At 63.8% G+C, this 44,001-nt stretch carries 34 protein-coding genes and 1 tRNA gene; 18 read left to right on the top strand and 17 right to left on the bottom strand.

Annotation, left to right across the window (positions count from 1 at the left end):
• The first annotated feature begins 185 nt into the window (after positions 1-185).
• The 5 genes from O9K64_RS20795 to O9K64_RS20775 all read left to right on the top strand — a co-directional run bounded on the left by O9K64_RS20795 (position 186) and on the right by O9K64_RS20775 (position 5,280).
• The gene (locus tag O9K64_RS20795) at positions 186-662 is read left to right on the top strand and encodes a PaaI family thioesterase (protein ID WP_275100030.1); all 477 of its coding nucleotides are present in this window, start codon (positions 186-188) and stop codon (positions 660-662) included.
• 401 nt (positions 663-1,063) lie between these two features.
• Positions 1,064-2,083, top strand: coding sequence for an amino acid ABC transporter substrate-binding protein (locus tag O9K64_RS20790; RefSeq protein ID WP_275100029.1), 1,020 nt, complete (start codon positions 1,064-1,066; stop codon positions 2,081-2,083).
• Positions 2,084-2,172: 89 nt separating this feature from the next.
• Positions 2,173-3,363, top strand: coding sequence for an amino acid ABC transporter permease (locus O9K64_RS20785; RefSeq protein WP_275100028.1), 1,191 nt, complete (start codon positions 2,173-2,175; stop codon positions 3,361-3,363).
• Between the two features lie 3 nt (positions 3,364-3,366).
• Positions 3,367-4,467 carry an amino acid ABC transporter permease gene (locus O9K64_RS20780; protein WP_275100027.1) on the top strand — a complete coding sequence of 367 codons (1,101 nt, stop codon included), beginning with the start codon at positions 3,367-3,369 and terminating at the stop codon, positions 4,465-4,467.
• A gap of 33 nt (positions 4,468-4,500) precedes the next feature.
• Complete coding sequence (locus O9K64_RS20775) at positions 4,501-5,280, top strand: amino acid ABC transporter ATP-binding protein (RefSeq protein ID WP_275100026.1); 780 nt, start codon at positions 4,501-4,503, stop codon at positions 5,278-5,280.
• Positions 5,281-5,557: 277 nt separating this feature from the next.
• Here O9K64_RS20775 and O9K64_RS20770 read toward each other — a convergent pair whose 3' ends face one another.
• From O9K64_RS20770 to O9K64_RS20760, 3 genes are all read right to left on the bottom strand, one after another.
• Entirely contained in the window at positions 5,558-6,439 is an 882-nt protein-coding gene (locus tag O9K64_RS20770; RefSeq protein ID WP_335342333.1) for a cytochrome-c peroxidase, read from the bottom strand.
• A 299-nt stretch (positions 6,440-6,738) separates the two neighbouring features.
• On the bottom strand, positions 6,739-7,620 hold the full coding sequence (locus tag O9K64_RS20765; protein WP_275100025.1) for a fructosamine kinase family protein: 882 nt from the start codon (positions 7,618-7,620) through the stop codon (positions 6,739-6,741).
• Positions 7,617-8,234, bottom strand: a complete 618-nt coding sequence (locus tag O9K64_RS20760; protein ID WP_275100024.1) for an HNH endonuclease — start codon at positions 8,232-8,234, stop codon at positions 7,617-7,619. Before O9K64_RS20760 ends, O9K64_RS20765 begins: the two co-directional genes overlap by 4 nt.
• A gap of 578 nt (positions 8,235-8,812) precedes the next feature.
• On the opposite strand from O9K64_RS20760, the gene O9K64_RS20755 reads away from it, so the two are divergent.
• Positions 8,813-11,017 carry a primosomal protein N' gene (locus tag O9K64_RS20755; RefSeq protein WP_275100023.1) on the top strand — a complete coding sequence of 735 codons (2,205 nt, stop codon included), beginning with the start codon at positions 8,813-8,815 and terminating at the stop codon, positions 11,015-11,017.
• Between the two features lie 22 nt (positions 11,018-11,039).
• Here the strand turns inward: O9K64_RS20755 and O9K64_RS20750 are convergent, their stop codons facing one another.
• Entirely contained in the window at positions 11,040-12,713 is a 1,674-nt protein-coding gene (locus O9K64_RS20750) for an acyl-CoA dehydrogenase family protein (RefSeq protein WP_275100022.1), read from the bottom strand.
• Between the two features lie 260 nt (positions 12,714-12,973).
• Between O9K64_RS20750 and argS the strand changes: the two genes are divergently transcribed.
• Positions 12,974-14,734 carry an arginine--tRNA ligase gene (argS, locus tag O9K64_RS20745; RefSeq protein ID WP_275100021.1) on the top strand — a complete coding sequence of 587 codons (1,761 nt, stop codon included), beginning with the start codon at positions 12,974-12,976 and terminating at the stop codon, positions 14,732-14,734.
• Positions 14,734-15,378, top strand: a complete 645-nt coding sequence (locus O9K64_RS20740) for an SPOR domain-containing protein (RefSeq protein ID WP_275100020.1) — start codon at positions 14,734-14,736, stop codon at positions 15,376-15,378. Before argS ends, O9K64_RS20740 begins: the two co-directional genes overlap by 1 nt.
• A gap of 156 nt (positions 15,379-15,534) precedes the next feature.
• Here the strand turns inward: O9K64_RS20740 and O9K64_RS20735 are convergent, their stop codons facing one another.
• The 4 genes from O9K64_RS20735 to O9K64_RS20720 form a co-directional block, all read right to left on the bottom strand.
• Positions 15,535-15,765, bottom strand: a complete 231-nt coding sequence (locus O9K64_RS20735) for a FeoC-like transcriptional regulator (protein ID WP_275100019.1) — start codon at positions 15,763-15,765, stop codon at positions 15,535-15,537.
• On the bottom strand, positions 15,765-18,077 hold the full coding sequence (gene feoB / locus O9K64_RS20730) for a Fe(2+) transporter permease subunit FeoB (protein ID WP_275100018.1): 2,313 nt from the start codon (positions 18,075-18,077) through the stop codon (positions 15,765-15,767). The genes O9K64_RS20735 and feoB overlap by 1 nt, the downstream gene beginning before the upstream one ends.
• A 41-nt stretch (positions 18,078-18,118) precedes the next feature.
• Entirely contained in the window at positions 18,119-18,373 is a 255-nt protein-coding gene (locus O9K64_RS20725; protein ID WP_275100017.1) for a FeoA domain-containing protein, read from the bottom strand.
• A 357-nt stretch (positions 18,374-18,730) separates the two neighbouring features.
• Positions 18,731-19,441, bottom strand: a complete 711-nt coding sequence (locus O9K64_RS20720; protein WP_275100016.1) for a class I SAM-dependent methyltransferase — start codon at positions 19,439-19,441, stop codon at positions 18,731-18,733.
• A gap of 262 nt (positions 19,442-19,703) precedes the next feature.
• Here O9K64_RS20720 and O9K64_RS20715 point away from each other — a divergent pair, with 262 nt between their 5' ends.
• The 4 genes from O9K64_RS20715 (at position 19,704) to O9K64_RS20700 (ending at position 27,206) form a co-directional block, all read left to right on the top strand.
• Positions 19,704-21,464, top strand: a complete 1,761-nt coding sequence (locus O9K64_RS20715) for a chloride channel protein (RefSeq protein WP_275100015.1) — start codon at positions 19,704-19,706, stop codon at positions 21,462-21,464.
• Positions 21,465-21,610: 146 nt separating this feature from the next.
• The gene (locus O9K64_RS20710; protein WP_335342332.1) at positions 21,611-22,267 is read left to right on the top strand and encodes a hypothetical protein; all 657 of its coding nucleotides are present in this window, start codon (positions 21,611-21,613) and stop codon (positions 22,265-22,267) included.
• A 153-nt stretch (positions 22,268-22,420) separates the two neighbouring features.
• On the top strand, positions 22,421-22,765 hold the full coding sequence (locus O9K64_RS20705; protein WP_275100014.1) for a PilZ domain-containing protein: 345 nt from the start codon (positions 22,421-22,423) through the stop codon (positions 22,763-22,765).
• A gap of 577 nt (positions 22,766-23,342) precedes the next feature.
• Entirely contained in the window at positions 23,343-27,206 is a 3,864-nt protein-coding gene (locus O9K64_RS20700) for a DUF3683 domain-containing protein (RefSeq protein WP_275100013.1), read from the top strand.
• Between the two features lie 289 nt (positions 27,207-27,495).
• Here O9K64_RS20700 and O9K64_RS20695 read toward each other — a convergent pair whose 3' ends face one another.
• From O9K64_RS20695 to O9K64_RS20685, 3 genes are read right to left on the bottom strand one after another with little or no spacing between them, the layout of a single operon-like run.
• Positions 27,496-28,158, bottom strand: a complete 663-nt coding sequence (locus tag O9K64_RS20695) for a hypothetical protein (RefSeq protein ID WP_275100012.1) — start codon at positions 28,156-28,158, stop codon at positions 27,496-27,498.
• A 5-nt stretch (positions 28,159-28,163) separates the two neighbouring features.
• Positions 28,164-29,267, bottom strand: coding sequence for an AI-2E family transporter (locus O9K64_RS20690; RefSeq protein WP_275100011.1), 1,104 nt, complete (start codon positions 29,265-29,267; stop codon positions 28,164-28,166).
• A complete protein-coding gene (locus O9K64_RS20685) occupies positions 29,267-29,650 on the bottom strand; it encodes a hypothetical protein (RefSeq protein ID WP_275100009.1) in 384 nt (127 codons plus the stop codon). Before O9K64_RS20685 ends, O9K64_RS20690 begins: the two co-directional genes overlap by 1 nt.
• A 466-nt stretch (positions 29,651-30,116) precedes the next feature.
• On the opposite strand from O9K64_RS20685, the gene O9K64_RS20680 reads away from it, so the two are divergent.
• A complete protein-coding gene (locus O9K64_RS20680; RefSeq protein ID WP_275100008.1) occupies positions 30,117-31,316 on the top strand; it encodes a TraB/GumN family protein in 1,200 nt (399 codons plus the stop codon).
• Positions 31,317-31,434: 118 nt separating this feature from the next.
• On the opposite strand, the gene O9K64_RS20675 is transcribed toward O9K64_RS20680, so the two are convergent.
• Positions 31,435-34,653: an efflux RND transporter permease subunit gene (locus O9K64_RS20675; RefSeq protein WP_275100007.1), complete on the bottom strand. Its 3,219-nt coding sequence runs from the start codon at positions 34,651-34,653 to the stop codon at positions 31,435-31,437.
• Complete coding sequence (locus tag O9K64_RS20670; protein WP_275100006.1) at positions 34,646-35,710, bottom strand: efflux RND transporter periplasmic adaptor subunit; 1,065 nt, start codon at positions 35,708-35,710, stop codon at positions 34,646-34,648. The genes O9K64_RS20675 and O9K64_RS20670 overlap by 8 nt, the downstream gene beginning before the upstream one ends.
• Before the next feature lie 465 nt (positions 35,711-36,175).
• Between O9K64_RS20670 and O9K64_RS20665 the strand changes: the two genes are divergently transcribed.
• A complete protein-coding gene (locus O9K64_RS20665; protein ID WP_275100005.1) occupies positions 36,176-37,147 on the top strand; it encodes a hypothetical protein in 972 nt (323 codons plus the stop codon).
• A 112-nt stretch (positions 37,148-37,259) separates the two neighbouring features.
• Here O9K64_RS20665 and crp read toward each other — a convergent pair whose 3' ends face one another.
• Positions 37,260-37,913 (bottom strand): cAMP-activated global transcriptional regulator CRP, encoded by a 654-nt coding sequence (gene crp, locus O9K64_RS20660; RefSeq protein WP_275100004.1) that lies wholly within the window; start codon positions 37,911-37,913, stop codon positions 37,260-37,262.
• Positions 37,914-38,029: 116 nt separating this feature from the next.
• Here crp and O9K64_RS20655 point away from each other — a divergent pair, with 116 nt between their 5' ends.
• Complete coding sequence (locus O9K64_RS20655; protein ID WP_275100003.1) at positions 38,030-38,446, top strand: OsmC family protein; 417 nt, start codon at positions 38,030-38,032, stop codon at positions 38,444-38,446.
• A 275-nt stretch (positions 38,447-38,721) separates the two neighbouring features.
• Here the strand turns inward: O9K64_RS20655 and nspC are convergent, their stop codons facing one another.
• The 3 genes from nspC to O9K64_RS20640 all read right to left on the bottom strand — a co-directional run bounded on the left by nspC (position 38,722) and on the right by O9K64_RS20640 (position 42,595).
• Positions 38,722-39,852, bottom strand: a complete 1,131-nt coding sequence (gene nspC / locus O9K64_RS20650; RefSeq protein ID WP_275100002.1) for a carboxynorspermidine decarboxylase — start codon at positions 39,850-39,852, stop codon at positions 38,722-38,724.
• An 18-nt stretch (positions 39,853-39,870) separates the two neighbouring features.
• Positions 39,871-41,085, bottom strand: a complete 1,215-nt coding sequence (locus tag O9K64_RS20645; protein ID WP_275100001.1) for a saccharopine dehydrogenase family protein — start codon at positions 41,083-41,085, stop codon at positions 39,871-39,873.
• 313 nt (positions 41,086-41,398) lie between these two features.
• Positions 41,399-42,595 (bottom strand): (Fe-S)-binding protein, encoded by a 1,197-nt coding sequence (locus O9K64_RS20640; RefSeq protein ID WP_275100000.1) that lies wholly within the window; start codon positions 42,593-42,595, stop codon positions 41,399-41,401.
• Between the two features lie 412 nt (positions 42,596-43,007).
• On the opposite strand from O9K64_RS20640, the gene rplM reads away from it, so the two are divergent.
• The 3 genes from rplM to O9K64_RS20625 all read left to right on the top strand — a co-directional run bounded on the left by rplM (position 43,008) and on the right by O9K64_RS20625 (position 43,984).
• The gene (gene rplM, locus O9K64_RS20635; protein ID WP_260294370.1) at positions 43,008-43,436 is read left to right on the top strand and encodes a 50S ribosomal protein L13; all 429 of its coding nucleotides are present in this window, start codon (positions 43,008-43,010) and stop codon (positions 43,434-43,436) included.
• Between the two features lie 42 nt (positions 43,437-43,478).
• The gene (rpsI, locus tag O9K64_RS20630; protein ID WP_260294371.1) at positions 43,479-43,871 is read left to right on the top strand and encodes a 30S ribosomal protein S9; all 393 of its coding nucleotides are present in this window, start codon (positions 43,479-43,481) and stop codon (positions 43,869-43,871) included.
• A 39-nt stretch (positions 43,872-43,910) separates the two neighbouring features.
• A tRNA-Gln gene (locus O9K64_RS20625) sits at positions 43,911-43,984 on the top strand.
• Positions 43,985-44,001 lie beyond the last annotated feature (17 nt).

Below are 44,001 nucleotides of genomic sequence, written 5' to 3'. Positions count from 1 at the left end.
AACACTAACACTGACCCCTTAACACTAACACTGACCCCTTAACACTGACCCCTTAACACTGACCCCTTAACACTGACCCCTTAACAGGCCGGACCCCTTAACAGGCCGAACAGGCCGGGAGCGAAATTATTGACGTTAACGTTAACGTGACTTAAGGTTGATCCGGCAGTGACTGGAGAGAACCGATGAGACAGTGTCGCCACAGTGATTCCCTGACCTTCGAACCGCGTAATCCGGACTACGTCCAGCGGGTGCGGGAGGCGTTTGCCGGGCAGGCGATGCTGGCAGCGCTGGGCGTGGAGCTGTGCCGGATCGAACCCGGGTTCTGTGAGCTGCAGCTTCCCTACCGGCAGGATATCAGTCAGAACCACGGCTATTTCCATGGCGGGGCCATCGCCACCCTGGCCGATGTGTCCGGAGGGTTTGCCGGCTGGAGCCTGCTCCCGGAGGGGATGTGGATAGTCACCGTGGAGTACAAGACCAATATGGTCGCGCCGGGTCGCGGCGAGCGCCTGATCGGCCGCGGCCGGGTGGTCCGCGCCGGCCGTTCGCTGACCACCACGGAGATCGAGATCCTGGCCGTTGAACAGGGGCGGGAAATGCTCTGCGCCACCGCGCTGCAGACCTTGATGGCCGTACGGGCGCAACCGGAGGGCGGCTGAGTCGACCGCCTGGGCGGCGCGTTTGCCGGCCCGATTGGTTGCTGCGGCGCAGCGGATGGCCATTGGGATTTTATGGTTGAATCGGGAATTTGCCGGATTAGACGGCAGTTTATACCTTAATATGGACCGTATCGGCTTTATTGCGCCGCAACAACCGAAGTTTTCCCGAACTTTCGAATAGGCTTGCAGATCGTACGCAGGCGGGCTAGAGTTTATTTGACTTTACCATGTTGTGTATCAGTACTTTAGCGTTTTTGGATAAACGTCTGATCTCGACCGGGAAGGGGGTGCGCCGCCGTCGTTGCCGAGGAGGATCGGCGCGGGGCATGCAGTAGAGCTGCACGTACCGGAAAACATCAAACCGATGTCAACAATATCTCTCACAAGGGGAACACAGTACCATGAAGAAAATTCATGTAATCGCCTCCGCGGTCGCTCTGACCGCGGTCATGTCAAGCAACGCCTTTGCCGGCGCAACCCTCGACGGAGTCAAGAAGAAAGGGTTTGTGCAATGCGGCGTAAGTACAGGCCTACCCGGGTTCTCCAGTGCCGATGAAAAGGGCAACTGGTCGGGCCTGGATGTGGATGTCTGCCGCGCCGTGGCAGCAGCCGTGTTCGGCGATGCCGGTAAGGTCAAATATACACCCCTGACCGCCAAGGAGCGCTTCACCGCCCTGCAATCGGGTGAGATCGACATGCTCTCCCGTAATACCACCTGGACCCTGACCCGCGATTCGTCCCTGGGCCTCAATTTCGCCGGTGTCAACTACTACGACGGACAGGGCTTCATGGTCACCAAGAAACTGGGCGTGAAGAGCGCGCTGGAACTGGATGGCGCCTCGTTCTGTATCCAGGCCGGCACCACGACCGAGCTCAACCTGGCCGATTATTTCCGCGCCAACGACATGTCCTATACGCCGGTCACCTTCGACTCCTCCGACGAAACCGTAAAGGCCTTCGACTCGGGGCGCTGCGACGCCCTGACTTCGGATCAGTCCCAGCTCTATGCCCTGCGCATCAAACTGGGCAATCCCGATGGTGCCCTGGTGCTGCCCGAGGTGATCTCCAAGGAGCCGCTGGGTCCGGTCACCGCCCAGGGTGATGAGGAGTGGTACAAGATTGTCCGCTGGTCGCTGTTCGCCATGCTGAATGCCGAGGAGCTGGGGGTGAGCTCCGCCAATGTCGAGCAGATGATGTCCAGTAGCGATCCCAACATCCGTCGCCTGCTGGGTCAGGAGGGCATCAAGGGCGGCGGGCTTGGCCTCGCCGACGACTGGGCGACCAATATCATCAAGCAGGTCGGTAACTACGGCGAGGCCTTCGAGCGCAATGTGGGTCAGGGCAGTGCGCTGAAGATCGCGCGTGGGCAGAACGCGCTCTGGAACAAGGGTGGTCTGCAGTACGCTCCGCCTATCCGTTAATCATCGTGCCCCGGCGCGTTTAAGGAGGCCACGGGGTGGTGTGATGCCGCTCCGTGGCTTACTGTTTTAACTGCCCTGAAGGTATTTTTATGGCGGATGAACAACGGGTAGTGCCAGAACCGGCGAAGGCGGCGTTCTGGCGACGGCCAGCGGTCCGTTCACTGTTTTTCCAGATGCTGCTGATCGCGGGCATCGTATTCTTCGGTTACACCATCTTTCAGAACACCCTCCACAACATGCAGCAGCGCGGCATCAGTACCGGTTTTGGCTTCCTCAACAGCGAGGCGGGGTTCGGCATCCTGATGACCCTGATCCCCTTCGATGAGACCTACACCTACGGCCGCACCTTTCTGGTGGGGCTGCTGAATACCCTGCTGGTCGCCAGTTTGGGCATCATCTTTGCCACCATCATCGGTTTCATCATGGGGGTATCGCGGCTCTCGCGAAACTGGATCATCTCACGACTGGCCACGGTCTATATCGAGGTGTTCCGCAATATCCCGCTGCTGCTGCAGATCATGTTCTGGTATTTCGCCGTGCTTCGGCCGCTGCCCGGACCGCGCCAGAGTATGATCTTTAACGACACGCTGTTTCTCAATAATCGCGGCCTCTATATGCCCAGCCCGATCTATGAACAGGGCTTCTGGCTGGTGGTCGTTGCGCTGCTGGTGGCAATTGCCGCCGCCGTCCTGGTGGCCCGCTGGGCGCACCAACGGCAGGAGGCAACGGGGCAGCCGTTCCATACGGTGTATGCCGCCATCGGCCTGGTGCTGGGTCTGCCCCTGCTCACCTTCCTGATGATGGGTTCGCCGTTGAGCTGGGACATGCCGGTGCTGCAGCGTTTCAATATGGGCGGCGGGATGGTGGTCATCCCGGAACTGGCGGCCCTGCTGGTGGCCTTGAGTATCTACACTGGGACGTTCATTGCCGAGGCGGTGCGCTCCGGCATCCTGGCGGTGAGCCACGGGCAGACGGAAGCGGCCCATGCGCTGGGGCTGCGGCCCGGCCCGACACTGCGCCTGGTGATCATTCCCCAGGCGTTGCGGGTGATCATTCCCCAGCTGACCAGCCAGTACCTGAACCTGACCAAGAACTCCTCGCTGGCGACCGCCATCGGCTATCCGGATCTGGTCGCCGTGTTTGCCGGTACCACCCTGAACCAGACCGGCCAGGCGGTCGAGGTGATCGCCATGACCATGGCGGTCTACCTGGCGATCAGCCTCTCCATTTCGCTGTTCATGAACTGGTACAACAAACGCATCCAACTGGTGGAGAGGTAATCCATGAGCGTACATACCCCCCATCCCGATATGCCGCCGCCGATCCTGAATGTAGGCGTGCTCGGCTGGTTGCGGAGCAATCTGTTCTCCTCGCCCCTGCATGCGGCATTGAGCCTGTTTGCCATCTACCTGCTCTACCTGACGGTGCCACCCATCATCAGCTGGGCCTTTCTGGAGGCCACCTGGGTCGGTGACAGCCGCGAGGCCTGTGCCGGGGGCGAAGGTGCCTGCTGGGTGTTTGTCAAGGTGCGCATCAATCAGTTCATGTATGGCTTCTATCCCGAGTCCCAGTACTGGCGGATCAATCTGGCCTTCGGGCTGCTGATCGTGCTGGCGATACCCCTGTTCATCAAACAGTTTCAGCACAAGGGCAAGCTGGCGATATTCATCCTGGTGGTCTATCCGATCATCACCTTCCAGCTCTTCTCCGGCGGCAACTTCGGCCTCACCCATGTGGAGACCAGCCGCTGGGGCGGGCTCAGCCTGACCCTGATCCTGGCCGGTGTCGGCATTGTTGCCTCGCTGCCGCTGGGCATCGTGCTGGCGCTGGGGCGGCGCTCGAAGATGCCGATCGTCAAATCGGTCTGTGTGGTGTTTATCGAATTCTGGCGTGGGGTGCCGCTGATCACCGTGCTGTTCATGTCCTCGGTGATGCTGCCGCTGTTCCTGCCCGAGGGGACCAACTTCGACAAGTTGTTGCGGGCCATGATCGGTATCGCCCTGTTCCAGTCGGCCTACATGGCCGAGGTGGTGCGGGGCGGTCTGGCCGCGATACCGAAGGGGCAGTACGAGGCGGCGGAGGCGCTCGGGCTCAGCTACTGGAAGAGCATGGGGCTGATCATCCTGCCCCAGGCGCTGAAGCTGGTGATCCCCGGGATCGTCAATACCTTCATCGCCCTGTTCAAGGACACCACCCTGGTGCTGATCATCGGCCTGTTCGATCTGCTGGCGATCATCCAGCAGGCATTCGCCGATCCGGACTGGCTGGGATACTCCATCGAGGGTTATGTGTTCGCCGCCAGCATCTTCTGGGTCTTCTGTTTCAGCATGTCACGCTACAGCATGGCACTGGAAAAGAAACTGCATACCGGCCACACCCGGTAACCATCAAAACAAGGCAAGAGTTGGAGATACAGTATGTCTGAGACCGACAACCCAGGCGGCAAGCCGCGCGCAACGGGTGATGTGACCATCGAACTGCGCGGGGTGCATAAATGGTATGGCCAGTTTCATGTCCTTAAGGATATCAATCTGGCGGTGAACCGGGGCGAACGGATTGTGATCTGCGGGCCCTCCGGCTCCGGCAAGTCCACCATGATCCGCTGCATCAACCGGCTGGAAGAGCATCAGCAGGGGCAGATAATCGTCGACGGCACCGAGCTGACCGACGACGTGAAGCATATCGATCAGGTACGCAAGGAGGTGGGGATGGTGTTCCAGCACTTCAATCTGTTTCCGCACCTGACCGTGCTGGAGAACTGCTGCCTGTCGCCGATCTGGGTGCGCAAGCTGCCGCGCAAGGAGGCCGAGGCCGCCGCCATGCGTTACCTGGAGAAGGTGAAGATCCCGGAGCAGGCCAAGAAGTATCCGGGCCAGCTCTCCGGCGGTCAGCAGCAGCGTGTGGCGATCGCCCGCAGTCTGTGCATGAATCCGCATGTCATGCTGTTCGACGAACCCACCTCGGCGCTCGATCCGGAGATGATCAAGGAGGTGCTGGACACCATGATCGAACTGGCCGAGAGCGGCATGACCATGCTCTGCGTAACCCACGAGATGGGGTTTGCCAAGACCGTGGCCAACCGGGTGATCTTCATGGATGCCGGTGAAATCATCGAGGAGAACGAACCCCACGAATTCTTCAACAACCCCCAGTCCGACCGCACCCAGCTGTTCCTCAGCCAGATCCTGCAGCATTGAGGAGGGGCAAAGCCGCTGCTGCTGACTACGGTGGTTGTCGGTGGTGTAGACATCATGGATGCCGGTGAGCTTGCGAACCGCATCATTCCCTGGACAAAGCCGCTCCCGGCCATTGCATCCTCGGCTCCGTAAACGGTACATCCCTGTACCACTCCTCCTGGCCTCCGCGGCATAAGTCCATCCCTGGACGTAACTACTCACTTACAGACCGGGTGAGTAGTTACCCCTGGACAAAAAAGCCCGGCCAATGGCCGGGCTTGTCGTGCCGCTGGGCTCCTCAGTCGAACGGTGTGGGTTGCGGGGTCTTGTCGGTCGACGGCGGCAGGGCCGGCATCATGAATGACGGTTGATCGCCGGTCAGGGTCTTGAGGAAGGCGACCACCTTGGTGTTCTCAGCGTCGGTGAACTTTTTACCCAACTGCAGCCGTCCCATCAGGTCCACCGCCTCGGTGAGGGTCTCGGCCTCGCCGTCATGGAAGTAGGGATAGGTCATCTCCACGTTGCGCAGGGTGGGGACCTTGAATTTGAAGCGGTCCGCGTCCCTGCCGGTTACGCCGCTGAGACCCTGCGCCGGGCTCTTGGCTTGATACGGTTCCACCACACCCATCTTCTGGAAAGAGGAACCACCGACCGCCGGGCCGTTGTGGCAGGCGGTACAGCCACTAGCCTTGAACAACTTGTAGCCATCCAATTCATTCGCGGTCAGGGCATCCCGGTTGCCCAGCAGCCACTGATCGAAGCGGGAGTTTGGGGTCACCAGGGTCTTCTCGAATTCGGCAATGGCCTGGGTCACCTCGTCGATGGTGATCTTGTCAGTGCCGAACACCTGTTTGAATTCAATCACGTACTGGGGGATCGACTCCAGCACGTCGATCGCCAGGGTGTGGGTGGAGGCCATCTCGCCCGGGTTGGCGATCGGGCCGCCGGCTTGGGCCTTCAGGTCCGCGGCGCGCCCGTCCCAGAACTGGGCGACGTTCATGCTCGAATTCAGCACCGTGGGGGCGTTGATCGGTCCCTGTTGCCAGTTATGTCCGATCGAGGTCTTCAGGTTATCGGTGCCGCCCATGCTCAGGTTGTGGCAGGAGTTGCAGGAGATGAATCCCGACTTGGAGAGACGCGGGTCGAAGAAGAGTTTCTTGCCCAGCTCGACCTGGGCCATATTGATCTCCTTGACAGGAGCGATGGGGGAAATGGGCTCATTCGCCCAACTGGTTGAAATTCCAGCAGCGGTAAAAACAGTGCATCCAAGCACAAGCTGAATAGTGTGGTTCACGATAAATACCCCAATAAACTGTAGTTAAGTGATTTTTTAGAACCGTACTAATAATAAGCTTAGTACTGGCATGGTTAATTGCTCCAAGTCAATCTTTCATTCGGTTTCCGTGTGCACTGTTGTGCCGGGGCGTCGGGCCTGGGTGGGAAGGTGCTGACTTAATTAACGGATGGGCCGAAGGCGGCTCAATCACCCAGTTCCGCCAGCAACCGGTCGATCATCGCCAGCGCCTGCTGGCCGTAACCGCCGCCGAACAGGTTCAAATGGTTGAGGATGTGGTAGAGGTTGTAGAGGGTTTTGCGGGTGGCGTAACCGGCGTCCAGGTGCCAGGCCTCGTCGTAGGCGTGGTAAAAACGTTCGGAGAAACCGCCGAACAGTTCGCTCATGGCCAGGTCGCACTCGCGGTCGCCGTAATAGACGGCCGGATCGTAGATCACCGGCGCACCGTTGCGGTCATAACCGAGATTGCCCGACCAAAGATCGCCGTGCAGCAGCGAAACCGGCGGATTGTGGTCCAGCAGCGCGGGCAGCCGCCCCAGCAGGCGCGCGCCCGCTACCTGTAGCGCTCCCCCGTATCCCCGCCGCTCGGCCAGGGCCAGCTGGAACCCCAGGCGCTGTCCATGCCAGAACTCGACCCAGCTGTCGTCGGGCGTATTGGGCTGGGGAGTGGCGCCGATGTAGTTGTCCTGCTTCCAGCCGTAATGGGGACCGGTCGCGCGATGCAGCGCGGCCAGCTGGCGGCCGGCCAGTGCCTGATCCCCGGTGCTCTGCAGCGGGATATATTCCAGGACCAGATAGGCGTGATCCTCCCATTGCCCGCTGCAGACCACTCCCGGCGTGCGAATTGCCCCGGCCGTGGCCAGGGCCTCCAGCCCGGCCGCCTCGGTTTCGAGCATCGCCAGGCTGTCGGCCCGATTGAGTTTGACGAAGTATGCCCGGTCCCGGAGGGTGAGTTTGATGGCCTGGTTGATACAGCCGCCGCTCAAGGGCCGGGAGCCGAATTCAGTGGCCACCGCACCGGTGATCCGCCGGGCGATGTGCTGCAGGACGGCGTTCCACGCCTTCATTCCGGACGGCGGGTGGACGGATATCTGTCCAGGCGCCGGCGCAACGGACTGGAGCGGGGAAAATGGGCACGCAGAAACTCCATCTGGTCCGCCAGCACGTTGTGTCCCTGGAGATAGATATACTCGGCATGGGTGGGGATGAAGGGGATGGCCAGGAGCTGCATGCCGGCATCTTCCGGGGAGCGGCCCGCCTTGTGGTTGTTACAGCGGATGCAGGCGGTGACCACGTTGTTCCAGTGATCCGGTCCGCCCAGGCTCAGGGGGCGGACATGGTCCCGGGAGAGCTGTTTTTTGGGGAAATGCTCACCGCAGTAGAGGCAGATATGGCCATCCCGCTGAAACAGGGTCTGGTTGTTCAGTGGCGGGACATAGCCGGTGCGCATCTTCTCCAGTGCCCGGCTGTTGCCATGGGTGGCGATGATGGAGTTGACGTCGACATGGCTCTGGCGGTGGGTTCTGGCATTGATGCCGCCATGCACCCGGTAGAGTACCCGGCCACAGGTATAGGCGATCTGGTCCAGAAAGTGCAAGCGCACGGCGTCCCGATAGTCGACCCACTCAAGTGGCATGCCGGCCAGATCGGTACGCAGTATCAGTTGGTGAAGCCCTGCCATGTCAAAAAGCCCTGGTAACTGATCATTTAGTTAGCATAGTTCGAAAATGGTTGCAAATGGCCCCGACCCGGGGCTGTCTGGCCCGGATGGGCTGCGCCGCCGGGTCGATCGGTGGGCGACTGCCGGGGTGTTGGCCGGGTATCTTTTTTCAGTGATCAGGCACGCTCCCGCGGCCGCTGGAAGCGGGTCGAAAAGTGTAAAAAGTGGTTGACAAGGGAAAAACAAGCGATCCGTCTTCCCGCTGTTATGCACAGTTGCGGTGCAGCAAGTGGCGCGCCGGGCTGAACGGGCCGCTTTGTTTTATCAGTGAATGCTAAAGTTATGTAACCTATTGTTTATTAATTATTTGTTTCTGTTGGTGGTTTTTTTGTCAGATTAACAGAAATGTAATGATTTACGGGTCTTGCGGCCAGTTCCAACGGTTTTTCAACAGAGTTATCCACAGCTTCTGTGGATAAACACAATTATTTTTATGAAATAGGCAGTTAGCGGATTTTGTGCAGAATTTAGTTAGCCCCGATACCCGGTGAGCGTGGACGGCTAGTGTTAAATCGCCGGGAGTCAGGTAGCATTCCGCCATGCCTGAACAACAGATCCTGCGGGTGGCTGTGCCTGCCCCGCTGCACCACAGTTTCGACTATCTGCCGCCCGCCGACACTTCCACCGAGCAGTTGCTCCCCGGGGTGCGGGTGCGGGTGCCGTTTGGTCGTGGGGAGCGCTGCGGCGTGCTGCTGGAGGTGGTCACCGCCGCGGATGCCGATGGGCGGCGCCTGAAGCGAGCCCTCGCCCTGCTGGATGCCGCCCCCCTGTTTTCCGCCGCCGATCTGGCGCTGTTGTGCTGGGCAGCCCGCTACTACCAGCACCCGATCGGCGAAGTGGTCGCCAACGCCCTGCCGCTGCGGCTGCGTAAGGGGGAGCCACCGCTCCCGGTGCTGCAGCGGATCTGGTCACTGACCGCCCTGGGCGCGCGGCAGAATCCGCTTGCGCTCGGGCGCGCCGCGAGGCAGGCCGAACTGTTGGCGCTGCTGCTGGAGTCCGGCGGCAGTCTGGGCCAGGAGCAGATTCTTCAGGCCGGCGGGGGCGGCCGGCCGGCACTGCAGGCGCTGGAACGCAAGGGCTGGATCACGCTGGACGAGCGCCTGCCCGCGGAGGTCAGGGCGGCGCCGACCGGCCACCCGCCACCGCCACTCAATGCCGACCAGCAGGCGGCGGTCGCGGCGGTCGACCTGGCGTGCTTCGGCAGCTATCTGCTGGACGGGGTGACCGGCAGCGGCAAGACCGAGGTATACCTGGCGCTGGTGGAGCGGGCATTGGCAGCCGGCCGCCAGGCCCTGGTGCTGGTCCCCGAGATCGGTCTGACCCCGCAGTTGATCCGCCGCTTCGAGCGGCGCCTGGGGATGGGCCTGGCCGTGCTCCATTCCGGGCTGGCGGCCGGCGAGCGCGAGCGCGCCTGGCACCTGGCGCGGCTGGGGCAGGCGGCGGTGGTGCTGGGAACCCGCTCCGCTCTGTTGACGCCGCTGCCGCGGCTGGGCCTGATTGTGGTGGACGAGGAGCACGATCTCTCGTTCAAACAGCAGGAGGGTTTCCGCTACTCCGCCCGCGACCTGGCGGTAATCCGCGCCCAGCGCAGCGGCTGTCCGGTGATGCTGGGTTCCGCCACCCCCTCGCTGGAGAGCCTGCACAATGCCCGTGCCGGTCGCTACCGGCACCTGCGGTTGACACAGCGGGCCGGCGAGGCGCAGCCCGCCCGCCTGGATCTGCTGGACATCCGCTCGGTGCGCCTGGAGGCGGGGCTGTCGCCGGTGCTGCTGCGCATGCTGCGGGAGACCCTGGCGGCGGGCAACCAGGCGCTGCTGTTCATCAACCGGCGCGGCTACGCCCCGATCGTCACCTGTCACGCCTGCGGTTGGGTCGCCCAGTGCCGCCGCTGCGACGCGCGCTTGACCCTGCATGCCGCCAGCCGGCTGCTCTGGTGCCATCACTGCGGTTCGCAGCGCCGCCAGGAGTCCAAGTGCCCGGAGTGCGGCGATGCCGATCTGCGCACCCTGGGACAGGGCACCGAGCGGGTCGAGGAGGTGCTGGCCGGCTATTTTCCGGAGGCGGGGATTGCCCGCATCGACCGCGATACCACGCGCCGCAAGGGGAGTCTCGACCGGCTGCTTGACGGGATTCGCCAGGGTAAGTACTCACTGCTGCTGGGGACCCAGATGCTGGCCAAGGGGCACCACTTTCCCGATGTGACCCTGGTGGGTATTCTGGACGTCGATCAGGGGCTGTTCGGGGCCGATTTCCGCGCCGCCGAGCGCATGGCCCAACTGGTCGTGCAGGTGGCCGGCCGGGCCGGGCGTGCCGAGAAGCCGGGCCGGGTACTGATCCAGACCCGTCATCCCGACCATCCGCTGATGCAGCGGCTGGTCAGCCAAGGCTACGCCGCCTGCGCCACGGAACTGCTGGCGGAGCGCGAAGCGGCCGCCTTTCCACCCTACAGTTATCAGGCGTTGCTGCGCGCCGAGGCGTCCCGGGAGGGAGCGCCCCGGGAGTTTCTGGAGGAGGCCGCCGGCCTGGCGGAGACGCTCGCCGGGGGCCGGGTCGAGCTCTGGGGGCCGGTGCCGGCGCCGATGGAGCGACGGGCCGGGCGTTACCGTGCCCACCTGCTGCTGCAGGCCGATCAGCGCGCCGATCTGCAGCGGCTGCTGTGCGTTTGGGTGAGTCAGTTGGCAAAGCTCAAGTCGGCCCGGCGCGTGCGCTGGTCGATCGATGTCGATCCCCAGGAGATGTTTTAGAGGTGAGCCACGGATAGCGGGGTCACAGCAGCAGCCGGCTCTCCGCGCGGTGTTTCTCGTCAGTCGCCGCCAGATCCGTGAGTCCCCGCCCGATCCAGCGGCGGGCGGCGACCGCCAGGCGGCGGGATCGCCCGTGCTTCACCTCCCAGTCGGCCGCCTCGGTCAGCAGGGCGGCGGCATAGGTGTTGAACAGGCCAAGGGCGAAACGGCGTGCCGCGGCCTCGCTGTCGGAACGACCGCCCTTGGCCATCGATTCGGCATGCCTGCCCAGGGCCTTGACGGCCGTCCGCACGGACTTGACCGCGTCGTCCAGCTCGGGGGTGGTCGCTTGTGCCACCCGCAACAGGGTGTCCTCGAGGAACGGGCGCAACGCGTCCTGCCGGGCGATCGCCCGCAGCGCGTCGAGGCTCAGCACGTTGGTGGTTCCCTCCCACAGCGGCAGCACCTGGGCGTCACGCAGCAGGCGCGGCAGATTCGTCTCCTCGATGTAGCCCATGCCGCCGATCGCCTCGATCGCCTCGCTGGCCACGCGCACCACCTGCTTGCCGGTGCCCAGTTTGGCGACCGGCGTCAGCAGTCGGCAGGCGCCCGCCTCGAGCGGGCTGGCGACCCCGGTCTCGACCTTGCCGATCAGTTCGGCCAGGCGCAGGGCGATGGCCAGGCCCGCCTCGTACTCGACCTGCAACCCCGCCAGCGTCTCCAGGTGCAATGGCTGCTCGATCAGTGGGCGGCCGAAGGCCACGCGCCGCCCTGCGTAGTCCTTGGCAAGCTGTAGGCAGCGCGCCATGATCCCGGTCGCCGCCAGGGTGTTGTGAAAACGCGCCAGGTTGAGCACCGTTGCGATCAGGCGCACGCCGTCGCCGGGTTTGCCGACCAGGCGCGCCTCGACACCCTCAAGATCGATCTCCGCCGTGGGCAGGGCGCGGGTACCGAGCTTCTCCTTCAGCCTGCGCAGGGTGATGTGGCGCAGCGTCCCGTCCGCGTTCCAGGGCTGGACAAAGAACAGTGAGAGATCGGGTGTGCCCTGGGCATTGGCCAGGGTCAGCGCACACTCCGCGGTGACCGCCGAGACGAAGAACTTATTGCCGTAGAGCCGCCACACACCGTCTTCCTGGCGGGCGACGGTGCTGGCGCGGCGTACATCCGAGCCGCCCTCCTTCTCGGTCATCCACTGGCCACTGGTCCAGGCTTCGTCGGGGTCGCGACTCAGCAGGTGGCGGAGCGGCCGCTCGGCGTCACCGGGATCGGCGTAGCGCTTGAGAACCGCGATGGCGCCGTCCGTCATGGCATACGGACAGGAGACAAAGGCGGAGCTGGGACCGAACAGGTGGATCAGCGCAGCCTGATGAAGGCGCGATCGCCAGCCGAGTTGGGCTTCATGGGCGGTCGCCATCAGGCCCTGCGTGGCGCCAATCCGGTGGATCTCACGCCAGGCGGGGCTGATTCGCACCTTGTCCACGCGCCGGCCCCAGGCCTCGTACTGCACCAGTTCCGGCTCATCCCGTTCCGCCTCGACCGCCAGGGCCTGCAGGGATCCCGCGGCGAGTTCGCCGAGTTCACGAAGCGGCGGGAGGATGCTCTCCAGTTGATCGGGCGGGAACAGCCGTTCCAGCTGCAGCCGCAATGACGGATCGGCCTCAAAGGTGTTGGTAAGCTGCGGTGGGTCCTGAAAAAAGAGTCCCTTTTCGCTAGCCATGGCATGCTCCCTCGCGTGATCGGGAATCGACTCCCGCTATCCTTAAAGTACAGTAGATCCCCCCGGCGGCGGGGTCAAATGGCCGCTCCCGGTATGGGCGCACCGCTTTGCGACTGGACCGCGGCTGCTCCGCCCGGTTCGGCGGCAGCTGACCGGTTGCACCAACCCGGGCAGGCACAGGGGCCTGCCCCTACACCATTACCCCACAGCCCCACCTTTGTTGTATCCTTATCCGTTTCCGTTTTTCCATTGAGTAGAAGATGAAGAACCTGATACAGCAGTTGGTTTCCCAGGCCCTGGGTGAGATCGCCGCGGCGGGCGGGTTGGGCGATACGCCCGCCCCGCAGCCGATCATCGAGCGTACCCGCGACCCCCGCCATGGCGATTTCGCCTGCAACGTGGCGCTGGTACTGGCCAAGGCGGCGCGCTGCAAGCCGCGCGAGCTGGCCGAACGGCTGATCGCCGCCCTGCCGGCCTCGCCGGCGGTGGCCCGGGTGGAGATCGCCGGCCCCGGCTTCATCAACTTCACCCTGGCGGAGGATGCCTACCGAGCCGTGGTCGGCGAGGTGTTGGCCCGCGGCCACGCGTACGGCCGCAGTGACCTGGGCCAGGGCAAGCGTATCCAGGTGGAGTTCGTCTCCGCCAACCCCACCGGACCGCTGCACGTGGGACACGGCCGGGGCGCCGCCTACGGCGCGGTGGTGGCCGACCTGCTGGAGGCGGTGGGTTATGACGTGCACCGCGAGTATTACGTCAATGACGCCGGCCGGCAGATGGATATCCTGGCCGCCAGCGTCTGGCTGCGTTACCTGGAGCTGTGCGACGAGACCATCCCCTTCCCGGCCAACGGCTATCGCGGCGACTACGTCTGGGATATCGCCGCCACCCTGCACCGCGAGCACGGCGACGGCTACCGGCAAGCCGCCGACGCGGTATTTGCAGGCGTGCCGGCGGACGAGCCGGCCGGCGGCGACAAGGAGAAACATATCGACGGCGTGATCGAGCAGGCCAAGCAGCTGCTGGGCGACAACCGTTACCGCTATGTCTTCGAACTGGCCCTCAACACCATCCTGGACGATATCCGCGACGACCTGGGCCAGTTCGGTGTCACCTACCAGGAGTGGTACTCGGAGCGCAGCCTGACCGAATCGGGCGCGGTGAACAAGGCGCTGCAACGGCTGCGCGACTCCGGCCATGTGTACGAGCAGGGCGGCGCCCTCTGGTTCAAGTCCACCGATTTCGGTGACGAGAAGGACCGGGTGGTGGTGCGGGACAACGGCCAGACCACCTATTTCGCCTCCGATATCGCCTATCACATGGACAAGCTGGAGCGCGGTTTCGAGCGCGTGATCGACGTCTGGGGCGCCGATCATCACGGCTATGTGCCGCGGGTCAAGGCGGCGATGCAGGCGGTGGGCGACGACCCGTCGCGGCTCGATGTGCTGCTGGTCCAGTTCGCCATCCTCTATCGGGGCGGCGAGAGGGTGCAGATGTCGACCCGTTCCGGCTCCTTCGTCACCCTGCGGGAGCTGCGCAAGGAGGTGGGCGCGGACGCGGCGCGCTTCTTCTACGTGATGCGCAAGTGCGAGCAGCACATGGATTTCGACCTGGACCTGGCCAAGTCCCAGTCCAGCGACAACCCGGTTTACTACGTGCAGTATGCCCACGCCCGGGTCTGCAGCGTGTTGCGCCAAGCGGCGGAAAAGGGTATCCCGGTGGAGATCAGCGCGGGCGGGGAGAACCTGGAACGGCTGACCGAGAGCCACGAGCAGGCGCTGCTGAAGAGTCTGGCCCGCTACCCGGAGGTGGTCGAGGCCTCGGCCCTGAACGAGGAGCCGCACCAGCTGACCAACTATGTGCGGGAGCTGGCCAACGACTTCCACACCTACTATAACGCCCACCAGTTCCTGGTGGAGGACGGGGCGTTGCGCGATGCCCGTATCAAGCTGATCCTGGCGGTGCGCCAGGTGTTGCGCAACGGCCTCAATCTGCTGGGGGTCTCCGCGCCGGAGAAGATGTAATGCCGCGGGATTACAAGAGTCGGGCGACACCCCAGAACAAGGGCCGCAAGCAGCCGCTGTCCGGCTGGGTCTGGTTTGCCAGCGGCTTGGCGGTCGGATTGTTCATCACCCTGCTGGTGTGGCTCAAGCTGACCCCGGAGGGGCCGCAGAAGCCGCGGCCGGCGGTGGTCGACCGCTCCTACAGCGCCCCGCGCGAAGCGGTGGCGAAGCGCGCGCCGGAACCGCCCAAGGCCCCGTCCGCGCCCAAGCCGCGCTTCGACTTCTATACCATCCTGCCGGAGATGGAGGTGGTGGTGCCGGACCCGGAACCGGAACCGGAGAAGCAACCGGTGGCGGCCCCGGCCGCTGATGGGGCGGTTGGCGGGGCGGCACCGGTGGTCGCCGCCGGCGCCAAGCCGGCAGCGGCGTCCGCCTACTACATGTTGCAGATGGGCTCGTTCAGGAGGTTCACCGACGCCGACAAGTTGAAGGCCAGCCTGGCCCTGGTGGGGATCGAGGCCGAGATCCAGAAGTTCACCCTGGATGGTGGCGAGGTGTTCCACCGGGTGCGCAGCGGTCCCTATACCAGCGGCCAGGTCAACACCCTGCGTGCCCGGCTGGCGCAGAACAATATCAACAGCCTGGTGATCAGGCTGAAAAAATAACCGGCCGGTCTGTCTGGCGGGGGCGGGGTTGCAGTTGTAGGGTGGGCACGTCGTGTGTGCCCACGCTGTCACTCGGTTCGGTCGCATCTGCGTGGGCACAAAAAACTTGCCCACCCTACCGCCTGTCCCGCAAGGGCCAGCCTTGATCCACGGTGGCTAAACCGCTCCGCCGTCGACCCACTCGTAAAGCTCCGTGTCGTCCGGCCGGCACTTGCCGCAACTGGTGCCGCAGCCTGACTCGATCGTGCGGCGGGTCACCCTGCCCTTGCGCATCCAGGTCTCCAGCATGCCGCGGGCGGCATCCGGGGTCGACCCCAGGTGCAGGGCGATATCCGACAGGCAGACCGGTCCCCGGTTGTGCAGATAGTGCTTGATCCGGGAGAGCATTATGCGGCGGCCTTTTTGTCCGCCAGTGGCGGCATCGGCGGATCCCGGCGGCCCCAGATACGCAGGCCGGTGATGGCGGCGGCGATGAACAAGCCCAGGCCGGCAATCCAGGCGGCCGAACTGCCGGGGTGCTGGCTGAAGGTGGCGGTTTGATAGAACAGGGTCGCGGTGGTGTAGGCGATACCGGTGGTCCAGGCGGCGACAAACCCGGCCCAGGCGCCCCCGGCTTCGCGCACAATGGCACCGATGGTGGCGACGCAGGGAAAATAGAGCAGGATAAACAGCATATAGGCGAAGGCGCCGGCCTGGCCGTCGAAACGGGCCGCCATGGCACCGAAGATGCCGCTGTTGACCGCTTGCGCCCGGGCCGCGCTCTCCAGTGAACTGAGATCCCCCACATCCAGCCCCAGGGGGTCGAGCAGGGTGTCGCGGATGGCGGCGAGATTCTCCGGTATGGTGGCCGCCGCCTCCCCCAGTCGACTCCAGAGATCGAACGGGGCCTCCTCCCCGGCCGCGCCGGCATCCTGTTGCGCCAGCCGGGTGTAGATGGAGTCGAGGGTGCCCACCACCACCTCCTTGGCCAACACCCCGGTAAAGATGCCCACGGTGGCCGGCCAGTTCTCCTGTTTGATGCCCAGGGGGGCAAACAGCGGCGTCACCGAGCGGCCCATCTCGCTGAGCACCGACTGGTTGCTGTCCTGGTTGCCGAAACTGCCGTCGGTGCCGATGGAGTTGAGGACGTTCAGCGCCAGCACCATCACCACGATCACCTTGCCGGCGTCGTGGATGAACAGCTTGACCCGGTCCCAGGTGCGCAGCATCACCCCCTTGAGGGTCGGCAGATGGTAGGGCGGCAACTCCATCATGAAGCCGCTGCTCTCGCCGGAGAGCAGTGTCCGGCGCATGATCATGCCGGTCAGCACCGCGATCAATATGCCCACCAGGTAGAGCAGAAACACCAGGTTCTGGCCATTACTGGGGAAGAAGGCGGCGGCGAACAGGGCATAGACCGGCAGGCGTGCGCCGCAGGACATGAAGGGGTTCATCAGGATGGTGAGTTTGCGCTCGCGCTGGTTCTCCAGGGTGCGGGTGGCCATCACCGCCGGCACGTTGCAGCCGAAGCCGACGATCAGCGGCACGAAGGCCTTGCCCGGCAGGCCGATGGTGCGCATCGCCCGGTCCATGACAAAGGCGGCGCGGGCCATGTAACCGGTGTCTTCGAGCACCGAGAGAAACAGGTAGAGGCAGGCGATGATGGGGATGAAGGTGGAGACCACCTGGATGCCGCCCCCCAGGCCGTCGGCCAGGAACACCCGGGCCCAGGCCGGCAGCCCCAGGGCGCCCAGCCAGTGGTCCGCCCCCTCCACCAGGACCGCCCCCACGGCGATATCGAAGAAGTCGATGAAGGCACCGCCGATATTGATGGTGAACATGAACATCAGGTACATCAGCAGCATGAAGATCGGAATGCCGGCCACCTTGTTCAGCACCACCCGGTCAATCCGGTCGGAGAGGGTGTGGCCGAGCCTCCCCTGCTCGCGGATCACCCGCTGCGCCAGGGTATGGGCATGCCCGTAGCGGGCGTCGGCGATGTGGATATCCGCATCCTCGCCGGCGCGGTCGCGGATCAGCCCCTGCCAGCGCTCTACCAGCGGGCGGACCGGTTCGCAGGCCAGGTGCAAGGCGTGGCTGTCGTTCTCCAGCAGTTTGAGGGCCAGCCAGCGTCGGTTGGCGGCGACCGGCACCCCCTCGATGGCGGCGGTGAGCTCGCTGATGGCCTGTTCCACACAGGCCTCATGGGTTACCTGGAAGGCCTGGCCGGTCTGGCCGAGCATGTCGCTTAGCGCCTGTTTCAGCGGCTCCAGCCCTTCGCCCGTGACCGCCACCACAGGTATCACCGGGCAGCCGAGTTCCCGGCTGAGCAGCTCGATATCCACCGTGATGCCGCGCTTGCGGGCCACATCCATCATGTTGAGGGCGACGATAATAGGTATCCCCATCTCGCGCAGCTGCACGCTGAAATAGAGGTTGCGCTCCAGATTGGAGGCGTCCATCACATTGATGATCAGCTCGGCGTCACGGGAGAGCAGGTAGTCGCGGGTCACCTGTTCATCGATGGAGGAGGCATCCAGGGAGTAGATGCCGGGCAGGTCGATAAGGGCCGCCTCCTCGCCCGCCAGTTGGAAGCGCCCCTCCTTGCGGTCCACGGTCACGCCGGGCCAGTTGCCGGTCTTCTGGCGGATGCCGGTGAAGGCGTTGAACAGGGCCGACTTGCCGCAGTTGGGGTTGCCTCCCAGGGCGATGGTGATCACGGGCTCCTCCGCTGACCGGGGAGCCCGGTCTTGGTCTGCTGCTATCGATCGAGCGGCTGCATCAGCAGTTTGTCCGCCACACTGCTGCCCAGGGCGACCCGGGTGCCGGCGCTGGCCACCACCACGCCACGGCGGCGTTGTTGCAGCACACTGATCTCGGAACCGACACGCAGGCCCAGGCCGAGCAGTCGCCTGGCCAGACCCTTGTCCCCCTGGATCCGGGTGATACACGCGTGCGCCCCGGCCGGGATGTGGTCCAGGGTGACCGGGTTGGCAACGACGGCGGCGGTGTCCATGACAGCGATATCTCAATAAGAATGATTAACGTTAAATCTATCACCGTTGTATATCAGGAACAACTGATAAACCAGAAAAACTTTAACATAAGTAAGGTTGTTCCGCGGCATGGACCGCGGATCCGTGGGGCGGATTCAGTTTGGCGGGATGGGTCAGGGCTCGCGCAAAAATAAGTTCCGGTATTCGGTCGCCACTGGACCCCTCCGCCGGCGTTACGCTTTTTGGCAAGGGAGCGGCCATTGCCTGCAAAGCGTGCCTTGCCGGCATGGCCCAGTGACGCCCTCGCTACTACGAAGTTATTCTTGTGCGAGCCCTTAGTGGCATTTGTAGCCTGGATGGAACCCGCCCCGTGGCATCTACACCGGCTTTTGCAGCAGATCGACCCGGGAGGGCTTGAGGAAGTGGGCGCCGTCCTCCCCCATGTGGCGGTTGAAGGCGTCACGGATTCGTCCGTAGAGGGCGTCGTCGATCCGGTGCTGGGTATGGGTGACGCGGATCATCCGCTGGTCAAACTCGGCGAAGTCCTGGTAGTGGCCGGGGGCGTTGAAGAAGATCTGCTGCACCAGGGCCAGCTCGCCCTGCTCCACGCTGTGTCGAATTGCCTCGAAAGCGGCCTCGCGCACCGTTTTTTCATCATGGAACAGGCGCAGGATGTCGTTGAATTCACCGGCATAGACCGGCTCGGAGATGTAGGCCAGGCCGCCGGGGCGGAGCACCCGGGCGATCTCGGACAGCGCCTGGCCCATCAGCGGCAGCGGCACATGGTGCAGCGATTTCAGCATCAGCACCACGTCGACGCTGTTGTCCTCCAGGTCGATCGCCTCCGCCCCGCCGGCGTGAAACGAGACGCCGGGGAGGTCATCGATCAGCAGGTTTTTCGCCTGCTGGATGATGTCGACCTCCGTGGCGATGATCTGGCGGGGGTGGAAGCGTTCGGCCAGCTGGCGGGTCATCCAGGCGCGTCCGCAGCCCAGTTCCAGGAGCCGCTTGTCCTGGATCGGCAGATGTTGCTGAATTATCTCCAGCTCTGTGGCAACCTGATATTTTTCCGGGGCGTTGATCTGCATGCTGCTGTTCCTGTTCGGGGTTATCCGGCGGGACCAAGGACCCGCCGGATAGCCGCATTGAATTCGGCGACTATGTTGAAGTCGGATAAGGGCTCGCGCAAGAATAATTTCGCAGTACCGAGGGCGTAACTGGACCCCGCTGGCAAGGCACGCTTTGCAGGCAATGGCCGTTCCCTTGGCAAAAAGCGTAACGCCGCCAGCGGGGTCCAGTGGCGACCGAATACCGAAACTTATTTTTGCGCGAGCCCTAGGCTATAACACAATGATAAAAAACAATCTGAGGCAACAGCTCCACCGCTGGGGTGGCGATCGGCTGGAACGGATGCGCCTGCACCTGTCACGCCATGACGCCCTGCTGCAACTCTCCCTGCTGGGTCTGCTGACCGGCCTGCTCGCCGGTGCCGTGATTGTGCTGTTTCGCCTGGTGGTGGAACAGACCCAGGCGGGGTTTCTGGCCGATGGCCTTGCCGAGAACTACGAGGCGCTCTCCCCCTGGCTGCGTTTCCTGCTGCCGGTCGCCGGCGCGCTGATCATCGCCCTGTTCTTTCAGCGCTACGCCAAGGGGGAGACCGTACTGGGCGTGACCTGTGTGATGGAGCGGATGGCCTATCACCAGGGCTATCTCACGTTGCGCAGCTTTGTCCTGCAGTTTGTCGGCGCGGCCGTCGCCATCATCAGCGGTCATTCGGTCGGCCGCGAGGGGCCGCACATCCTGCTCGGGGCGGCTGCCGGCAGCCTGCTGGGGCAGCACCTCTCGCTGCCGAACAACACCATCCGCACGCTGCTGGGTTGCGGCACCGCGGCCGGCATCGCCGCCTCGTTCAATACCCCGCTGGCGGGGGTGATCTTTGCCCTGGAAGTGGTGATGATGGAGTACTCGCTGGCCAGCTTCATCCCGGTGATCCTGGCGGCGGTGACGGCCACCGGGATCTCCATTGCCGTGTTCGGCAACGCCCCGGCGTTTCAGATACCGCCGTTGACCCTGCCGTCACTGGCGGAGATCCCTGTGGTGCTGCTGCTCGGACTGCTGGTCGGCGGGTTGTCGGCGCTGTTCATCCAGTTGATGCAGACGACCACGGAACGGGTGGCCCGGGTGCCGTTCTGGCGGCGCATGCTGGTGGCCGGTCTGCTGATGGGGGTTGGTGGCTATCTGGTGCCCCAGTCCATGGGGATCGGCTACGACACGGTCAACAGCGCCCTGCTGGGCGAGTTGGGTATCGCCCTGCTGGCGGCGATCCTGTTGGTCAAGGTGCTGGCCAGCGTGGCCTGCCTGGGGCTGGGGGTGCCCGGCGGCAATATCGGGCCGCTGCTGTTCCTGGGCGGTTGCCTGGGCAGCCTCACCGGCCAGATCGCCACCCAGGTGTTTCACCACGACACGCTGGATGTCGGCTTCTACGCCCTGCTCGGCATGGGGGCGATGATGGGCGCCACGCTGCAGGCGCCGCTGGCCGCGCTCACCGCCATGATGGAGCTGACCCATTCACCCCAGACCATCATGCCGGGCATGCTGGTGATCGTGGTGGCGGGACTGACCGTCAGTGAACTGTTCCGCAAGCCATCGCTTTTTCTAACCCTTCTGCGGGCCAATGGCCTGGATTATGATACCAATCCGGTGATGCTGGCGTTGCGTCGGGCCGGTGTCGCCAGTGTCATGCACAGACGGTTCGCCCGCCCCGAGCGGCGGCTCAGCCGCGACCAGGCCGAGCGCCTGCTGCGGGACGCGCCGGAGTGGCTGCTGATCCATGGGGAGGCGGGGCCGGTGAGCCTGATGCCGGCGCTGGACCTGGTGCGTTACCTGAAGACGGAGGCGGAGCCAGACGCGCCCGAGATCGACCTGCTGGCGATCCCGGCACAGCGCAGCGAGGTGGCGCCCATCTATCTCCAGGCGACCCTGCAGGAGGCGCTGACTCTGCTCGACAGCGGGGCCGAGGCGCTCTACGTCGAACGTATGACGGCGCCGGGCATCCGCCACATTTACGGGGTGTTGACCCGGGAGCAGGTGGAGTCGGCCTATAAAATATGATGGCCGGCCTTGGATGGCCGCGCAGCTATGGAAAATGTCCGGTCGCCTGGCGCAACAGCGCCCGGCGGCGCACCTGTCGGGGATGCAGGGGATGATCGGTCAGGATGACCAAACCGGGTAATGGTGGAATGGGGGCGGGGTGACGCGTGTTGAATCTCACTGGGGAACAGATCGTAATCATGTGTGCCGTCTGGGCGCTGTATGGCCTGCTGCACTCGTTCACCGCCTCGCTGTGGCTGAAGCAGCGGGTGGCGCGGCGCTGGCCCGAACACATGCCGCTCTACCGGCTGGGGTTCAACCTGCTGGCGGTGATCTCGCTGATCCCGCCGCTGCTGCTGATCTACCGTTGGCACGGCGACTTTCTGTGGCGCTGGACGGGTCCGGGCTGGTGGCTGGCCAACGGGCTGGCGCTGGCGGCCGTCGGCGGCTTCGCCTGGTCGCTGCGTTACTACGACGGCGCGGAGTTTCTCGGTCTGCGCCAGTGGCGCGAGCGCGAGCGGCGGGTCGAGGATCAGGAGCGTTTCTATATCTCGCCGCTGCACCGGTTCGTGCGTCACCCCTGGTACTTCCTGGCGCTGGTGATGGTCTGGACCCGCGACATGGATGGCGTGTTCCTGCTCTCCAGCCTGCTGATCAGCGGCTATTTCATCCTCGGCTCACGGCTTGAGGAGCGCAAGCTGCTGGTCTATCACGGGGAGCGCTATCGCCGCTACCGGGAGCGGGTGCCGGGGCTGTTGCCACTGCCCTGGCGCTATCTTTCGGCGCGCCAGGCGGAGGCATTGATGCGTGAGGGCGGCGGGTAAAAAAAGCGCTCCGTCCCTTCAGTATCCGGAAAACCGGTCGACCCATAGGGATAGTGTGTTTTTCCATCGATATGGTATGGTTTTTCGATCGTACCGGCCTGGCCGGGAGAGTGATTCCAGGGGACTTGAATAACAATTCGACAGGGGTGAGCAATGCAGGACTATGCAGAGAAGCGGGACTTTTATCGCATGGCGGTGGACTGTGCGGCGCGTTATCGGGTGGCGGGTGATGCTGCCGTGCAGAACGCCACGGTCAAGGATCTCAGCGCCGGCGGGCTGCAGTTGCGGATCGGGCGGGAACTGGCCGCCGGGGCGACGCTGAATGTGGAGATCCAGCCCGGCAAGGCCATCACCCCGCCGCTGCACGCGGTGGTGAAGGTGATTCGCTGCGCTCCGATCGAAGCGGGGGTCGAAGAGGAGCCGGGCGGGGGATTTTTGGTCGCCTGCAGTATCGAACGGATGCTGTCGGTGGACGAGGTGGGGCTCGAATTCCCCTGATCCACCTTGCAGGCCCACCTTGGTAGCTGCATCCCGGACCATTCGTAGGGGCAACCCCCATGGTTGCCCGAGGCGGGTTGGCGTCGGAACCGGGCAGGCCCCGTGCCTGCCTGATAAAAAGGATCTTTACTCTCGCAAAGACGCTAAGCACGCCAAGAAAAACCCTTCTTTTCTTTAACCTTTGCGTAACTACTCACCCGGTCTGAAAGCGATCGGCCTGCCTTGCTGGCCTCACACCATAGCTGGACCAGGATCGGTCAACAAGGCAGGCCAATCACCCCGTGAGTAGTTACACCTTTGCGCCTTTGGCGCCTTGGCGAGAGTCCATCCGCCATCATTACATTTCGAGGCGCTCGACTGCCGTTTCCGTACCGGGGATGGCGCCGGGCTGTACACCTCACTGGTAATGACTTACCTTGCAATTTCAATGGTTTCCCCGGGCGATTCCGCATGCAAGACCTACTGTTTCAGTCCGGATTGGGATAAAATACGCCACTCTCCCTGTATTAATACGCCTTGGGCGTACATAAGCAGCTGATATCACAAGTAACGCCTCCTGCCGAGTTATTTAGATCCTATGGCCGATCCTGCAATCGAACCCCAGCGTATCCGCGAGATACCCTACAACTACACCTCGTTTTCCGATCGGGAGATCGTCATCCGGTTCCTCGGCGGGGAGATGTGGCAGGTGATCGAGAAGTTGCGCGGCAGCCGCCGGACCGGCCGCTCCGCGCGCATGCTCTACGAGGTGCTGGGGGACATGTGGGTGGTGGTGCGCAATCCCTATCTGCAGGACGACCTGCTGATGGATGCGGCGCGCCGCGGCGCCCTGATCGATGCCCTCAAGCACCGGCTGGACCAGTTCGAGGCCCGCACCAACGGCAACGCGGACGCCATCCGCCTGCTCGACGCCGCGCGGGTGGCGGTGGAGAAGTTCTCCGCCTGCTTCCAGCATAACCAGGAGCTGCGCCGCCGGGTAAGCCGGGCACTGGCCAGGATCACCCGCCGCGACAACGTCGACTTTGGCGGCCTGGCGCGGGTCTCCCACGCCACCGACGCCACCGACTGGCGTGTCGAGGTGCCATTCGTGGTGATCTGCCCGGACCGGGAGGAGGAGGTGGCACCGATCGTCCGCGCCTGTATCGACAGCGGCCTGACCATCATCCCGCGCGGCGGCGGTACCGGCTATACCGGATCGGCCGTACCCCTGGATCCCTACTGCGCGGTAATCAACACCGAAAAGCTGGAACAACTGGGCTCCGTTGAATACAGGGAACTGCCGGGAGTTGAGGGTAAGGTCCCGACGGTCGAGGCGGGCGCCGGGGTGGTGACCAAGCGGGTCTCCGACCTGGCCGCCGGGCACGGCCTCGCCTTTGCCGTGGATCCGACTTCCCAGAACGCCTCCACCATCGGCGGCAACATTGCCATGAATGCCGGCGGCAAGAAGGCGGTGCTCTGGGGCACCACCCTGGACAACCTCGTCTCCTGGCGCATGGTGATGCCGGACGGCAACTGGCTGGAGGTGGAGCGGCTGGACCACAACCTGGGCAAGATCCACGAGCAGGAGCGGGTCAGCTTCCGCATCACCCGCTACCTGGCGGACGGCAAGCGCCCGCTTGGCGAGCCGGAGATCCTGGCGATGCCGGGTGCCAGCTTCCGCAAGGCGGGTCTGGGCAAGGATGTCACCGACAAGTTCCTCTCCGGCCTGCCCGGGGCGCAGAAGGAGGGCTGCGACGGTCTGATCACCTCGGCGCGCTTCATCCTGCACCGCATGCCGGACCATGTGCGCACGGTCTGCATGGAATTCTTCGGCTCTGACCTCTCCAGGGCGGTGCCGGCCATTATCGAGATCCGCGACCGCATCGCCGCCACCGAGGGGGTGGAGATGGTGGGACTGGAGCACCTGGACGAGCGCTATATCAAGGCGGTCAAGTACAGCACCAAGGCGCCGCGCCGCGAGCGGCCGAAGATGGTGCTGATCACCGACCTGGTGTCGGACGACGAGACGGCGGTGGCCCAGGCCGCCTCCGAGGTGGTGCGTCTGGTGAACGCCCGCGAGGGCGAGGGCTTCATCGCCGTCAGCCCCGAGGCGCGGCGCCGCTTCTGGCTCGACCGCAGCCGTACCGCCGCCATCTCCGCCCATACCAACGCCTTCAAGGTGAACGAGGACGTGGTGATCCCGCTGGAGCGGCTGGCGGAGTACAGCCGCGGCATCGAACAGATCAATATCGAGCAGTCGATCAGCAACAAGCTGCAGATTATGCGCGCGGTGCTGGCCTATCTGCGCGGCCGCATGCCGGAGCTGCGGCTGCCGGAGGAGTACGAGGAGTCGGAGGAGAGCCGCGCCATCCTTCAGGCCAAGCGGGACGCCGCCTGCGAGGTGGTGGACACGGCCGAGCAGCGCTGGCGGCAGATACTGGACCACCTGGAGGCCCCGGCGGAGGCGCATCGCGTACTGCTGCGGGAGCGGGAGCTGGAAAAACTGCGGCCCGGTGACAGCCTGCTGGACATGATGCTGCGGCGCGACCTGGTGCAGAACTACCGCAAGGAGGTGATGACACGGCTGAACGAGATCTTTGCCGGCCAGGAGATGCTGGCGGTGCAGGAGCGGCTCAACGCCATCCATGCCGAGATCCGCGATGCGCGCCTGTTCGTTGCCCTGCACATGCACGCCGGCGACGGCAACGTGCACACCAACATCCCGGTGCACTCGCACAACTACGAGATGCTGCACGAGTCCGAGCGCATGGTGGAGCGCATAATGGCGCTGGCCAAGTCCCTGGACGGGGTGATCTCCGGCGAGCACGGCATCGGCCTGACCAAGATCCGCTTCATGGAGGAGGAGAAGCTGCGCGACTTCGTCGCCTACAAGGAGCGGGTGGACCCCGAACGCCATTTCAACCGCGGCAAGCTGATGCCCGGCTCCAACCTGGACGGCGCCTACACCCCGTCGTTGCGCCTGGTCCAGCAGGAGGCGATCATCCTTGAGGCGAGCGAGCTGGGCGAGCTCAACGACGACATCAAGCACTGCCTGCGCTGCGGCAAGTGCAAGCCGGTCTGCATGACCCACGTGCCGCGCGCCAACCTGCTCTATTCGCCGCGCAACAAGATCCTCGGTACCGGCCTGATCATCGAGGCGTTCCTCTACGAGGAGCAGACCCGGCGCGGCATCTCGCTACGCCATTTCGAGGAGATGAACGACGTGGCGGACCACTGCACCATCTGCCACAAGTGCCTCAACCCCTGCCCGGTCAATATCGACTTCGGAGAGGTCACCGTGCGCATGCGCAAGATCCTCACCGAGCAGGGCAAGAAACGGCGCAATCTCGGCACCTGGGCGGCCATGTCGTTCCTCAACACCACCGACCCGCGTACCATCCGCAGCCTGCGCAAGGGCATGCTGGAGTGGGGCTTCAAGGGGCTGGCACTGGGCCACGCGCTGTTCCGGCGCGCCGGCCTGCTGGGGCGTGGCCGGCAGATCCCGGCCGCCACCACCGGCCGCCCGGAGCCCAAGGCGCTGGCGGTGGAGCTGGTGCGCCGGCCGATCCGGGTGGAGCTGCCGAAGAAGACCACCCGCGCCCTGCTGGGTATCGAGGAGAGCGGCATGATCCCGATCTTTCGCGACCCGGCCAAGCTGAGCGACGAGTCGGATGCCATTTTCTACTTCCCCGGCTGCGGCTCCGAGCGGCTGTTCAGCGACGTCGGCCTGGCCACCATCGCCATGCTCTACGAGCTGGGCAACGAGGTGGTGCTGCCGCCCGGCTATCTCTGCTGCGGCTATCCCCAGACCGCCGCCGGTCAGCACGCCAAGGGGCTGGAGATCACCACCGGCAACCGGGTGCTGTTCCACCGCGTCGCCAACACCCTCAACTACATGGACATCAAGACGGTCATCGTCTCCTGCGGCACCTGTATCGATCAGCTGATGAAGTACGAGTTTGAGAAGATCTTCCCCGGCTGCCGGCTGCTGGATATCCACGAATACCTGATGGAGAAGGGGGTGGTGCTGGCGCACGGCGACGCCACCCAGTATCTCTATCACGATCCCTGCCACAGCCCGATGAAGCAGTACAACCCCACCGAGGTGGCGTCGAAGCTGATGGACAAGAAGGTGCTGTTGTCCGACCGCTGCTGCGGCGAGGCCGGCACCCTGGGGACGGCGCGCCCGGATATCGCCAGCCAGCTGCGTTATCGCAAGGTGGAGGAGCTGGAGCAAGGGATCAAGGCGCTGAGCGGCGGCGAGCGGGCGGTCAACGGCAATGTGAAGATGCTCACCTCCTGCCCCGCCTGTACCCAGGGGCTGAACCGCTTCAAGGACGAGACCGGCCTGGAGGTCTCCTACATCGTCGAGGAGCTGGCCCGCGACCGGCTGGGCGAGAACTGGCAGCAGACCTTCGTCGAGCGGGTGATGCAGGGGGGCATCGAGCGGGTGTTGCTGTGAGACCGGTCGCCCACCGGCGTCCGTCGGGGCAGGCCCCTGTGCCTACCCGGCTTGGCCATCACACCGACCTGCGGGCAACCACGGGGGGTTGCCCCTACGATTTGGACGGGGGTTGCCCCTACGTTTTGGGCAGGAGGGGGATCTCCGTAGGGGCAGGCCCCTGTGCCTGCCCGGCTTTGACCATCACACCGCGACCTGCGGGCAACCACGGGGGGTTGCCCCTACGATTTTGACGGGGGTTGCCCCTACAATTTGTACGGGGGGTGCCCCTACGATTGACAGGCCCCGGTCAATTGTCCCGCTGCAGCGATAGCTCCAGCAGTCGGGCCCGGGCTTCGTCGGGAACGTCCGGGGTTTCATCCAACAGGCTCTTTCCCGCCTCCGCCAGCGCTTCCAGTTGGGCCGGGTCGAACAGGGAGCGGGCCGCCCGTAGCGCCTCCGGCGAGGCGGAGAGCAGGCTCGGCAGCAGTTCCTGCTCGCTGATCACCGAATCCGGATCCAGCAGGTCGGCCACCAGTGGGTAGGCCAGCAGGGCGTAATGGGTGGCGCGCGCGGCCTCCTCGTCGGCCAGTTCCTGCAGCGCCAGCGGATCGCTGCCCGCGCCCTTGCGTACCGCCTGCATCACCACCGCCACCAGCTTCTCGACCCCCTGCTGGATCTCGTGCTGGTCGTCCGCCATGCGGGCCGCCTGCTCATAGGTCTGGTCCAGCCGCTCCTTGATGGCGAGGATGCGCTCGCTCCCGGCGTTTTCGGGCAGCTGGGTCGCCTCGTGGACCAGGGCGCGGAAGCCGCTGATGAACTCCACCAACTCCTCATGATCCAGGCGCTGGGCCTGTTCCAGTTGGGCCGGGGTGATGGTGCGCTGCGGCTCCGGGAACAGCGGGTTGTGCTGTTTGCGCAGCAGGTGGCGTTCGCGTTTGCCGGGGAAGGTGCTGAATCTGAGTGATGACATAGCTGCTACTCGTCGGGCTCTGGTTTCTGGGGCAGCCGCCAGCGCAGCAGGCCCCCCGGTTTCGGTTGGTCAGGCTCATCCTCGACCTCGGGGCCGAGCAGGATCGCCAGCCAGCGGGTGTCGTCGTTGCTGTCCAGGGCGATCTTGATGGTCATGGTCAGGGGCACGGAGAGGAACATGCCGACGGTCCCCAGGACCCAGCCCCAGAACACCAGGGAGAGGAACACCACCAGACTGGAGAGCCCCAGTCCCTTGCCCATGAAGCGCGGCTCGATCACGTTGCCCACCAGATTGTTGGCCAGCAGATAACCGAGCGCCGCCCAGGCGGTGCCGCCCGGCCCCAGCTGCACCAGTGCCAGCAGCAGGGCGGGAATGGCGGCGATAATGGAGCCGATATTGGGCACGAAATTGAGGAAGAAGGCGATCACCCCCCACAGCACCGGGTAGTCCACCCCGACCACCAATAGCCAGAGGTAGATGATGGCGCCGGTGAGCAGGCTGGTGGCGGTCTTGATCACCATGTAGCGCTTGATGTTGTCGAGGAACTGGTCGAAGTGGGGGACCGACTGCTCCGGGTTGGCGAGGATGCGGTGCAGTTTGCCCGGGAAGCTGGAGGCCTCCAGCAGGATGAATACCACCGTGAGCAGGATCAGGAAGGTGTTGGTCAGCAGCCCGCCCAGGCTGCTCAGCCCCTGTGCCGCCATGGACATCGCCCTGGCCGGGTCGAGCAGCTTGGAGAAGGTCTGTTCCGGCAGTGGCACCCCCAGTCCCGACAACCACTGCAGTGCGGCGCCGGTCAGTACCTTGAGCTTGGCCTGATAGACGGGCAGCTGGGAGGAGAAGTCGTCCACCGCGGCGCCCACCAGCACCCCCAGTAACAGGCCGCTGGAGGCGATCGCCAGGATCACCAGGATGATGGCGATCACCGACGGCACCCGGTAGGCGCGCAGAAAGAACAGCGCCGGGGCGGCGATGATGGCGATAAACCCGGAGAGCAGGAACGGCACCAGGATGCCCTGGGCCTCGCGCATCCCGGCCACCACGATGACGAAGGCCGCCGTAATCAGCAGCACGCGCCCGCCGTTGGCCGGTCGGTGGGTTTTCGCCATCAGCGGTACTCGGGGATCGGGTTGATGCGGAACCAGGTTTCGGCCTCGGGGTCGTACTCCCAGAGCTGCTGGTCATGGACGGTCTTTTCCACCTGGCGGTCATCGAAAATGAAGCCGATGACGGCGGTCTGGGTCGCCTGGTTTTCCGACACCAGATCCGGCAGCCGGATCACCTTGTAGTCGGTGACCCTGACATTGCCCAGATTGGTCGGGACCGGGGTCTGGGCGGCAATGTCCTTGCGCAGGAAGTTGTACGCCTGTCCCGGATAGCCCCAACGCACGGTCGACTGGTAGGCCTTCAGCCGGTCCTGCAGCGTCTCCTCCTTTTTATCCTGCATCAGGTTTAGGGTCTTGCATCCCGTCAGCAAGATCAGGATTGCCATAAGCCCAACGGTTCTGAGGACGGTTCCGGTCATTCTTCGCTCCTTAATTCAGTGCCGGCAGTGTAACCCGGATCAGTGAAAAATTGTACGCAGGCGGTGTTAGGGCCGCGGAAAAAATAAATCATTCCATCTCGCTTCGCCCTCGGCCCGCTCACGGCGTTGTGCAAAGGGTTGCATAGGCCAGCTTTGCGCCCCTTTGCACGCCTTGTGAGCAGACCGATTGCTGTGCGATCTTGGGATGATTTATTTTCACCGCGACCCTTATACACCGATTCGTTTTCGCCTGATGCGAACGGGTGGGCGCTATGTGGCTGCAAAGGGTCGGCGTCGGGCCGGCCTCAATGGCGAAATGATCACCCGATTGGCGGCCCGCTCGGCCGCCGGCGATCCCGCTGCCCCGGCTGATCGGGAAAGACAAAGCGGGGTTGAACAGATATGATGCACCGCCTAGAAAGGAGCCAGATTGATGTCAGAAAGCGTGGAACAGGAGCCTCTGTTCGAGGTCCGGATCGGCAACAGCCAAGTCACTTTGCTGGGGACCGCCCACGTCTCGCGCGCCAGTGCGGACAAGGTCAGGGAGCTGCTCGACAGCGGCACCTATGACGCGGTGGCGGTGGAGCTCTGCCCCAGTCGCTACCATGCCATCCTCGATCCCGATGCCCTTGCCCGCATGGACCTGTTCAAGGTGGTGCGGGAAGGCAAGGTCAGCATGGTGGCGGCCAACCTGGCCCTGGGCGCCTATCAGCAGCGCCTGGCCGAGCAGTTTGACATCGAGCCGGGGGCGGAACAGTTGGCGGCGATCCGCCATGCCCAGGCGCATCACAAGCCGGTGCTGCTGATCGACCGCGAGATCGGCGTGACCCTGCGACGGGTGCTGCACAACGTGCCCTGGTGGAAGCGCTTCGGCCTGTTTGCCGGCCTGCTGGGCAGCCTGATCTCCCGGGACGAGGTGAGCGAGGCGGATATCGAGGGGCTGAAAGAGGGTGATGTGCTGGAACACACATTTGCCGAGTTCGCCGAGGACCGCAAGGACCTGTTCACGCCGCTGATCGATGAACGGGACCGCTACATGGCGGCACGACTGCTGCAGGAGTTGCAGGAGCAGTCCCCGGAACGGGTGCTGGCGGTGGTTGGTGCCGGCCACCTGAAGGGTATCCGCGCCTACCTGGATAGCGGCATGGAGCGGCCGGCCCGGGTGATCGAGAAGCTGGATCACCTGCCCACCCCCAGCCGCTGGCCGCGGCTGATCCCCTGGCTGATCGTGGCGCTGGTGATCAGCGGCTTCGTCATTGGCTTCCTGCGCAGCCCGGAGCTGGGCTGGCAGCTGGTGATGGACTGGGTGCTGATCAATGGCGCGCTGTCGGCGCTGGGTGCGCTGATCGCCACGGGACATCCCCTGACCATCCTCACCGCGTTTGTTGCGGCGCCGATCACCTCGCTCAATCCCACGGTTGGGGCCGGCATGGTGACCGCGGCGGCGGAACTCTATCTGCGCAAACCGCAGGTGGGGGATTTTTCCCGTCTCAAGCACGATACCACCCAGGTGCGCGGCTGGTGGCGCAACCGGGTCTCCCGTACCCTGCTGGTGTTTCTGTTCAGCACCCTGGGCTCGGCCGTCGGCACCTATGTGGCCGGTTTCCGCATCTTCGACCGGCTGGTGGGATGAATAGACACAGGCGTTAAGGGGTCTGACCCCTTAACGACCCCTTAACGAACGCGACCCCGGCTATTCTCAGGGCCGGGCAGGCACGGGGGCCTGCCCCTACGGCAGGAAAGAAACCGCTTTACCCGCTGGTAATCCGCTCGATCCGGTTCTGCATCGCCGCGTAGTAGACCACCGGGATCACCACCAGGGTCAACAGGGTGGAGACCAGCAGCCCGAAGATCAGGGAGACCGCCAGGCCGCTGAAGATCGGATCATCCAGGATGAAGAAGGCCCCGGCCATCGCCGCCAGGGCGGTGAGGATGATCGGTTTGGCCCGCACCACCGCCGACAGTACCACCGCCTCGCTCAGCGCCATCCCTTCCCGTACCTGCTGATTGATGAAGTCCACCAGCAGGATGGAGTTGCGCACGATGATCCCGGCCAGGGCGATCATGCCGATCATCGAGGTGGCGGTGAACTGGCGATCCAGCAGGGCGTGGCCCGGCAGTATGCCGATCAGGGTCAGCGGTATCGGGGCCATGATCACCAGCGGGACCAGGTAGGAGCGGAACTGGGCCACCACCAGCAGATAGATCAGCAGCAGGCCCACCGAGTAGGCGATGCCCATGTCGCGGAAGGTCTCATAGGTGATCTGCCACTCGCCGTCCCACTTCAGGCTGTACTCGTAGGGGTTCTGCGGCTGGCTGAGGAACCACTGCTCCAGCCCATCCGCGTTCTTCAGCCGCTCGGCGATGGCGAACAGTCCATACAGCGGGCTGTCGGTCACGCCGGCCATGTCCCCGGTCACATAGACCACCGGCAACAGATCCTTGTGCTGGATGGCGTGGGCACGCCGGCCCTGCAGCGGGGTGACGATTTCCGACAGGGGGATCCAGTTACCCGCTGCCCCCTGGAGTCGCAAGGTCAGCAACTGGGTGATGTCGGTTTTGTCTCCGGGGTGGAGTTCGACCCGGATCGGCACGGCATATTTGAGATTCTCGCCGTGCAGGTAACTGACGTCCTCACCGGTCAGCAGCATCCCCAGGGTGCGGGTGATCTCCGCCTGGGCAACGCCGAGCCGGGCCGCCTTGACACGGTCCACCTGCAGGATGATCTTCTCCGAGGGGTACTCCACCGAGTCGTCCACATCGATCACATCGGGCGTGGTCTCAAACAGCTCACGCAGTGCCTTGGCCTCGCGGATCTGTCCGTCATAGTCGATGCCGTAGACCTCGGCCACCAGGGGGGCCTGAACCGGCGGCCCGGGGGGCAGTTCCACGATCTTGGCGTTGCCGTCGAAGCGGCGGGCGATCGCCTGCAGCGGGTCGCGCACCGCCAGGGCCACCTCGTGGCTCTTGCGCTCACGCAATCCCTTGTCCACCAGGTTGACCTGGATGTCCCCCAGGTGGGCGCCGCGGCGCAGGTAATACTGCCGCACCAGGCCGTTGAAACTGATCGGCGCGGAGGTGCCGGCATAGACCTGGTAGTCGGTCACTTCCGGCACGCCGCCGAGATAGCGCCCCATGCTGTCGAGCACCTGGGCGGTCCGCTCCAGGCTGGTGCCCTCCGGCATGTCGAGCATCACCTGGAACTCCGATTTGTTGTCGAACGGCAGCATCTTCAGCACCACCGCCTGGTTCGCCACCAGGGCAAACGAGCCGGCGATCAGCACCAGCACCGACGCCAGCAGCAGCCAGCGCATCGCCCGTCCCCGGCCACCGGCGAGGAACGGCGGCATGATGCGGTTGAAGACCCGCTGCATCAGCGGGTTGGCCGGGCCGCCCGCCGGCGGTTGGTGATCCTGGTGGCTGGAGCGGCCCAGTATCTTGTGGGTGAGCCAGGGGGTGAAGATGAAGGCCACTGCCAGGGAGATCAGCATGCCGAGGCTGGCGTTGATCGGGATCGGGCTCATGTAGGGCCCCATCAGCCCGGTGACGAAGGCCATCGGCAGCAGCGCCGCGATCACCGTGAAGGTGGCCAGGATGGTGGGCCCGCCCACCTCGTCCACGGCGGCGGGGATTGCCTGCAACAGGTTGCGGCTGCCCATCGCCAGGTGGCGATGGATGTTCTCCACCACCACGATGGCGTCGTCCACCAGGATGCCGATGGAGAAGATCAGGGCAAACAGGGATACCCGGTTGAGGGTGAAGCCCCAGGCCCAGGAGGCGAACAGGGTAATGGCCAGGGTCACCACCACGGCCGCGCCGACAATCAGGGATTCACGCCAGCCCAGGGCAATCAGCACCAGTAGCACCACCGAGAGGGTGGCGAAGATCAGCTTGCTGATCAGCTGTTTCGCCTTGGTGTCGGCGGTCTCGCCGTAATTGCGCGTGACGGTGGCCTTGATGTCGCTGGGGATGAAGGTGCCCTTCAGCTGGTCGAAGCGCTGGATCACCGCGTTGGCGATATCCACCGCGTTGGTGCCGGGCTTCTTGGCAATGGCGATGGTGACCGCCGGGGCGGTGCCCTCCAGGGTCAACTGCTTGGCGGCCGCGCCGGGGCCGGCGCCCAGCCAGACGTACTGGTCCGGTGTGTCCGGGCCCTGGCGGATCTCGGCCACGTCGCGCAGGAATACCGGCCGGCCGGCATGGCTGGCCACCACCAGGTCACCGACCTCCTCGCTGTGGGTGAGGAAGCTGCCGGCCTGCACCAGGATCTCCCGGTTGTCGCGGGTGATGGTCAGGTCATCGCGCACGCTGTTGCCCGCCTGCAGGCTCTGGCGCAACTGGTTGAGGTCGATGCGGTAGCCGGCCAGGGCCTCCGGGTCGAGCCGCACGCTCACCAACCGGGTGGGCGCGCCGATGGTGTAGATATCCCGGGTCCCCGGCACCCGTTTCAGTTCCGCCTCGATGGCATGGGCCACCTGACCCAGCTCATAGGCGCCGGTTTGCGGGTCGTCCGAGCGCAGCGTCAGGGTGACGATGGGCACATCGTCGATCCCCTTGGGTTTGATGATCGGCTGCCCCACCTCCAGGTTGGGCGGCAGCCAGTCCTGGTTGGAGAAGACCTTGTTGTAGAGGCGCACGATGGCGTCGGTGCGATCCACCCCCACCTGGTACTGCAGGGTGAGCGTGGCCATGCCCGGACTGGAGACGGAGTAGATATGCTTGATCTCCTCGATCTCCGAGAGCACCTGTTCGGCCGGGGTGGCCACCAGGTTTTCGATCTCCGTGGCGCTGGCGCCGGGAAACGGGATGAATACGTTGGCAAAGGTGACGTTGATCTGCGGCTCCTCCTCCCGCGGGGTCACCAGGATGGCGAACAGCCCCAGCAGCAGCCCCACCAGGGCCAGCAGGGGGGTGATCTCGGTGGAGAGGAAGCGCTCGGCAATGCGGCCCGAGATACCCAGCCTACTCATCGGCCGGTCCCGTGGCCGGGGGATGCCCGGGCGGCTGCAGTTTCAGCCGGCTCCCCGCCTCGACCGGGTCGAGGGCTACCCGTTCGCCCTCTTCCAGGCCGGAGAGCACCGCGATCATGTCGCCGTTGCGTTTATGGCCGGTCTGGATATGGCGCAGCGAGAGTCGCTGCGCCTCATCCACCACATAGACCGCGGTCACTTCACTGCGGTAGACCACGCTGGCGGCGGGGATCAGCAGCTGCTGCATGGTGCCGATCTCGAAACGGGTCTTCACCAGCATGCCGGGGAACAGACCCGCTACGCCGGTGGGGAGCTGCAGTCGCACCCGGAAGGTGCCGCTGGCCGGATCGGCAAACGGGAAGACGGTGAGGTCGGTGGACTCCACCGCGCTGCCATCCGGCAGCAGTACCCGCGCCCGGGCCTGCTCGCGGATGCTCGGGATCAGGCTCTGAGGGACATCGACCGAGACCCGCAGCTGCTCCAGTGAGATGCCGCTGATCAGTCGTTGACCCGGCGCGGCGGTCTCGCCGGTCTCGATCAGGCGTTCGGTGACGATGCCGGCATAGGGGGCGCGGATGCGGGTATATTCCAGCTGTTCCCTGGCCTGGTCCAGGGCGGCGCTGGCGGCCTCCTGGCGGGCGCGGGACGCCTGCAGGTTGGCGGTCGCCTTGTCCATCGCCGACTGCGCCACCAGCTTGCGCTGGAAGATCTCCCGGGTCCGCTCATAATCCCGGCTGGCCTCCTGCACGACCGCATTGGCGGCCCGCAGGTCGGCCTCGGCCTGCTCCAGCCGGGCGCGCTGCTCGGTATCCTTGAGGCGGATGATCACCGCCCCCTGTTCGACAAAGTCATCCACGTCCACCCGGATCTCCACCACCTGGCCGCTGGTCTGGGCCGAGATGGTGGACTGGTTGGTCGCCTCGACCACCCCGTCCAGCCGGTATTCGCGCGGGATGTCGGTCAGTCGGGCGCTGCCGGTGGCCAGGGTTTCCGCGGCCGGCAGCGGGGAGAAGGGGGCGGTGACAAGCAGTAATAGAGTGAGACTGAAATGTCGCATCCGGGATCCGTTTTTCTTCATCTGGTTAGCGGTCCATAGAGTAAGTTACTGGGCCTATAAATTCAGTTGATTTAAGTTGTATTTTAACGGCTTATGGTGTTGGCCCTGGCTGCTTTTATCCTACCGCGACTGCTCCCGTCGGGATAGGGATTCGTCAAATCGATTTGGTCGCCGGCAGCCACAGAGGCTGCTGGGGTGGGGATAGAGGCTGTTCCCCGCCGGGTGCTGGGGTGGTGGCGCCGCTTCGATGGCTTGTGCTAGCCTTAGGGCTCGCGCAAAAATAAGTTTCGGTATTCGGTCGCAACTGGACCCCGCTGGCTGCGTTACGCTTTTTGCCAAGGGAACGGCCATTGCCTGCAAAGCGTGCCTTGCCAGCGTGGCCCAGTTACGCCCTCGGTACTGCGAAATTATTCTTGAGCGAGCCCTTAACCGGTCCTTTTCCCGCTATCGGTAACAACCAGAACAATGGCTACTCCGAATTATCGACTCGTATTCAGCGGCAAATTGCGCAAGGGATTCAAACACCATGAGGTGCAGCAATCGCTTGCCCAGTTGCTCAAGATTCCCCTGGATCAAGCGGGTCATCTGATCCAGGGGAGCCGCTTCAGGATCAATAAGACGCTGGAGAAGTCGAAGGCGGAGCGGCTGCTGGAGAAGGTCAGGGCGCGCGGTGCCGAATGTTCCATCGAACCCAGCGGCCCCCTCGCCAAGCTGGGGGAGGCGAAACCGTCCGGGCGGGCGTCCGGCAGCACCGCAGCATCCGCCCAGCCGGACCCGGTCGCACCCCCGGAGGTATCCCCTGAGGCGTCCCCTGAGGCCTCCCGGGTGCCGGGCCGACCTGAACTGGCCGCGGATGACGAGCGCACCCGTCCCCTCTCCACGGTCAGTCCCGAAGCGGCCGATGAGGATATCGTACTGGCAACCCCGGCAATCAGGCGCTCCGCCTACAAATCGGACGATGACTCGGAGAATGTCGGCACTTTTTTTCAACGGAGCACCACGGTCGAGACCCACGACAGGGCATTCCGGGAGAAGCGCCTGCGTCTGGTCCTGCTCGCCGGTCTGCTCGGCGTGGCCGCCGTCGCGGTGCTCTGGCTGATGTGGAATGAGTCGTCGGCGCCCGTCGCCACCGCGACGCCGGTTATCCCGGCCACTCCCGCCGACCTCCGACGGGCCGAGACCGGTCGCCGGCTGGAGCAGCTGAATCGCTCCATCAAGGTGTGGATGATTCAGTACGGTTCCGGATTCAATCCCGCCCAGGTGACCCTGGAGCGGTTGCAGCAGGATCTGGACATCGGCCAGCAGGAGATGCTGGATGGCTGGGGTACCGCGCTGCGGTTCGAACCGGAGCCCGGGAAGTATCGGGTGATCTCCGCGGGTCCGGACAAGAGCTTCGACACCCCCGATGATCTGAAACGGGAAACGGTGATGAAGTAATCAGGAAAAAATTTCAGTGGCGGATTGATTCGGACGGTGGGTAAGCGGGGCGTATGGGCCCATCGGTGGGATTTTGGCGCTCTTTGGGCGGTGTGCCCGGTGCGGTTGCCGGTCAGCGGGTCCCGAACACCACAATGGTCTTGCCTTTGACATAGACCAGGCCCTGCTCCTCCAGGGTTTTCAACACCCGGCCTGCCATCTCCCGGGAGCAGCCGACAATCCGGCCGATCTCCTGACGGGTGATGCGGATCTGCATGCCATCCGGGTGGGTCATGGCGTCGGGTTGTTTGCACAGCTCCAGCAGGGTGCCGGCGACCCGGCCGGTCACATCCAGAAACGCCAGGTGGCCGACCTTGCGGCTGGTATGGATCAGGCGCTGGGTCAGTTGGCCGCCCAGGGCGTAGAGTATATCCTTGGCAAGGTCACGCAGTTCGCCATCAAACAGCTGCTCCAGGCGTGCATAGCTGATCTCCGCCAGCATGCAGTCGGAGCGGGTGCGCACCAGCACGCTGCGATTCGATTGCGCGAGAAACAGCCCCATTTCGCCGATGAAGTCACCCTTATTGAGGTAGGTGAGGATGATCTCCTTCCCATCTTCATCTTCAATCAATATGGTGACGGAACCATCCACGATATAATAGAGAATATCGGCCCGATCGCCCGGATGAATGATATCCGTTTTCGCTGGATAGCGGCGTCGGTGACAGAACGACAGGAAGGGCTTCAGAAAAGCGGGTTCCTGTTCTGGTGGCTTGATAATGCTCATGGGCGACCTTTGGTTAAGGACTGGGAATGAAACGTTCCACCTAGGATTCTAGGTGAGCTCCTGCAGATTGTCGATGTATGCTAGTCTGCAAACCTTTATTAACTTGCGAGTATGTGATGAAAGCACGGGTAAAATGGGTCGAGCAGACCCTCATGGTGGGTGAGTCCGGAAGTGGGCATGCCGTGGTCATGGACGGCCCGCCGGATTTTGGCGGCAGGAACCTGGGCGTCCGGCCGATGGAGATGCTGCTGCTGGGGCTGGGGGGCTGTACCCAGTTCGATGTGGTGCATATCCTGCGCAAGGGACGAAACCAGGTGACCCTCTGCGAGGTGGAGCTGGAGGCCGAGCGCGCCGAAGCCGATCCCAAGGTGTTTACCAAGATCCATGTCCACTTCCGGCTGGCGGGGCCCGGCCTGACCGAAAAGGCCGTGGAACGGGCGGTCAAGCTGAGCGCGGAAAAGTACTGCTCGGCCTCGATCATGCTGGGGCAGGTGGTGGAGATCAGTCACGATTTTGAGCTGGTGGCGGAATAAGCTCCAGCATCCGCGTGGGCACAAACAGCGTGCCCACCCTACCAGGTTGAGCCCCGGCGCTACGGGTTACCGTTCCTCGTTCCCACGCTCTGAGACTGTGAAAGTATTCAGGCTGATCAACGCGGCAAAAAAATTGACCGCCTGAGAAGCCCGTAGAGAGGCGATCACCATCTCGGGAAGGGTTTGGGTACCCCCCTTTTCGCGTCATTTGGCAATTCTTTCACAGTCTCTCTGCGTGGGAATGCATACCCATCCGGGTAGGCACCGGGTGTAGTTCAGGAAAGCCGGTTTTTGAACTCCTGATAGCCGAAGGTGCGGACCATCCTCAATTCATCCTCGGCGGTCCAGATGGCCAGCGAAGGCAGATTGACGCCGTTGAACGTGGTGTTCTTGACGAAGGTGTAGTGGATCATGTCCTCCAGTATGATCTTGTCGCCCACCTGCAACGGCCGTTCGAAGGCGTAATCCCCGATCACATCGCCGGCCAGGCAGGTGTTGCCCCCCAGGCGATAGGTGTAGGGTTTTGTGCCCGGTTCGCCGGCGCCGCGGACCGCCGGCCGGTACGGCATCTCCAGCACATCCGGCATGTGCGCGGCGGCCGAGGCGTCGAGGATGGCGATATCCATGTTGTTGTGCACGATATCCAGCACCGAGGCGACCAGCGGCCCGGTCTGCCAGCCCACGGCGCCGCCCGGCTCCAGGTAGACTTCCACATCGTAGCGTTCGCGGAAATCGCGCACCAGGCGGATCAGCAGCTCCACGTCGTAACCCTGGCGGGTCATCAGGTGTCCGCCGCCGAAGTTGATCCACTTCATCTGCGGGATCCACTCGCCGAAGCGCTCCTCGAAGGCGATCAGGGTGCGTTCCAGGCTGTCGGCGCCACATTCGCAGAGGGCGTGGAAATGCAGCCCCTCGATCCCCTCCAGCGCCTCGGGCTGGAACTCCTCCAGGGTGACCCCCAGGCGCGAGGTGCGGCCGCAGGGGTTGTACATGTCCACGGCCACTTCCGCCACCTGAGGATTGACCCGGATGGCGCAGGAGACCCCGGCGGCCAGCGCCTGTTGCCCGAATCGCCGCCACTGGCTGAAGGAGTTGAAGGTGAGGTGGTGGGCCAGTTTCAGGATCTCCGGGAACTCGGCGTCACTGTAGGCGGGCGCATAGACATGCACCTCCTTGCCGAACTCCTCGGCGGCCAGCCGGGCCTCGTTCAGCGAGCTGGCGGTACAACCGTGCAGCACCTCGCGAATGATCGGGAAGGTGCTCCACATGGCGTAGCCCTTGAGCGCCAGGATGATCTTGCCACCCGACTCGCGCTGCACCCGCTCCATCAGGGCCAGGTTGGCGCGCAGCCGGTCCTCCTCCAGCACGTAGCAGGGGGTGGGGATGCGGGAGATGTCCAGTGTCATGATGCGGCCGGTCTATCCTTATTCGGGAAGGGCGTCGATATCGATATCGGTCTCGATATCGGTCCAGGGCAGGCCGTGGCTATTGAGCGCGGCCATGAACGGATCGGGATCGAACTGCTCCATGTTCCACACGCCCGGCTTCATCCACTCGCCGGTCAGCATCATCATGGCGCCGATCATTGCAGGTACCCCGGTGGTGTAGGAGACGCCCTGGGCGTTGGTCTCCCGGTAACACGCCTGGTGGTCGCAGATGTTGTAGACATAGCGCGACACCGGCTGGCCATCCTTGCTGCCCTTGACGATACAGCCGATGTTGGTCTTGCCGACGGTGCGCGGGCCTAGCGTGGCGGGGTCCGGCAGCAGCGCCTTGAGGAACTGGATCGGCACGATCTCGCGACCTTCGAACAGGATCGGCTCGATGGAGTCCAGGCCAATGTTGCGGAACACCTCCAGGTGTTTCAGGTAGGCGTCGCCGAAGGTCATCCAGAAGCGCATGCGCCTGACCCCGGGGATGTTCTGCGACAGGGACTCCATCTCCTCGTGATACAGCAGGTACATCTTCTTCGGTCCCACCTGCTCGAAGTCGAAGGTGTGGTGGATCTCCATCGGCTGGGTCTCCACCCAGACGCCGTTCTCGAAGTAGCGGCCGTTGGCGGTCACCTCGCGGATGTTGATCTCGGGATTGAAATTGGTGGCGAAGGCGTAGCCGTGGTCGCCGCCGTTGCAGTCGAGGATATCCACCGTGTCGATCTGGTCGAAGTGGTGTTTCAGCATATGGGCGCAGAAGACGTTGGTGACGCCGGGGTCGAAGCCGGAGCCGAGCAGCGCCATCAGTCCGGCCTGCTCGAAACGCTCGCGGTAGGCCCACTGCCACTTGTATTCGAACTTCGCCTCGTCCAGCGGCTCGTAATTGGCCGTGTCCAGATAATGCACCCCGGTCTCCAGGCAGGCGTCCATGATGGTCAGGTCCTGGTAGGGGAGCGCGACGTTGATCACCATGGCCGGGTTCACCTGTTTGATCAGGGTCACCAGCTCGGGGACGTTATCGGCGTCCACCTGTGCGGTGCGGATGGTTCGCCCGGTCTTCTCCGCCACTTCAGCGGCAATCTGATCACACTTGGACCGGGTGCGGCTGGCCAGGTGGATCTCGCTGAACACCTCGGCGACCTGGGCGCATTTGTGCGCCACGACACGGCCGACGCCGCCAGCTCCGATAATCAGTACAGTACTCATGCTATGTGCGTTCCTTGAAGTAGAAGGAGAAAACCAAACGCAGGGCGCTTCTTGTCACAGTTTAATGTCCAAGTATGACATTTCATATCGATCCTGCACGGCCGCGCAGGATCGGCTTGCGGGCGGTTCGTTCCCGGGCGCCAAGGGAGCGCAATGATAGCAGTTGAACGGGATTCAGTCATCAGCAGGGCCGATGGGCCAGGGGATTTTTGCTGCTTACTGAAAATCCGGATTTTCCTGGTGATTGCAGTGGCCGGTCGGCCTGTCCGGTCAAGCGCAGGGGGACATGAAAGGCAGCGCATCCGCCCGCGTGTCAGGTCTGTTCCGATCCCCTCTCCCGCAGGCTGATCTCGACCAGCTCGACTGGATGCACAGTGCGGATTTTGCGGCCTGCTTGCCGTAGTCCGCTGGCGAGCTGCAGGGCGCAGCCGCTGTTGCTGGTGGCCAGGAATTGCAGTTCCAGGTCCCGCAGCTGTTGGATCGCCCGCGCGCCCAAGGCATCGGACATCTCCGGCTGTTCCAGCAGATAGCTTCCCGCCGCCCCGCAGCACTGGATCTGGTCGAGGCGGATCAGCCGGATGCCGGGGATCCGCAATAACAGCCTTTCCGGTTCGTCTGCCAGTTTCAGCTGGTGTCTGAGGGTGCAGGGTGAATGCAGGCCGACCGCACTGTCCACGGGATTGAGTGCCATATCATACGGCCAGTGGCAGCGGTTAAGGAATTGGCTGATCTCAAACACCGGCACCGGAAGCGGCTGTCCGGCCAGTTGCGTGCCGCAGCCACTGGCCAGGTAGAGCACGGCATCCAGCTCTTTATCGGCGAAGGCCTTGTGGTTGATGGTGGCCATCGTTTCGGCCGTCCGCGGGTCGCCGGTGTGCTGATGCATGGCGCCGCAGCAGCCCTGGTCGTCGGGGACGACCACCTCAAAACCGAGTCGGGTCAGCACGGCAATGGCCGCATCCAGCGCCGTGCGGTCACTGATCCGTCCGGCACAACCGGTAAACAGCCCGACGCGTCCCTGGCGGGAGGTTGCTGCCGGATAGCAAGACCGCCAGCTACCGACCCGGGCCTGGTCCGGCAGCAGCCCGTCCAGGCGGCGAAAGCGCCGACCGCCCAAGGTGCGCAGCAGTGGGCGGATGCCGGTATGGCGGTAGAGCCATAACCCCAGGCGGCTCCAGCTCCGGTAGGGGAGATGGGTGATGAGGTGGTGCGCGAGCCGCTCCCCGCGGCTTTTTTGCCGGCTGGCGCGAATGCCGTCGATCAGTTGGCTGTAGTCGACGCCGGAGGGGCAGGCCGCCTGGCATGCGAGACAACTCAGACAGCGGTCAAGGTGCCGGTTGGCCCGTGCACTATCCAGCTGACCACCTGCAATACCCTGGATCAGCGAGATCCGGCCTCTGGGGGAGTCGCCTTCATCCCGGGTCAGGGTGTAGGTGGGGCAGTGGGGCAGACAGATGCCGCACTTGACGCAGCGGTCGGCCTCCTTGAGTAGTGTTTCTTCAGGGTTCACGGGCTTAAATGGCTGGTGTGCCTTCAAATCAGGTACGGGTGCGCTGGATTAGAGTGACATGGTGTAGTGGATAAACAGGGTAGCTGCCGATCCAGAGTGTCGTCGCCAGGGGGTGGGATGTCAATTTAAACAGCAGGGAGGAAAACTGTTGACATTAAAATAATAATATTGGAAGATATTAAAACTTTAAATGTTGATGCATTTTTAAGTACTCCATCCATCCTCCTTTGGTGGTTTATATTATTAAAAAGGCGTAGCCTCCCCTGCTACGCCTATTTTTTTGTCCAGAGATCGCCGTGAGTGGCTTTGGCTAAATATAGTTCAACTGGGCCTTGCCAGAGCGCGTGCGGTCCGGTAATATTCGCGCTCTTTTTTGAAGCGCTAGTATTGTTACTCCGCTGGAGCAAGTCAGATGACGACCGTAAGTGCAAAACCCGCAGAAGTGCGCCGCGACTGGTTCGTGGTCGACGCCACAAACAAGACCCTTGGCCGTCTCTCAACCGAGATAGCACGGCGTTTGCGCGGAAAGCATAAACCCGAATACACGCCGCACGTGGATACCGGCGACTACATCGTTGTGGTCAATGCCGAGAAGATTCGCGTAACCGGTAATAAACTGAAAGACAAGATGTATCATCATCACACCGGCTACATCGGCAACCTGAAATCCATCAGCCTGGAAAAGCTGCTGGACAAGGCGCCGGAGCGTGTGATCGAGACCGCAGTCAAGGGCATGCTGCCCAAGAATCCACTGGGTCGTGCGATGTTCAAGAAGCTCAAGGTCTTTGCCGGCCCCGAGCATGCACATCAGGCACAGCAGCCCCAGATGCTGGATATCTAAAATCCCGCTGGATATCTGAAATCCACCTAACGGAACAGAAACATGGCTCAAACCCAGAATTATGCAACCGGACGTCGTAAAAGCTCTGCTGCGCGCGTCTTCCTGACTACCGGCAGCGGCAACATCGTGGTCAACGGCCGTCCGCTGGACGAGTACTTTGGCCGTGAAACCGCCCGCATGGTGGTTCGCCAGCCGCTGCAAGTGGCCGACCTGCTGAAGAATGTGGATATCAAGGCCACGGTCAAAGGTGGCGGCACCACTGGCCAGGCCGGCGCCATCCGCCTCGGTATCGCCCGTGCGCTGTCCGAATACGATGAAGGGCTGCACAGCCCGATGCGTCGCGCCGGCTTCCTGACCCGCGATGCCCGCGAGGTGGAGCGCAAGAAGGTCGGTCTGCACAAGGCGCGCAAGCGTCCGCAGTACTCCAAGCGTTAACATGTCCCTGGCGCTGCCCTCCGGGTGGCTCCAGACATTTGGGGATTCGTCTAACGGCAGGACTACGGACTCTGACTCCGTCAGTGGAGGTTCGAATCCTCCATCCCCAGCCATATTGAAACGACCCGCT

This window comes from Sedimenticola hydrogenitrophicus, assembly GCF_029017505.1.
Lineage (GTDB): Bacteria > Pseudomonadota > Gammaproteobacteria > Chromatiales > Chromatiaceae > Sedimenticola > Sedimenticola hydrogenitrophicus_A.
Note: the sequence above shows the minus strand (reverse complement) of the source record. Positions and strands in the feature narration are given on the sequence as shown.

Excerpts from the sequence above, each read along its gene's own strand:
- O9K64_RS20795 (WP_275100030.1), top strand. The coding sequence starts at position 186 with ATGAGACAGTGTCGCCACAGTGATTCCCTGACCTTCGAACCGCGTAAT.
- O9K64_RS20790 (WP_275100029.1), top strand. The coding sequence starts at position 1,064 with ATGAAGAAAATTCATGTAATCGCCTCCGCGGTCGCTCTGACCGCGGTC.
- O9K64_RS20785 (WP_275100028.1), top strand. The coding sequence starts at position 2,173 with ATGGCGGATGAACAACGGGTAGTGCCAGAACCGGCGAAGGCGGCGTTC.
- O9K64_RS20780 (WP_275100027.1), top strand. The coding sequence starts at position 3,367 with ATGAGCGTACATACCCCCCATCCCGATATGCCGCCGCCGATCCTGAAT.
- O9K64_RS20775 (WP_275100026.1), top strand. The coding sequence starts at position 4,501 with ATGTCTGAGACCGACAACCCAGGCGGCAAGCCGCGCGCAACGGGTGAT.
- O9K64_RS20770 (WP_335342333.1), bottom strand. The coding sequence starts at position 6,439 with ATGGCCCAGGTCGAGCTGGGCAAGAAACTCTTCTTCGACCCGCGTCTC.
- O9K64_RS20765 (WP_275100025.1), bottom strand. The coding sequence starts at position 7,620 with ATGAAGGCGTGGAACGCCGTCCTGCAGCACATCGCCCGGCGGATCACC.
- O9K64_RS20760 (WP_275100024.1), bottom strand. The coding sequence starts at position 8,234 with ATGGCAGGGCTTCACCAACTGATACTGCGTACCGATCTGGCCGGCATG.
- O9K64_RS20755 (WP_275100023.1), top strand. The coding sequence starts at position 8,813 with ATGCCTGAACAACAGATCCTGCGGGTGGCTGTGCCTGCCCCGCTGCAC.
- O9K64_RS20750 (WP_275100022.1), bottom strand. The coding sequence starts at position 12,713 with ATGGCTAGCGAAAAGGGACTCTTTTTTCAGGACCCACCGCAGCTTACC.
- argS (WP_275100021.1), top strand. The coding sequence starts at position 12,974 with ATGAAGAACCTGATACAGCAGTTGGTTTCCCAGGCCCTGGGTGAGATC.
- O9K64_RS20740 (WP_275100020.1), top strand. The coding sequence starts at position 14,734 with ATGCCGCGGGATTACAAGAGTCGGGCGACACCCCAGAACAAGGGCCGC.
- O9K64_RS20735 (WP_275100019.1), bottom strand. The coding sequence starts at position 15,765 with ATGCTCTCCCGGATCAAGCACTATCTGCACAACCGGGGACCGGTCTGC.
- O9K64_RS20725 (WP_275100017.1), bottom strand. The coding sequence starts at position 18,373 with ATGGACACCGCCGCCGTCGTTGCCAACCCGGTCACCCTGGACCACATC.
- O9K64_RS20720 (WP_275100016.1), bottom strand. The coding sequence starts at position 19,441 with ATGCAGATCAACGCCCCGGAAAAATATCAGGTTGCCACAGAGCTGGAG.
- O9K64_RS20715 (WP_275100015.1), top strand. The coding sequence starts at position 19,704 with ATGATAAAAAACAATCTGAGGCAACAGCTCCACCGCTGGGGTGGCGAT.
- O9K64_RS20705 (WP_275100014.1), top strand. The coding sequence starts at position 22,421 with ATGCAGGACTATGCAGAGAAGCGGGACTTTTATCGCATGGCGGTGGAC.
- O9K64_RS20700 (WP_275100013.1), top strand. The coding sequence starts at position 23,343 with ATGGCCGATCCTGCAATCGAACCCCAGCGTATCCGCGAGATACCCTAC.
- O9K64_RS20695 (WP_275100012.1), bottom strand. The coding sequence starts at position 28,158 with ATGTCATCACTCAGATTCAGCACCTTCCCCGGCAAACGCGAACGCCAC.
- O9K64_RS20690 (WP_275100011.1), bottom strand. The coding sequence starts at position 29,267 with ATGGCGAAAACCCACCGACCGGCCAACGGCGGGCGCGTGCTGCTGATT.
- O9K64_RS20685 (WP_275100009.1), bottom strand. The coding sequence starts at position 29,650 with ATGGCAATCCTGATCTTGCTGACGGGATGCAAGACCCTAAACCTGATG.
- O9K64_RS20680 (WP_275100008.1), top strand. The coding sequence starts at position 30,117 with ATGTCAGAAAGCGTGGAACAGGAGCCTCTGTTCGAGGTCCGGATCGGC.
- O9K64_RS20675 (WP_275100007.1), bottom strand. The coding sequence starts at position 34,653 with ATGAGTAGGCTGGGTATCTCGGGCCGCATTGCCGAGCGCTTCCTCTCC.
- O9K64_RS20670 (WP_275100006.1), bottom strand. The coding sequence starts at position 35,710 with ATGCGACATTTCAGTCTCACTCTATTACTGCTTGTCACCGCCCCCTTC.
- O9K64_RS20665 (WP_275100005.1), top strand. The coding sequence starts at position 36,176 with ATGGCTACTCCGAATTATCGACTCGTATTCAGCGGCAAATTGCGCAAG.
- crp (WP_275100004.1), bottom strand. The coding sequence starts at position 37,913 with ATGAGCATTATCAAGCCACCAGAACAGGAACCCGCTTTTCTGAAGCCC.
- O9K64_RS20655 (WP_275100003.1), top strand. The coding sequence starts at position 38,030 with ATGAAAGCACGGGTAAAATGGGTCGAGCAGACCCTCATGGTGGGTGAG.
- nspC (WP_275100002.1), bottom strand. The coding sequence starts at position 39,852 with ATGACACTGGACATCTCCCGCATCCCCACCCCCTGCTACGTGCTGGAG.
- O9K64_RS20645 (WP_275100001.1), bottom strand. The coding sequence starts at position 41,085 with ATGAGTACTGTACTGATTATCGGAGCTGGCGGCGTCGGCCGTGTCGTG.
- rplM (WP_260294370.1), top strand. The coding sequence starts at position 43,008 with ATGACGACCGTAAGTGCAAAACCCGCAGAAGTGCGCCGCGACTGGTTC.
- rpsI (WP_260294371.1), top strand. The coding sequence starts at position 43,479 with ATGGCTCAAACCCAGAATTATGCAACCGGACGTCGTAAAAGCTCTGCT.